Origin of the sequence: Sorangium sp. So ce1153 (genome assembly GCF_051521595.1) — a bacterium.
In the GTDB taxonomy this organism is placed as follows: domain Bacteria; phylum Myxococcota_A; class Polyangia; order Polyangiales; family Polyangiaceae; genus Sorangium.
This window is the reverse complement of the sequence record NZ_CP150361.1, coordinates 10,181,815-10,239,485: the sequence shown is the minus strand read 5'-3', so window position 1 is coordinate 10,239,485 and position 57,671 is coordinate 10,181,815. Positions and strand designations below refer to the sequence as shown.

Below are 57,671 nucleotides of genomic sequence, written 5' to 3'. Positions count from 1 at the left end.
CGCTCGGCGATGGCGCCCGCGAGGGCCCTGAACGAGTGCTCGTCGCGGAAGAAGGATGTGACCGAGATCAGGATGTCCTGGAAGAGGAGCCTGCTCTCCTCGGGGCGCACGCGGAGGTACTCGGCGTAGGCCTCGATCGACTCGCAGCGCGTGGCGATGACCCGCCGCTCGATCCGCCGGCGCACCGTGGACTGCTTGTACTGGGCGAAGTTGACCCGGCTCGCCTTCTCCAGGAAGGAGAGGATGCTCTGGTACGGGTCCTGCTGGCTCAGGCTGAGCTGCCGGAGCGAGGCGTCCGGCTGGTCCTGGCGGCCGGCGAGCTCGTTGAACTTGCTGAGCTGATTGGCCATCTCCTCCAGGCCGAGCTCGAGATCGACGGCGCCCGTCTGCTTCGCGGCGCGCGGCATCCCGTCGTACTTGGCCGACTCGGGGGTCTGGCAGATGGTGACCCCGCCCGCGGCCTTGATGGCGAGGACGCCCTGCGCGCCGTCCGACCCCGTCCCCGAGAGGACCACGCCGATGGCGTTCTCACCGTAGTGCTCGGCGATCGACTTGAAGAACAGGTCGACCGACGGCTTCGGGCCGACCTTGGTCCCGGGCTTCCGCAGGAGGAGGGCGCGGCCGTCGGCGATCACATCCGCGTTGGGCGGGGTCACGTAGACCGTGTTCGCGCAGAGGTCCTCGCCCTCGGTGACCTCTTTGACGCTCAGGGAGGTGGAGTGGCTGATGATCTCGACCAGCCGACTCCGGTGCTGCGGCGCGAGGTGCTGGACGATGACCAGGCTCATCCGATCGGCGCTCTTGAGGCCGCCAATCAGGACCCGGAGCGCCTCGAGACCTCCGGCGGAGGAGCCGATCCCGACGACGTAGGAGGGGCTGACCTGGACGAGGGGCGCGCGCGGCGCAGGCTCGCCCGCGGGACCGAGCGCTCGAGCCTCCAGCTTCGGTGCGACCTGGGCATTCGCCGGCTTCTTCTTCCTGCTGGATGGCCGCCTGGCGCGGCTGCTGTTCTTCGTTCTCATGGACAACAGAGCGCGAGGGCAACGGGGTCGTGAGAATAACGGACGGGCGCGTAGGAGCCATCCGTACCACGCTGCGCGCGCCGGCGCAGGGGCCTCGACGCCGGCGCGCTGCCGGCGATCGCGGCAATCGCGGCGCGCGGCGGCGCTTCCGATGGCGGGGACCGCGCCGCCGGCGCGCTGGGGGCTGCCGCGCAGGGCGGGGATCGGGCAGGATGCAGGGCGCCGCACGCGAACGGACGCGAGAGGCGGTCGAGAGTGTACAAGGTGAGCAAGCGCGAAAAGAACGGCCGCAGCGTGGGCGGGAAAGACGATCACGGCAGGGGCGAGGGCGAGCTCGCGGAGGCGGCGCGCGCGCTCGAGCGGGAGCTCCTCCGCTTCGAGGAGCTCGCCGAGTCGGCGCGGCGGCTCTCGCTGGATACGCGCAAGGGGATCGAGCGCGCGGCGAAGTCGACGACGGAGGCCGCGGAGGCGCAGCAGCGCGTGAGCGTGGCGCTCGGGTCGCTGATCGCGGCGATCGCCGCGGCGCGGGATCGCCACGAGGCGACGGCCACGGCGCTGGCGGCGCGCGGGGAGGAGATCAAGCGGCGGGCCGAGCAGCTCGGGGAGCTGTTCCAGCGCTTCGCGGCGCTCGGTGAGGAGGGGCGGGGCATCAACCAGCTGGTGCAGGAGACCGCGGCGCGCCAGCGCGAGGCGACGAGCCCGGAGCAGATCGGCGAGGTGGTGGCGGCCATGGACGAGGTGGAAGGGCGCATGGCGCGCCTTGCGGACGACGCGCGCGAGCTGGCTCAGGCGGCGACGGCGGCGGGGATCGTCGATCTCGCCGAGCAGGCGGACGGGATGCGGCAGCAGGTGACCGCGATGCGGAACAAGGTGGGGCTCCTGCGGAAAGGGATGATCGCGCGGCTGTCCGGGGGGGCGCCGCCGAACTAGGGGGAGCGCGGGAGGGAGAGCCTGGACTGGACCAAGGAGCCCGGCCCGCGGGGAGGGGGCCCTTCGCGCGGGGCGGGCACGGGCCGAACTCGCGTGGGACGTCCAGTGCCCGACGTGCTGCGCACGTCGGACACTGGACGTAAATTGCGCTCAAACACCGGCCCGCGCCCGCCCCGCGCGAAGGGCCCCCTCCCCGCAGGCCTACGGTGGAGTTGGTTCAGACAGCGAAGGGCCCCCTCCCCGCGGGCCTACGGTGGAGTTTCAGACACCAGCCGCCAACCACGCGAGAAGGAGTCCGTCTACGCGCGCCTGCGGGGACTGCCGCGCTAGGCGGCGGAGGGCTCGCGGCAGAGCGTGAAGTAGTGATCGAGGGGCTTCTCGCCCTTGTACGCGGCGCCGATGGAGACGTCCCTCGAGAGACGACGCATGAAGTCACGCGTTCCGTCGTAAACGACGGATTGGAGACCCTTGCTGTTCGGGACGACAGGAGGCCAGCCGGGAGGCACCGGGCCGTCAGGGACCTGGAAGTAGTCGATCACGACCGCACCACGCTCCTGCCAGGACGGATTGCCCGCCGTCGGAACCGCGACGAAGAACCCCGGGCCAACCCAGGAACGCGTGAGCCCCTCGTTGTAACCAAAGAGACGAGCGCTGCCGTCCTCCGGGAGAGCAAAGCGCTTCTCGAAGAAACGAAACGGCGAGGGAAGAGGAAGGGTGTTCCTCCCCTTGTGATGAACTCCCACCCGGCGCGGGGTGCCGTCCGGGACGAAGAAGTCGAGCGTGAGCGCCGGGGCCTGGCCCGCGGCGGCATAGAGCGCGCGCTGATCCGCGCGGGTCGTCGTCGACAGGGCGCGGAGGCGCTCGTCGTGCGTCAACCCGTCAAGGTGCTCGGCGAGGCGGGCCACCGGGGCGTTCTGGCGAAGAAGTTGAATGAGCTCCGACATGGGCAGGCGAGCATAGCAGCGCGCAGCTATCGCGCATCGCGCAGGTCGCCCCGCACGAAGCAAGGTTGACCGGGCGAGACGCCCTGTCGCCAAGAGGGCTTCAGCGGCAGTGGGCAGGAGAACGCAGCAGGGCGGCGGCAGGCGCGGTCAGCTCCGCGCCATCGAGGCCGGCGACGAACCGGGCGAAGGCCGGCCCGTCACCGGCCGTCAGCGCGAACGCCGCGCAGACGGCAGCGGAATGGACCGAGCGGGCAGCGGGCGAGCGGAGCACGCGAGTCAGACCCGCCAGCGCGTCCGCGTTGCCCGCCGCCGCAGGCGCGGCCGAGGCGACCACGGCGCGGAGATCCGCGCCGAGGACGTCGGCGACGTCGGTCGCGCCGAGCACGCCGGCGAAGAAGGCACGCCACTCGGGGAGGGCAGCAGGGTCGAGCCCGTCGAGGTACGCCGTGAGGTGCCGGATCGCGAGCACGCGGGCGCGCACCGAAGACGACGCCAGCGCGACCTTCCCCCACGCGAGGAGCGCGCGCTCGGGCGGCAACCTGAACTTGGAGAGGAACAGGAGCCGCGCGTCCGAGACGCCGCCCGACGCGAGCCCCGCCTCGAGCGCGGCCCAGTCCTCGGCGAACAGCGCCTCGGGCGACAGGACGGCATCGCAGGCGGCGTAGCTGGCGACGTAATCGAGGCCGTAGCTGTACGGCGCGGCGGTGAGCGCGCCGGTGAGCACGCGCGACCACGCGTCGCGGACCTCGACGTCGAGGCCCGGCGCGCCCGCGGCGTCGCACGCCGCCGCGAGCGCCACGGCCCTGGCCGCCTCGCCGTCGAGGTCGCCCACGAAGGCATCGAGCTGATCGGGGACGAGCCCCTCGGGCAGGCCGTCCTGGAGCGCGGCGAGCTGGTGCGCGCCCGCGAGGTCGAGGAAGCGCGAGACGCCGTCAGGATCGGACGGCACGCGGAGCGGGGCGACGAGCGCCGCGTAGGCCTCGAGGTCGCGCTCGGCGCCGAGGAAGGCCCACTCGGGGTGGCGATCTTGCGGGTCAACGACGAGGAGCTCGGAAGGACGCGCGGGCGCGACCTCGACGCGCTCGCCCGGCGCGAGCGTCTGCACGCGGGCGAGGCCATCCCCGGCGAACCACGCGAGCTCCAGGGGCGCGACGAGCGCGCCCTCGGGGTCGCGCAGCGTCACGAACGCCCCGCCGGAGGGCGCGGCCTCGACCGCGAGCGACGGGAGCTCCCTCGCCGCGACCGCGCGCCGCGCGCGGGCCGTCGCCTCCGGGCCGAGCGCCGGCGCGAAGGCGTCGAGGAACTCGTCCGTGCCGATGCTGCCGAAGCGGTGCGCCTCGAGGACGCCGCGGAGCGCCGACCAGAACGCCTCCTCGCCGGTGAGGCTGCGGATCTGGGTGAGCAGCCAGGCCGCGCGGCCGTAGGGGCCGCTCGTGTACTTGTCGTCCGGCGCGAGCGCCAGATCGCGGACTGCGTCGCCCCCCTGAAGACCGAGCTCGTCGCCGTTCAGCGTCCCCGCGCAGCTCTCGTCCGTGTAGACGCGCACGCCCTCCTGCTCGAGCAGCGTCGCCATGCCCTCCTTGATCCAGAGGTCGTCCCAGGTCTCCACCGTCACGAGGTCGCCGAACCACTGGTGCGCGAGCTCGTGCGTCGTGAGCAGGAGATCGGAGGCGAGCGCAGGCTGCGTGCTCCGCTCCTCGCGCTGGAAGCTGATGCTCGCGTGCTCGACGCCCCCCGCCGAGAAGTCCGGCAGGAGCACGAGCGCGTACTTCTCGAAGGGGTACGGCCCGAGCAGCTCCTCGAAGCGGCCGATCGCGCGCGCGAGCTCGTCGACCATCTCGCCGTGATCGCCTTGCAGCCCGCGGCGACGCCAGATCGCGATCGGGAGGTCGCCCTTCGCCCCGCGCTCGACCTCGAAATCGCCGATCGCGAACGCCATGAGGTACGTCGGCAGCGGGTAGTCGGTCTCGTAACGGACGAGGTGACCCGCGGCGCCGAGGTGCTCGTCGACCACGAGATCGCCGTTCGCGATCATCGCCTCGCCGCCGTCGACGCGCATGGACACAGAGAACAGGGCCCGGTCCGCGGGCGCGTCGTGGCAGGGCATCCACCACGACGCGCCGAGCGGCTCGGACACCGTGTAGACGGCGCGCACGGCGACCGGATCGCCGAGGCGCGCCGGCACCGCGCGGAGCGCTTCGCCGGAGAGCGCCTCGTAGTCGATCTCGATCGCGATCGGCTCGCCGCGCGCCGCCCCGGGCAGGCTCGAGAGGTCGATCGCGAGCGCGCGGCGCGACGGATCGATCGCGTGCGGGAGCGCGCCGCCGCCCTGCTGCCGGACCTCCTTCACCTCGGCGACGGCGCTGTCGAGCACGACGCTCCGCGGGCCGTCCCCCGTGAGCGACAGCGTGATGCCGAGCGTCGCGACGAGGCGGCTGCGCTCCCAGTCGAACTCGCCCCGGAGGTCGTAGCGCTCGACGTCGAACGCGCTGCCCTCGAGCGGCGCCGGGCCTTCTCCCGAGCACGCAGCGACGAGCGATCCAAGCAGCAGGCAGGCCACCCGGAACGCTCCGGGGCGGTGTTTCTGGACGGTGCAGTGCATCGGGTCTCCTCGGCGCTCGGTGGAAGAGGGCTTCACCTCGCGCGGCCGGGTCCCGCGACCTCGGAGCGCCCGAGCACAGGTCGGCGCGGCGGCGCATAACTGACCGCGGGACAGTTACAGAAACCGCGGCCGTGGCCAAGCGGCGGTGAGCGCGCCGGAGGTCGCGGCGAGAGGGCGGTCACGAAAAACGGGAGCGCTCGGTCTCCTGCACCACGGCCGCGAAACGCGCTCCATCGCGGGGGCGTACCCCTGCGCACCATGGGCGCAAATCGCCTTTCATTTGCAAGGGTTGCAGCGACCTGTGCGAGGATGCTCGCCGCCATGGCACATCACACAGAGGGGTGGGTGAGGGGGCGCTCGTTCGCGGCGCCGCTGGCTCTGGGCGCGGCGCTCGCCGTCGCGCTCGTCCCGAAGAGCTCGGCCGCTCAGACGTGGACCGGCGGGCGGACGACGCCGGTGCTCGACGAGATCGTCGCGATCGACCAGACCGGGGAGCCGCGCTGGCCGTACGGCGAGGAGGACGTCGCGGGCGACGGCGAGGCGACCTTCGCGCAGCCGGAGCGGTCGATCGACTTCCGCGCCGCCTACGCGATCGCCGATGCCGGGCGGCTCTGGGCGCGCGGGTACGTGTCGGAGACGACCGCGATCGGCGCCGAGGTCACGCTCTTCGTGTTCATCGACGCCGACAAGAACCGGGGGACCGGCGGCACGGCCCAGGCGCCGGAGATCGACGCGCGCTTCACGGCCGACGAGTCGATGGGCGGCTACGAGGTCGTGCTCGGCGTGAAGGGCGACGGCACGCTCTCGGGGGTCTGGTCTTTCGCGGCCGCGTCGGGGACCTATGAGCCCGTCACCGTCAACGAGATGCAGGTCGCGACCGAGGCCGGGACCGACGTCGACCCGCTGCTGCTCGGCGACGCGAGGCGCGGGTACGCGCAGGGATCGATCGATCTCGCCATCGCGGGCGTCAGCGCGGCGTGCGAGGCGAACCTGTACTTCCGGTCGGTCACCGACGCGGCGGGCGTCGGGCCGGGCGATCTCGACATCGGCATCTCCGCCCCGTGCGTGGCCGGCGACTCGGACGACGATCGCGTGCCCGACGTGATCGTGCCGCCCTCGGGCTGCACCCGCGACGCGGACTGCGCCGGCGCGGGCGTGTGCGTCGAGGGCGACTGCGTGCTGCCCGTGTCGTGCACCGACGACGCCGACTGCGACGCGGACGAGGACTGCTCGCCCGACTACCGGTGCGTCCCCACGCCGTCGGGGACCTGCACGTCGAACGATGAATGCGGCGACCTCGTGTGCCTGGACGGGCAGTGCGGTCCGTGCTCGCTGGGCGGCGTCCAGTGCGGCGCGGACGAGCGCTGCGCGCCGACCGGGCGCTGCGTCGAGGGCGCGGCGTCGAGCGGCGCGGGCGGGCCCGGCGAGCCGGACCTCGAGGCGGGCGACGCTGTCCAGGGCGGCGCCTGCGCCTGCACCTCCGGGCCCGCGCCCTTCGGCGGGGGCGCCCTCTCGCTGCTCGCCGTGGGCGGGCTCGCGCTCGCCTTCCGCCGGCGCCCGCGCCGCGGAGCCGGGGCTGACCGATGAAGAGGAGACCCATGCGCGCACCGATCATCGCCGCCATCGCCTGCACCGTCCTCGCCGCCGCGACGAGCGCGTCGGCGCAGGAGACGGACATCGACATCGAGCGCTTCAAGCCCGCCGTCACGCACGACGCCTTCGTCGTCACCGAGGGCTCCGGCGTCCGCGAGCCCGCGGACCCCTGGGAGATCGGGCTGCTCCTCAACTACGCGCGCAACCCGCTCATCGTCGCGACGGGCGACGGCGACCTGCGGCGCCAGATCGTGAGCGGCCGCCTGGGCGCCGACCTGATGGCCTCGGTCACGATCGCCGAGCCGTTCGCGCTCGGCCTCGACATCCCGTTCTTCCTCGCGCAGTCGGGCGAGGGCTCGCCGTCGTTCGGGGGCCTCGGCGACATCCGGCTCGTGCCGAAGCTGCGCCTGCTCGACGACCGCGACTCCATCGGCCTCGCCCTCGTGGCCGAGCTGCGCGTGCCCACGCACACGGGCGACTTCTCGGGCGGCGCGCGCAACGTCGTGTTCTGGCCGCGCATCGTGCTCGATCACCGCTTCGCGCCCGGGCTGCGCTTCGGCGTCAACGCGGGCGTCGCGATCCGCGAGGAGACGACGTACGCGAACGTCGAGGCGGCGAGCGAGCTGACGTACGCCGCGGCGCTCGGCTACCGCTTCGGCGGCATCGAAGGGAAGGTCGAGATCGGCGCCGAGGCGAACGGCGGCATCGGCCTCGCCGCGGACGACATGGCGGTGGAGGAGACGCCGCTCGAGGCGCTCGGCTACGTGAAGATCAACCCGAGCGAGGAGTGGGAGATCGTCGCGGGCCCGGGCATCGGCGCGCTGGCAGGGTACGGCGTGCCGATCTTCCGCGCGTTCGCGGGCGTGAAGTACACGCCGACCTCGCACGACGGCGACCACGACGGCGTCGACGACGAGCGCGACCAGTGCCCCGACGTCCCCGAGGATCGCGACGGCGACTACGACAGCGACGGCTGCCCCGAGGAGGACGCCGACGACGATCATGACGGCGTGCCGAACTCGGACGACGAGTGCCCGGACGAGAAAGAGACGATCAACGGCGTCAAGGACGACGACGGCTGCCCGGACAAGGGCGATCCGCAGGTCACGTACGAGCAGGGCGAGTTCGTGATGCGGGACACGATCCGCTTCCGTACCGGGTCGGCCGAGCTCGAGCCGGAGTCGTACAAGACGCTCGACCAGGTGGCGCTCGTCATGAAGGCGAACCCTGAGATCGAGCGGGTGAGGGTCGAGGGGCACACCGACGAGACCGGCACGCGCGAGCTGAACCTCGAGCTGAGCCAGCAGCGCGCGGACACGGTCCGGAACTACCTCATCCAGAAGGGCGTCAGCCCCGGCCGGCTCACGGCGGAGGGCTTTGGCCCGGACAGGCCGCTCGCGGAGGGCGACGACGACGCGAGCCGGGCGAAGAACCGACGCGTGGAGTTCGTCATCGACGAGTGAGGCCGCCGCGCTCGCTCCCGGAGCGCGCTCCGCCTCTCTCCCGGATGGTCGCCGGTCCCGTCGGGCCGGCATCGACCGCAATCCAGGACACCGGGTCACCCGACCGCTTCAGCCGATGTCCGCGGGGGCGCTCGCCCGCCTTCCTCGCTCCGTGGAGACCCATGCGCCCGCGATCTCGCCGCTGACCCGTCGCCCTCGCGCGACGGCGCTCTCCCGCGACGAGAGAGCGGCCAAGACGAGGGCGGGCCCGTCTCGCGTCCCCTTTCTGCACGGAGAGTGAGGTACGCCGTCACGGACATCCGGCGCATGGAGCTATAAAATTCCACTCACGGGTTGCGCACAGGTAGTCGGGCTTGCTCCCGGATCGCGATGCACCGAGACGCCGAGCGCGCCAGACGCCATTTCCCCGGCGCTGGCCGTGTGTTGCCGGATCGTGTCTGGCGGCCAGGCCGGCGCTGCGGAGCCCCCGGGCTGCTCAGCCTGCCTGCGCTCCAGATCGAGTCCCGCGTGCAATCCCGGAGCGCGTGTGTATCAGGTGGGGCGTCGAGGTAAGCGCGATGAAGTGTAATGAGGGGCCTTGCTCCTCCGCTGCCCTCCGCGCTACGTATGGACGGACGGGAGAGCTCGGCGATGACAGGAGAGCCGTTTGGGCAGCGTGCGGAGTCAGCAGCGGGTGCTCCCGATCCTTCCGCGGGGTCGAGCGCGGCGGGGGAGTCCGTGGACGAGCTCAAGGCCGAGATCGCACGCCTGCGCGCCCGCGTGGCGGAGCTCGAAGCGGCGCCGAGCCAGGCCGCCTCGCCCGCCGGCCTGGAGCCGGTCGTCGCCGAGAGCGCCGGGCAGCATAGCTATGACTATCTGCTGGCGCTCGTGAGCTATGTGCCGAACATCTTCTTCATCAAGGACCTCGACCACCGCTATGTAGCGATCAGCAAGCTCGGGGCGCAGTATCAGAACAAGAGCCCTGACGAGATCATCGGCCGCAGCGAGAGGGACCTGTTCCCGCACGAGGTCGCCGACAAGATGATCGCGGAAGAGCACCAGGTCCTCTCCACCGGCAAGCCGCTCGAGTACGAGCATGAGCTGACGTACTCGGACGGACAGCGGTACTTCTACTGCGTCAAATTCCCCATCTACAACACGAAGGGCGCGCCGCTCGGCGTCGGCGCCTTCATCCGGGACATCACCGACATGAAGCGCGTCGAGTTCGAGCGCCTCGCGATGAAGGAGCAGGTGATCAGGGCGCAACAGGCGGCGATCCGCGAGCTGTCGACGCCCCTCGTGCCGCTCGCGCCGGGGGTGATGGCGATGCCCCTCGTGGGCACCATCGACAGCGTGCGGGCCCACGAGATCCTGGAGACGCTGCTCGACGGGATCGCCAAGCAGAGCGCCCACACCGCCATCCTCGACATCACCGGCGTCCGCGTCGTCGACACCCAGGTCGCCAATGCGCTCGTCAGCGCCGCCCGAGCGGCGCGGCTGCTCGGCGCTCGCGTGGTGCTCACGGGCATCAGCCCGGCCGTGGCACAGACACTCGTACACCTGGAAGCCAAGCTGGACGGAATCATCACACTGGGTACGCTGGCGAACGGCATCGCCTATGCGCTCCAGGGCGCGACGAGCGCGAGCAAGCCGGCCGCGGGCCGGGGCACACCCAGCGCCGGCGGCGAGCTCGCACCGAAGCCAGGGGCGCCGTCGCTCGCCACATGACGAGCGATCGGCGTCGGGCCGGGTTCTGTCACGGAGTTGTCACATGCATGCGAGCGCCGGCGCCGCGCTGCTGCCGGTCCCGAAAGGGCGCTTCCACGCCTGCTCTCGGGTGGACATTTACCACGTCGCTGTAGCCTGCGAGCGAGCATCGGCGTCGCCGTCGTCTGTCGCCAAGGGGCTCACTCGCCTGCTGGCTGACCGGCGAAATGAACGCCGTCCCGCGTTCTGCGTCGGTCCACGCATCTCCGGGCCAGACCGGCTGAACGCCCCACCGCCTCGGTCGATAGCCGCTCGGCAGAGATAGCGCGCGCCCCGCGTCGCCAAAATCGTGCGATCGCCGCTGGTCGACCTCGAACCGTTCGAGGCGACGCGAGCGCCGCGCCTCGACTCGGTCCCTGAATTCTCGAGCAGCGGCCCGTCAGGCAAAAGACACCCACGGTTGCGTCTGTTAAGCGCATTTCACAAGGGTCCGACGAGCGCCAAGCGCGCTTCCTTGAATGCATGTGTCCATGTGCGCATCGAATCATCTCGAGGTGGCGAAAGCCTCGCTGATGAGACAAGATATTGGTTGAGGCGACGACTGTGGGGGGGGTGACCATCGGGCGGCGCTGAGGCGAGGCGCCCTCCGGGGAGCTGGCCCTGTCACCCGCCGCCTGGATTCGTCGTCCGGGATTCCTGCGCCGATCATCCATCATCCACCTGCTGCCCGATAGCCGAGGCAATCACATGTACGCACACAGTGTGGCCCGCACAGCGGAGCACATCCGGGACTGGCTCGTCCGCCGCCTCGCGGCCGCGAGGGGCGCCGATCCGCGGACCGTGGATGTCCATGAGCGGTTCAGTCGTCATGGCGTCGACTCGCAGGGCGCCGCGGGGCTCGTCGCCGAGCTCTCTCAGATGCTCGGCCGACCGCTGTCGCCCACCTTGATCTGGGAGCACCCGACCCCGGAGGCCCTGGCGCGCCACCTCGCCGGCCCGGCGGCGCCGGAGCGCCCGACGGTGAACGCGGGCCTTCCTTATAATGAGGACGAGCCCATTGCGATCGTCGGCGTGGCCTGCCGCTTCCCCGGAGCCGCGGGCCCGGGCGATTACTGGCGGCTCCTCCGCGGCGGGGTCGACGCGATCCAGGAGGCGCCGCGGTCGCGGTGGGATCCGGATGCGCTGTTCCACCCCGATCCCTCGGCGCCAGGAAAGATGAATACCCGCTGGGGCGGCTTCCTGGACCGGATTGACGAGTTCGAGCCGCAGTTCTTCGGGATCTCGCCGCGGGAGGCGATCCACATGGACCCCCAGCAGCGGCTCATGCTGGAGCTGGCCTGGGAGGCGCTGGAGGACGCGGGGCTCGTCGCCGGGGCGCTCAAGGGCAGCCGGACTGGCGTTTTCTTCGGCGTGGCCTGGACCGATTACGCCACGCTGGTCCACCGCGGCGGGCTCGGGGCCCTGGCCCAGCACACGGTGACGGGGTTCCACCACAGCATCGTGGCCAACCGCGTCTCGTACGTGCTCGGCCTGGAGGGGCCGAGCCTCGCCGTGGACACCGCGTGCTCATCGTCCCTCGTGGCGATGCACCTCGCCTGCGAGAGCCTCCGCCGGGGCGAATCGGCGCTCGCCCTCGCCGGCGGCGTGAACCTGAACATCATCCCGGAGAGCACGGTGGGGGTGTCGAAGTTCGGCGCGCTGTCCACGCAGGGGCGGTGCTTCACGTTCGACGCGCGCGCGAGCGGGTACGTCCGAGGCGAGGGAGGGGGCGTGATCGTCCTCAAGCCGCTCGCGCGCGCCATCGCGGACGGCGACCCCATCTACTGCGTGATCCGCGGCAGCGCGGTCAACAACGATGGGGCGAGCAACGGCCTCACCGCGCCGAGCCCCGCCGCCCAGGAGGCCGTGCTGCGGGCGGCCTACGCGCGGGCCGGCGTGGATCCCGCCGCCGTCGATTACGTCGAGGCGCACGGCACCGGGACCCTGCTCGGCGATCCGATCGAGGCCAGGGCGCTCGGCGCGGTGCTCGGCGCGGCGCGGTCGGCGCGGCCCGTCGGCAAACCGCTGCTCGTCGGATCGGTGAAGACCAACATCGGGCACCTCGAGGCCGCGTCGGGCGTGGCCGGCGTCATCAAGGTGGCGCTCTCCCTGAAGCACCGGGAGCTGCCGCCGAGCCTCCATTTCGAGACGCCCAACCCGTATATCCCCTTCGCCGAGCTGCGCCTCGACGTGCCGCGCGCGCTCGGCCCGTGGCCCGCGCCGGACCGGCCCGGGACGGCGGGGATCAGCGCGTTCGGCTTCGGCGGGACGAACTGCCACGCCGTGCTCGAGGCGCCCTGGGCGCCGCCGGCGGAGCTGCTCCCGCTCTCCGCCGGGAGCCCGGAGGCCCTGCGGTCGCTCGCCCGGGATGTCCTCGCCCAGGTCGTGGCCCAGGTCGTGGACCACGTCGCGGCGCCGGGCGAGCCCGCGCCGCTGTCGGCGCTGTGCCGCGCGGCGGCGGCGCGGGCGGGCGGAGCGCCGCACCGGCTCGCGGCGACGGTCCGCTCCCGCGAGGAGCTCCGGCGGCTGCTCGAGGGGTTCCTCGCGGGCGAGGCGAGGCCCGGGCTCTCGGCGGGCGAGGTGGCCCCGGAGCCGCGCGGGAAGCCCGTCTTCGTGTTCCCCGGCCAGGGCTCGCAGTGGGCCGGCATGGGCCGGGCGCTCCTCCACCGCGAGCCCGTGTTCAGGGCGGTCATGTCGCGGTGCGACGCGCTGATCCAGCAGTACGCGGGTTGGTCGCTGCTCGCGCTCCTCACGGAGCAGCGGGGCGGAGGGCGCATCGACGACATCGACGTGTCCTGCCCGGCCATCGCCTCGGTCGAGATCGCGCTCGCGGCGCTGTGGCGCTCCTGGGGGATCGAGCCCGCCGTCGTGGTGGGGCACAGCATCGGCGAGGCCGCGGCCGCGCACGTCGCCGGCGCGCTGAGCCTGGAGGACGCCCTGCTGGTGAGCTGCACGCAGGGGCGCGTGATCGCGCAGATCCGCGGCCGCGGCGCCATGGGGCTCGTGGCCCTGCCCTGGGAGGACGCCGGCCGCGCGCTGGCCGGTCACGAGGGGCGCCTGTGGCGCGCGGTCCGCGAGAGCCCGAGCTCGACGGTCGTGGCCGGGGACCCGGCGGCGCTGTCCGAGCTGTTCGCCGCGCTGGCGCAGCAGGGCGTCTTCTGCCGCCGGGTCCACGCCGACGTCGCGGCGCACACCCCGCAGGTCGACGCGCTCCGGGAGGAGCTGCTCGAGCGCCTGCGCGGCGTGAGGCCGGGCCCGGCGTCGGTGCCGATCGTCTCCGGCGTGACCGGCTCGCTCGTCGACGGCGAGCGGCTCGACGCCGCGCACTGGACGCGGAACCTGGCGGACGCGGTGATCTTCGGCGACGGGGTGTCGCGGCTCCTGGAGGAGGGGCACACGACGTTCATCGAGGTCAGCCCGACCCCGCTGCTGAAGCGCGCGCTGGAGGCGTGCGCCGAGCACGCCGGCCGGCAGGCGCTCGTCCTCCCCTCGCTCCGCCGCGGCGAGGACGAGCGCGCCGTGCTGCTCGACTCGCTCGGAGCGCTCCACGCCGCCGGGCAGCCGGTGCGCTGGCAGGCGCTGTACCCGGCCGGCGAGGAGCCGCCGCAGCTCGTGGCCCTGTCGGCGCACCGGCCCGAGGCGCTCGCCGCGCTGGTCGCGGCGCACCGGGACCTCCTCCGGGACGAGGCGGCGGGTGCGGCGGGCGCGGCGGAAGCGATCCCGAGCCTCCAGGACATCGCGTACACCGCGGGCGCCCGGCGCGGCCACCACGACTGCCGCCTCGCGCTGGTGGCCCGGTCGCGGGAGGAGCTGCGCGCGCTGCTCGACGCGTCGCTGCAGGGCGAGCCGCACGAGGGCGTCGCCCGCGGCCAGAGGAGCCCGGAGCAGCGGCCGAAGGTCGCCTTCGTCTTCCCGGGACAGGGCTCGCAGTGGGTCGGGATGGGGCGCGCGCTCGCCGCCGCCGAGCCGGTCTTCCGGGGCGTGCTGGAGGCCTGGGACGGGGCGATCCGGAGCGAGCTCGGCTGGTCGCTGCTGGCGGAGCTCGAGGCGGACGAGGGCCGCTCGCGGCTCCACGAGATCGACGTGGTGCAGCCCGCGCTCGTCGCGGTGGAGGTCGCCCTCGCGGCGCTGTGGCGCTCGTGGGGCGTCGAGCCGGACGCCGTGGTGGGCCACAGCATGGGCGAGGTCGCGGCGGCGCACGTCGCGGGCGCGCTGTCCCTGGAGGACGCCGCGCGCGTCATCTGCCGCCGCAGCCGGCTCCTCCGGCGGCTGAGCGCGCAGGGCGCGATGGCGCTCGTCGAGCTGCCGCTCGCGGACGCGACCCGCGCCCTCCGCGGCCACGAGGCCCGCGTCTCGGTGGCGGCGAGCAACAGCCCGCGATCCACGGTGCTGTCGGGCGATCGGTACGCGCTCGCGGACATCGTCGCCCGGCTCGACCGGCGCGGCGTGTTCTGGCGCTGGGTCAAGGTGGACGTGGCCTCGCACAGCCAGCAGGTGGAGCCCCTCCTCGACGAGCTCCGCGGCGCCCTGGGCGAGGTCGCTCCGGCCTCCGCGCAGGTGACGGTGTACTCCACGGTGACGGGCGAGGTCGTCGACGGCGCCGCGCTCACGGCCGCGTACTGGGCCCGGAACCTGCGGGAGCCGGTGCTCTTCTCGCAGGCCGTCGCGCGGCTCGCGGACGAGGAGCACACGCTGTTCCTGGAGATGAGCCCGCACCCGATCCTCGTGCCGGCGATCGAGGAGGGGCTGCGCGGGAGGGCGCACGAGGGCGTGGCGCTCGGGTCTCTGCGCCGGGGGCACGACGAGCGGCGGGCGGTCCTGCTGTCGCTGGCGTCCGTGTACGCGCACGGGCACCCGGTGGACTTCGAGCAGCTGTTCCATCGAGGCGGCCGCGTCGTCCGGCTGCCGAGCTATCCGTGGCAGCGCGAGCGGTACTGGATCGACGAGGCGCCCCGGGCAGCGCCGCCGGCCGCCGGGGCGCGGGTGCGCGACGACGAGGCGGGTCACCCGCTCCTCGGCCGGCGCCTCACCTCGTCGATGCACCCGGGGACCCACTTCTGGGAGCAGGAGCTGGGCACCGAGCGGCTGGCCTACCTGTCGGATCACCGCGTGCAGCAGGACGTGGTGCTGCCAGGCGCCGCCTTCCTGGAGATGGCCCTCTCGGCGGCCGCAGAGCTCCACGGCGGCGCGGCGCTGGAGGTCGAGGGCGTGGCGTTCGAGCGGATGCTCGTCGTGCCGCCGGGCGGCGGGCCGAGGGTCCAGCTCGTCCTCACCGAGGAAGGCACCGATCAGGCGGCCTTCGTCGTGTCGAGCGGCGAGGGCGGGGCCTGGGCGCGCCACGCCGCGGGGAGGCTGCGGCGGCGGCGATCCGGAGAGCGCTCGATCGAGGCGGACCGAGGCGAGCCGCCGCGGGCGATCCAGGCGCGTTGCTCGCGCGAGAGGAGCGGAGACGACCACTACCAGCGCCTCGGCGCCGCGGGGCTCTCGTTCGGCGAGAGCTTCCGGGGCGTGGAGCAGCTCTGGATCGGCCAGGGGGAGGCCCTCGCGCGGGTGCGGCGCCCGGGCGCGCTGGGCGAGCAGGCGCACGCCTACCAGGTGCACCCCGCCGTGCTCGACGCGTGCTTCCAGGCGGTGGCGGGGCTCCTCGACCCCGGTCCGGCGCCGTCCGGCGGCGCCGCGATGGTGCTCGTCGCGCTCGATCGCCTGCGCGTCGTCCGGGCGCCAGGGCAGGCGCTCTGGGCCCACGCGCGGCTGCGCGCCGGAGCGGTCAGCGACGGAGCGGTCAGCGACGCTGATGAGGAGAGCGCCTGGGACCTGCGCGTGCTCGACGACGACGGACAGACCGTGGTCGAGGCCCAGGGGCTGCGCGTCCGGCGGCTGTCGCCGCGCGCGCCCGCGCAGCGCCGCGGTGGCGCGCGGGCGGACGCGTGGCTCTACAGCGTCGCGTGGCGGCGGAAGGAGCCGAGGGCAGAGGAGCGGGAGGCGCGCGCCCTGCCGCCCGGCGCCTGGGTGCTGCTCACCGACCGCGGCGGGACGGGCGAGGCGCTGGCGGCCCTGCTGCGCCAGCGAGGCCACCGGTGCGTGCAGATCGAGGCGGGCGACCGGTACGCGCGCCTCGCGCCGGATCGGTACCGCGCCGACCCCGCGGAGCCCGGCGCGCTGCGCGCGGCGCTCCGCGACGCCTTCGCGGACCAGCCGTCCCCGCGCGGCCTCGTGCACCTGTGGGGCCTCGACGCGGCCGCGGCCGACGACACGACGGCGGAGACGCTGGCCGCGGACCAGGCGCCTTCCGTGCTCGGCGCGCTGCACCTCGCGCAGGCCGCGGTGCGCATGGGGTGGCGCGACGCGCCGAAGCTCTGGCTGGTGACGCGCGGGGCGCAGGCGGTGGGCGAGGCCCCTCGGGCCGTGTCGGTGGCCCAGGCGCCGCTCTGGGGCTTCGGTCGAGCCCTGGCCATGGAGCACCCGGAGCTCGGCTGCGCGCGCGTCGACCTCGACCTCGACGGAGCTGGCGGCGGCGAGCGCTCCGCGGACGACGCGCGCGCGCTGCTGCGAGAGCTCTCGTCGCACGAGGGGGAGGCCGACGTCGCGCTCCGCGCCAGCGGTCGCCACGTGGCGCGCCTGTCGCGCGCCGCGCTGGAGGGGCAGCGCGACGCCCCGCACCTCGACCCGGAGGGCGCCTACCTGATCACCGGGGGCCTCGGGGCCGTCCCGCTCGCCGTGGCCGCCTGGATGGCCGCGCAGGGCGCCCGCCACCTCGTGCTCGTCGGCGAGGACGACACGCCCGCGCCGGCCTGGGCCAGCGCGAAGGAGGCGCTCGAGGGGACGGGCGCAGAGGTGCTGCCGGTGCGCGCCGACGTGTCGCGGCGCGAGGACGTGGCCAGGGTGCTCGCGGAGATCGACCGGCGCGCGCTCCCGCTCCGGGGCGTCGTGCACGCGGCGGAGGCGCCCGGCGAAGGGCCCGTGCTGGCGCTCGACGCGCCGCGGCTGCGCGGGGCGATGGCGCCGTGGGTGCAGGGGGCCTGGAACCTCCATGCGATGACGCTCGATCGAGGGCTGGACGTCTTCGTCCTCCACGCGTCCGGCGCGTCGCTGCTCGGCACGCCGGGCCAGGCGAGCCGCGCGGCGGCGGGCGCGCTCCTCGACGCGCTCGCCCAGCACCGGCGAGCGTGCGGGCTGCCGGCGCTGAGCATCGGCTGGGGCGACCTCTCGGCGCGCGAAGCGGCGAAGAGCGCCGCGGCGCCCGGGCGCCCGGACGAGCGACGGTCGCACCAGGGGATCGGCGCCTTCACGCCCGCGCAGGGCGTGGAGGTGCTGGAGCGAGCGCTCGCCGCGGGCGCGCCCCACGTGGCGGCGCTCGACCTGAACCTGCGCCAGTGGATCGAGTTCTACCCGAGCGCGGCGGGCTCACCGCTCCTGTCGGAGCTCCGGAGCGAGGAGCGCCGGGCCGAGGCCGCGCCCGCGCCGTCGCGCCTCCGCGCGGCGCTGGAGGGCGCGCGTCCGGAGCGCCGCGCGGAGATGGCGGAGCAGCACGTCCGGGAGCAGCTCGGCGAGAGCCTGCGCCAGGACGCGTCGCGCATCCACCGGCTCGCGCCGTTCAAGAGCCTCGGCCTCGACTCCCTGCTCGCCCTCGAGCTCCGGAACCGGCTCGAGTCGAGCACAGGCCTCCAGCTCTCGGCCGCGCTGCTGTTCACCTACAGCGACGTGGCCTCGCTCGGCGACTACATCCTGCGTCAGCTCGGGCTCGCGCCCGATCAGGCGCGGGCGGAGTCGCAGCGCGCTCCGGGGAGCATCCCGCCGCCGCTGTCGTCGAGCATCCGTGAAGAGGTCGCGGCCATGTCGAGCCGGAGGGCCGAGCGGCTGCTGCTCGAGAGCATCGCGGCCATCACGGGAGGGGTCGACCGATGAGCAGCGAGTCCACGCCGGCGATCAAGCAGGCGCTCATCGCCATCAAGAAGCTCCAGGCGAAGCTCGACGCGGAGACGCGGGCGAAGACCGAGCCGATCGCGATCGTCGGGATGGCGTGCCGCTTCCCCGGCGCGGCGAGCCCGGAGGCGTTCTGGGAGCTGCTCGAGCAGGGGCGGGACGCGATCACCGAGGTCCCGGCGTCGCGGTGGCCGCTCGAGCCGCTGGGGGACGGCGCCGGCGCGGCGGAGGAGCGCGCGGCGCGCTGGGGGGCGTTCCTGAAGGACATCGACCTCTTCGACGCGCGCTTCTTCGGGATCACGCCGCGCGAGGCGAAGAGCATGGACCCCCAGCAGCGCCTCCTGCTCGAGGTGACCTGGGAGGCGCTGGAGCGCGCGGGGCAGCCGCCGGAGCGGCTCGTGGGCACGCGGAGCGCCGTGTTCATGGGCGTCGTGGTGACCGACTACGACCGGCTCGGCACGCTGGAGGGCGTCGCGCCGGACATGTACGCGATCACGGGCAACGGGCACTGCTTCCCGCCCGGGCGGCTGTCCTACGTCCTCGGGCTGCAGGGGCCGAGCATGGCCGTGGACACGGCGTGCTCGTCGTCGCTCGTCGCGGTCCACCTCGCCTGCCAGAGCCTGCGCAGCGGCGAGAGCTCGCTCGCGGTGGCGGGCGGGGTGAACCTCATGCTCACGCCGTGGGTGACGCAGGCGCTCGCCGCGTCGCAGGCCCTCTCCGTCGACGGGCGGTGCAAGACGTTCGACGCCCAGGCGAACGGCTTCGTGCGGGGCGAGGGCTGCGGGGTCGTCGTGCTGAAGCGGCTCTCGGACGCCGTCGCCGACGGCGACCCCGTGCTCGCGGTGATCCGCGGCTCGGCCGTGAACCAGGACGGCCGCTCCACGGGGCTGACCGCGCCGAGCGTCCTCGCCCAGAAGGCCCTCCTGCGGCAGGCGCTGGAGAGCGCCGGCATCTCCGCCCCGGACCTCGGGTACGTCGAGGCGCACGGGACCGGGACGCCGCTCGGCGATCCGGTCGAGATGGAGGCGCTGACCGACGTGCTCGGGGCGCCGCGCGAGGACGGCTCCACCTGCGTCCTCGGGGCGGTGAAGACCAACATCGGTCACCTCGAGGCGGCGGCCGGGATCGCGAGCGTCATCAAGGTGGTGCTCGCGCTGCAGCACGAGCAGATCCCGGCCAACCTGCACTTCAAGTCGCTCAACCCACGGATATCGCTCGACAAATCGCCGTTCGTCATCCCGACCGAGCCCGTCCCGTGGCGGCCGGGGGCGCGGCGGCGCCTGGCAGGGGTGAGCTCGTTCGGGATGAGCGGGACCAACGCGCACGCCGTGCTGGAAGAGGCGCCGCGCGCGCCGGCCGACGGGACCGCGAGCGGCGGGGCCGCGAGCGACGGGACCGTGAGCGACGGGGCCGCGGGCGACGAGGCCGCGGGCGACGAGGCCGCGGTCATCGTCCCGCTCTCCGCGCGCAGCCCGGCGGCGCTCCTCGCGCTGGCGCGGTCGTACCGGAGCTTCCTTGCTGACCGCTCCTCGCGCGCGGCGGCATGGTCGCTCCGGGACATCGCCTACACCGCGGCGGTGCGGCGCGGCCACCACGAGCACCGCGCGGCGGTGGTGGCGCGCTCGCGGGAGGAGCTTTGCGAGCGGCTCGACGCCCTCGCGGCCGGCGAGGAGCCCGCGGGGCTCGCCCCGGGCCACCCCAGCGCGGAGCGGCGGCCGAAGGTTGTGTTCGTGTTCCCCGGCCAGGGCTCCCAGTGGCTCGGGATGGGGCGCGATCTGCTCGCGAGCGAAGCGGTGTTCCGCGAGGCGATCGAGGCGTGCGACGCGGCGATCCGGCGCGAGGCCGGGTGGTCGCTGCTCGACGAGCTCCACGCGGACGAGGGCCGCTCGCGGCTCGGGCAGATCGACGTCGTCCAGCCGGCGCTGTTCGCCATGGGCGTCGCGCTCGCGGCGCTGTGGCGGTCGTGGGGCGTGGAGCCCGACGCGGTGGTCGGCCACAGCATGGGCGAGGTGGCGGCCGCGCACGTCGCCGGGGCGCTGAGCCTGGACGACGCGGCGCGGGTCATCTGCCGCCGGAGCCGGCTCCTGCGGCAGGTGAGCGGGCGCGGCGCGATGGCCGTCGTGGAGCTGCCGTTCGACGAGGCCGAGGCGGCGATCGCCCGCCACCGGGACAGCCTGTCGGTCGCGGCGAGCAACAGCCCGAGATCCACGGTGCTCGCAGGGGCGCCGGAGGCGCTGGACGAGGTGCTCGCGGCGCTCACGGAGCAAGGCGTCTTCTGCCGGCGGATCAAGGTGGACGTGGCCTCGCACAGCCCCCAGGTGGATCCGCTCCGCGGGGAGCTCCTCGAGGCGCTCCGCGAGCTCGCGCCGGGGCGGCCCCGCGTCGCGATGCTGTCGACGGTGACCGGCGGCTCGTGCGACGAGGAGGCGCTCGACGCCGGCTACTGGGCGCGGAACCTGAGGGCGCCCGTGCTGTTCTCCCAGGCGGTGGAGCGGCTGCTCGAGGGCGGCCACGCGCTCTTCGTCGAGATGAGCCCGCACCCCGTCCTGCTCCCCGCGGTCGAGGAAGGGCTGCGCCACGGCGGCCACGAGGGGGCGGCGGTGCCGTCGCTGCGCCGGGAGCAGGGGTCGCGGCGCGTGCTGCTGGAGTCGCTCGCGGCGCTCCACGCGCGCGGCTGCCCGGTGGCGTGGGCGCGCCTCTTCCCCGAGCGCGGCCGCTGCGTCCCGCTGCCGACCTACCCGTTCGAGCGCGAGCGGCACTGGATCGACGCCGGCGCGCGGCCCTCGAGCGCGCCCCGGAGGCCGCGGCAGGCGCGCGGCGAGGCGGGGGCTCATCCGCTCCTCGGCGCCTCGTTCTCCGTCGCCACCCAGCCCGGCACGCGATTCTGGGAGCGAGACCTACGCCCTGAGGGGGCGCTTTCCTACCTGGCGGACCACCGGGTCGAGGGCGAGATCGTCCTGCCCGGGACGGCCTACATCGAGATGGCGCTCGCCGCGGCGGCCGAGGTCCACGGCGCGGGGGCCCACGCGATCGAGGAGGTCACGTTCGACCGCATGCTGGCCTTCCCCGAGGCGGGCGCGCGATCGGTCCAGGTCGCGCTCGCCGAGGAGGTCGAGGGCCGCGCCTCGTTCCAGGTCTTCACGCGCGACGACGAGGGCGGCGGGTGGACGCGGCACGCCGCCGGGAGCGTGCGGCCGCAGCCGTCCCACGGCGCCGCGGCCGCGCCGCCGGGCGAGGCGGCGAGCGGCGTCCGCGACCTCCGCGACGTTCAAGCGCGGTGCGCGACGTCCATCTCGGCCGCCGAGCACTACCGGCGGATGAGCGCGATCTCGGTCGACTTCGGCGAGGCGTTCCGCGGCGTGGAGCAGCTGTGGCTCGGCGCGCGCGAGGCGCTCGGCCGGGTGAGCGCGCCTGACGCGGTGGCGGCAGAGGCCGCCGCGCACCGGCTCCACCCCGCCTTCCTGGACGCCTGCTTCCAGGTGCTGGCGCAGCTGTTCCTCTCCGAGGACGCGGCGCGCGCGGGCGACGGCGCGCTCGTCTCGGTGGGGATCGAGCTCGTACGGGTCTTCCGGAGCCCCGCCCGGCACGCGTGGGTGCACGCGCGCCTGCGCCCGCTCGAGGCGGGGGAGCTCGGGCTGCCCGCGGGCGATCTGCAGATCCTCCAGGACGACGGGCTGGTCGTCGCCGAGGTCCGGGGGCTCCGCGTGCAGCGGCTCTCGGCCGGCGCGCTGCTCGGGCGCCATCCGGCGCGACACCCGGCGGAGGACTGGCTGCACGCGCTCGAGTGGCGCCGCGCCGGCGATCTCCCTGAGCCGCCGGTGACCCCTGCCGCTGCGTCCCAGGGCGTCTGGTTGATCTTCATGGACCGCGGCGGGGCGGGCGCGGCGCTGGCGTCGCTGCTGGAGCGGCGAGGGGAGGCGTGCGCCAGGGTCGTCCCGGGCGCGCGGTACCGCCAGATCGAGCCGGCCCTGTTCGAGGTGGACCCGGCGGACCCCGAGGCCTACCGCGCGCTGCTCGACGGCGCGCTCGGCGGCGAGGCGGCGTGCCGCGGGGTGGTGCACCTGTGGAGCCTGGACGCGACCGCGGCGGAGGCGACGACCGCGGCGACGCTGGAGGCGGATCAGCGCCTGGGGAGCCTCAGCGCGCTCCACCTGGCGCAGGCGCTCCTCCAGCGCCGGTGGCGCGACCCGCCGCCGGCGTGGCTCGTCACGCGGGGGGCGCAGCCCGCGGGCGTCCAGGGGTCGCCGCTGTCCGTCGCGCAGGCGCCGCTCTGGGGGCTCGGGCGCACCCTGGCCATGGAGCACCCGGAGCTCGGCTGCGCGCGCGTGGACATCGACCCGGCCTGGACCGGCGAGGAGGCCGCGCGCGCGCTCCTCGGGGCGATCACCTCGGACGACGGGGAGGACCAGGTCGCGCTGCGCGCGGACGGCCGGTACGTGGCGCGCCTGGCGAGGAGCTCCTTCGCGGCGTGCGGCCGCGCGGCGCAGCGCGGCGCCGGCGCGGCGCCCGTGCAGCCGGTCGTGCGCGCCGACGGGACGTACCTGATCGCCGGCGGGCTCGGGGGCCTCGGGCTCGGCCTCGCGGAGTGGCTCGTCGCGCAGGGCGCCCGCCACCTCGCGCTGGTCGGCCGCAGCGGCGCGCCGGAGGCAGCCCGGGCGGCGATCGCCGCCATGCAGGAGAGGGGGGCCCGGGTGCTGGCGCTCCAGGGCGACGTGTCGCGGCCCGACGACGTGGCCCGGGTGCTCGCCGAGATCGACGCGCAGCTGCCCCCGCTCCGCGGGGTCGTGCACGCGGCCATGGTGCTCGAGGACAGCACGGCGCTCTCGCTCGACGCCGAGCGCTTCCGGCGCGTGATGGCGCCCAAGGTGCAGGGCGCGTGGCTCCTGCACGAGGCGACGCGCGCCCGCGCGCTCGACTTCTTCGTGATGTACTCGTCCGCCGCCGCGCTGCTCGGGCCCTCCGGGCAGGGCAGCTACGCCGCGGCGAACGCGTTCCTCGACGCGCTCGCGCACCACCGCCGCGCGCTCGGCCTCCCGGCGCTGGCCATCGACTGGGGGATGTTCTCCGAGGCGGGCGGTGTCGCGCGGCGAGGGCTCGGGGACCGCCTCTCGCACCGCGGCATCGGCGCCATCACGCCGGCGCAGGGGCTCGAGGTGCTGGGGCGGCTGCTCGCGGGCGCGCCGCCGCAGATCGCGGTGCTCAGGCTGGATCTGCGCCAGTGGCTCGAGTTCTATCCGAGCGCGGCGGGCGCTCCCTTCCTGTCGGCGCTGCGGCGCGAGGAGCGGCGCGGCGCGCCCGAGGCGAGCCGCGCGCCGCGCCTGCGCGAGGCGCTGATCGAGGCGGAGCCCGGGGAGCGCTCGCGGCTGCTGGAAGAGCACCTCAAGGAGGAGCTCGGGCGCGTCATCCACCTCCGCGCGTCCATGATCGACGGGGCGGCGACGTTCAGCAGCCTGGGCGTCGACTCGCTCATGGGCCTCGAGCTGCGCAACCGCCTCGAGGCGAGCCTCGGGGTGAGGCTCTCGGTCGCGCTGCTGTTCGCGTACCCCACGGTGGCGTCGCTGGCGCAGCACCTGCTCGACCGGATGGCGCTGCCGGCCCCGTCGGCGCCGCCGCCGCCGTCTGCCGACGAGCGCGCGTCGAGCGACGGCGCTGCGCCCGAAGCGCAGCTCAGCAGGGAGGAGATCTTCGCGCTGCTCGATGAGTCGCTGAACCGAGTGAACGACCGGCGGGATGAGATCCCGGGGAGCGAGACGCCATGAGCACGACCGTCGTGAACGAAGCCGATTACCTGTCCCGCCTGCTCAAGGCGGCGGCTGCCATCAAGGAGCTCGAGGCCAAGCTCCGCGCGCAGGAGCGGCAGCGGACCGAGCCGATCGCGATCATCGGCATGGGGTGCCGCTTCCCCGGCGGCGCGGACGATCCCGCGAGCTACTTCCGCCTGCTCGAGGCGGGCGTCGACGCCGTGTCCGAGGCGCCGCCGGAGCGCTTCGCGCTCGACGCCGCGCTCGTCCCGCCCGGCGACGAGGTCCTGCCCTGGGGGGCCTTCCTGAAGGAGGTCGACCGGTTCGACGCGCAGTTCTTCGGGATCTCGCCGCGCGAGGCGGTGAAGATGGACCCGCAGCAGCGGCTGCTCCTCGAGGTCGCGTGGGAGGCGCTCGAGCACGCCGGCGTCGCCGCCGATCGGCTGGCGGGGTCGCGCACCGGCGTCTTCGTCGGCATCACCACCAACGACTACCAGCTGCTCAGCGCCACCGCGGCGCTGGAGGAGCAGGACGCGTACGCCGCCACGGGCAACGGCCACTGCTTCCCCCCCGGGCGGCTTTCCTATGTCCTCGGGCTGGAGGGGCCGAGCATGGCCGTGGACACGGCGTGCTCGTCGTCGCTCGTCGCGGTCCACCTCGCCTGCCAGAGCCTGCGCAGCGGGGAGAGCTCGCTCGCGCTCGCGGGCGGGGTCAACCTCATCCTCTCGCGGCTCACCACGCGGCTCATCGCCCAGCTCCAGGCGCTCTCGCCCGACGGGCGCTGCAAGACGTTCGACGCGCGGGCGAACGGCTTCGTGCGCGGCGAGGGGTGCGGCATCGTGGTGCTGAAGCGCCTCTCCGACGCGCTGTCGGACGGCGATCGCGTCCTCGCGCTGATCCGCGGCTCGGCCGTGAACCAGGACGGCCGCTCCACCGGGCTCACCGCCCCGAACTTCCTCGCCCAGCAGGCGATGCTCCGGCAGGCGCTGCAGAGCGCCCGCGTCTCGCCCGCGGAGGTCGGGTACGTCGAGACCCACGGGACAGGGACCTCGCTGGGCGATCCGATCGAGGTGGAGGCGCTCGCCGGCGTGCTCGGGCAGCCCCGGGAAGACGGCTCGGTCTGCGCGCTCGGGGCGGTCAAATCGAACATCGGGCACCTGGAGGCGGCCGCGGGGGTCGCCGGGCTGATCAAGGCGGTGCTCGCGCTGGAGCACGGGGTCATCCCCGCCAACCAGCATTACAGGACGCTGAACCCGAGGATCGATCTCACCGGGACCCCGTTCGTCATCCCCTCCGAGAACCTGCCCTGGGCGGCGGGGGGCAAGGCGCGCATCGCCGGCGTGAGCTCGTTCGGGCTGAGCGGCACCAACGCCCACGTCGTGCTGGAGGAGGCGCCCCGTCCCGCCGCGGCCCCCGACGCCGGCGAGCGGCGCGCCGCGGTCGTGGTGCCCCTGTCGGCCCGCACCCCGGGCGCGCTCGCCGCGCTGGCGCAGGCGTACCATCGCCACCTCGCCGAGGCGCCGCGCGACGGCGCCGTGAGCCTGCACGACATCGCCGCCACGGCGGCGGTCCGGCGGAGCCACCACGAGCACCGCGCGGCGGTCGTGGCCCGCTCCACGGAGGAGCTGGCCGACGCGCTCGGCGCGCTCGCCTCCGGTTCGTCGCGCCCCGGGATCGTGAAGGGTCGCGCCAACCCGGCGTCGCGGACCCGGCTCGCGTTCGTGTTCTCGGGGCAGGGCTCGCAGTGGGTGGGCATGGGGCGCGGGCTCCTCGCGGAAGAGCCTGTCTTCCGGGCGGCGCTCGAGGCGTTCGACGCCGCCGTGAAGCAGCACGCGCCGTTCTCGGTCGCGAGCGAGCTCGCCGCCCCGGAGGCGAGCGCTCGCCTCGACGAGACCGAGGTGGTCCAGCCGGCGATCGCCGGCGTCCAGGTGGCGCTCTCGGCGCTGCTGGCCTCCTGGGGCGTCACGCCCGACGCGGTCCTCGGGCACAGCGTCGGAGAGATCGCCGCCGCGCACGTGGCCGGCGTCCTCAGCGTCGAGGAGGCGGCCCGCCTCGCGGTGATCCGCGGGCGCGTCATGCAGCGAGCCACAGGCGGCGGCAAGATGGCCTCCGTGGCGCTGGGCGCCGCGGAGGCGGCCCGCGCGCTCGAGGGGCTCGAGGAGAGGCTCTGCATCGCCGCGATCAACGATCCTGGCTCGGTGGTGCTCTCGGGCGAGGCGCCCGCGCTCGCCGAGATCGTGGAGCGCCTCGGGCGGCAGGGCGTCGCGTGCCGCTTCCTGAACGTCGCCTACGCGTTCCACTCTCACCAGATGACGCCGCTCGCGGGGGAGCTCATCGCGGCGCTCGGGCCGATCGCGCGGCGGCGCGCGGCGCTGCCGATGTACAGCACCGTGACCGGAGCGCGGGTGTCCGGCGCGGAGCTCGACGCGGTGTACTGGGCGCGGAACATGCGCGAGCCGGTGCAGCTCGCCCGCGCCGTCGACGCCGCGATCGGCGAGCAGCACCGCGCCTTCCTGGAGGTGGCCCCGCAGCCGGTGCTCGCCAGCAACCTGGAGCGGTGCATCGCCGCGTCGGCGATCGAGGGCCACGCGATCCCCACGCTCCGCCGGGGGAAGGACGAGCTCCGGTGCCTGATGCAATCGGTGGGCGCGCTGTACGCCTGCGGGGCCGCGGTGGATTTCCGGCGGCTCTATCCGAGAGGGCGCGTCGCCTCGCTGCCGACCTATCCCTGGCAGCGACAGCGGTACTGGCTCAGCCCCTCTCCCGAGGCGCGGTCGCCGCGCCGCGCCGCAGCGCCGGCGCATCCCCATTCCGGCGCGGCGCTCCCTGCCGATGACGTGGCGCCGGGCGACGGGGCGTTGAACGGCGCGGGCGCGGCGGCGGCCGACGCGGCGGCCGTGAACGGCGCCGGCGCGGCGGCGGCGGACGGCGCGAGCTCCGACGGGGCAGCGCCGCAGGGGACGACGGCATGGGTCGAGCGGCTGAGGGAGCTCCCCGTCGAGGCGCGCACGGCGGAGGTCGAGGCCGCCGTGCGGGCCGACGTGGCGGCGGTCCTGCTGCTGCCCGACGCGAGCGCCGTCCCCCCGGACTGCGCGCTGCGCGAGCTCGGGATGGATTCGCTCATGGCGGTGGATCTGCGCCACGAGCTGTCCGCGCGCACCGGCCAGCCGATGCCGTCGACGCTGGCGTACGAGTATCCGACGGTGCAGCTCCTCACGCGGTACCTGCTCGATCACCTGCCGCCGGCGGAGAGCGCGGCCCTGCCGCCGGCGGAGAGCGCGGCCCTGCCGCCGGCGGAGAGCGCGGCCCTGCCGCCTCCCGAGAGCGCGGCGCGGGACTGACAGGCGCACGGGCGCGGTGAGGCCGCGCGGCCGCCCCAGGCGTGGCCTCGGTTGGAGACGTGGACGACGCGCAGAGCAAGGAGGCTTCCATGAAGATCTATGGCATGCAGGAGAGCACGTGTACCCAGAAGGTCCTGACGGTCCTCGCCGAGAAGGAGCACGAGGCGGAGCTCGTGGAGGTCAACGTGCTGATGGGCGAGGACAAGACCCTCCCGGAGCACCTGGCGCGGCATCCTTTCGGGGAGATCCCCGTGCTGGAGGACGACGGGTTTCTCCTCTACGAGTCGAGGGCGATCATCCGCTACCTCGATCAGCGCCTGCCCGGGCGCTCGCTCACGCCGCGCGACCTCCGCGAGTGGGCGCTCATGGAACAGTGGATCAGCTCCGAGCAATCGTATTTCAGCGGCCCTGTCTATGACGTGATCCGGAGCGGGCCGGTCTACAACATCGTCTGGAGCAGCCCCGGGGCGGTGTACTTCCCGCCGCCGCCCGACGAGCCGATGCTGCAGAAGGCCAGGCAGGACGTGGGCAAGGCGTTCGATGTGATGGAGAGGACGCTCTCGGGCCAGCCGTACCTCGCCGGCGCGACGTTCTCGTTGGCGGACGTCACGCACATGCCGTACATCAGTTATCTCATCGCCTCTGGGGGCGGAGACTTCGTGTCGAGCCGCCCCAGCGTGGCGGCCTGGTGGGAGCGCGTCAGCTCGCGCCCGTCGTGGCGCAAGGTCGGTAAGGTGCTGGGACAGGCCTGAGCGCCCCCGCGCTCCTTTGCTTTCTTCGCGTGCTTCAGGGGGACTGGCGTCGACGTCGACGCGCCATGGAAAACCGGAAAGGAGCTCTCACATGCAACATGTCGACACGCTCATTGTGCACGCGCACGCGTTGACCATGCGCGGCGACGGCGTGGGGTACATCGGCGACGGAGCGGTCGCGATCCAGGGCGGGCGCATCGCGGCGGTCGGCGCGACAGCGGAGCTGTCGGCGCGGTTCAGCGCCAGCGAGCGCATCGACGCGACCGGCCACGCCATGCTCCCGGGGTTCATCAACGCGCACCTGCACTCGCCGGTCAACGTGATCCGCGGCGTGGCGCAGGACGTGGACCACTGGCTGGAGAAGGCATACTGGATCTTCTACAAGTACGTCGACGACGCGGACGCGCTGGCCCGCTCGCGCTTCACCCTCCTCGAGGGGATCAAGTCGGGGATAACCACCTTCCTCGACCACGTCGCGCCCTTCCCCGGCTGGCCGCAGGCGTACGCGGCCGCCGGCGTCCGCGGCCGCCTCGCCGCGTCGATCAGCGCGCTCGGCATGGACGCCAAGCTCGACGGGCTCTATCCGCTCGATCCGCAGGCGGGCAGGGACATCGACGAGGCGGTCGCGTTCGCGCGCGAGTGGAACGGCGCGGCGGAGGGGCGCATCTCCGTGCTGCTCGGGCCGGTCGCGCCGGACATCGTGCTCCGGGAGCACCTGCTCGAGATCAAGCGCGCCGCCGATCGCGAGGGCCTCATGATCCACATGCACGTCGCCCAGGGGGACCGGGAGATCGCGCAGATGCTCGCGCGCTACGGCAAGCGGACCCCGGAGTACCTCGACGAGCTCGGCTATCTGGACGAGCAGCTGATGGCCGTCCACCTCACCGAGGCGACCCAGGAGGAGGTGCAGCTCATGGCCCGCCGCGGCGTCCGCATGATGCTCTGCTCCAGCGCCATCGGCCTCATCGACGGCATCGTGCCGCCGGCGCTCGCCTTCAAGGAGGCGGGCGGGATGGTGGCCCTCGGCTCGGACAACAGCGCGTGCTCGATGTTCAACGAGATGCGGCTCACGGCGCTGTTCAACAAGATCGCGCGGCGCGATCCGAAGGTGATGCCGCCCTGGGAGGTGCTGCGCATGGCGACGATCGAGAGCGCGCGGGCGATCGGCCTCGGGGACCAGATCGGGTCGCTCGACGTGGGCAAGCAGGCCGACCTCATCCTCATCGACCTCCGCGAGGCGAGCCTCTCTCCGGTGCTCGACGCCCCCGTGCGGAACATCGTGCCGAACCTGGTTTACAACGCGCGCGGCATCGAGGTGAAGACCGTGATCGTCGCGGGGCGGACGGTGATGCGCGACGGAGAGGTGCTCACGATGGACGAGCGCGCGGTGCTCGAGGAGGCGCAGGCCGCGGCCGACGCCATCGCGCGCCACGTCGCGTCCGACCCGGACCGCGACGCGCTCGCGCTCGTGTCGGCCACGAGGAGCGGCAAGCTGTGACCGGAGGCGGGCGCGACGCCGGGGTGACGACGTCGCGCCGGGGAGACAGGACATGGTGAAGGCGCGTCAAGCCAGCATCGCAGACATCGATGGGATCATGCGGGTCGAGGACGACTGGCCCGAGCACCAGCGCGCGAGCCGGGAGACGATGCTCGTCCGGCTCCAGAAGTTCCCCCAGGGCTTCTGGGTCTTCGAGCAGGAAGGCGAGATCATCGGCACGCTCACGAGCTGCCCGACGAGGTACGAGCGGGGCGGGCGCAAGGGCTGGAAGAGCTGGGACGAGGTCACGAATCACGGCAACCTCCCGGACATCGACATGGCCAGCGCGAACGCCCTCTACCTCGTGTCGGGCACGCTCCGGCGGGAGGCGCGCGGGGCCCAGACGTACGCGCTCCTGATCGAGACGCCGGTCCGGCTGGCGGAGGAGCTCGGCCTCGATTACGTCGTCGCCGGCGCCAAGATCCCCGGCTACGACGCCTATTGCCGGCGGCGCGGCGAGGTGGACGCGCGCGATTACGCGTTCATGCAGCTGAACGGGTGCCTCATCGATCCGTTCCTCGAGATGTACAGGGGGTACGGCTTCACGGTGCCCGACAGGGACCATATCGTCAGCGACTTCTACCCCGACGGCCCGAGCCGCAACTACGGGGCGATCGTCGTGCGGGAGCTGAAGCGCGCGGGAAGCGGCGGCAAGGCGACCGCCGGACGCTGACGCCCTACATCGACAGAAGCCAGGGCCCGGATGGGTAATCATACGCGATGATACGCAATGATACGCGGCGATGCGCGGCGATGCGCGGCGATGCGCGGCGATGCGCGGAGCTGAGAGCTCCGCATCGGCGTCATCCGTGTATCCCGGGGCGCCATGACAGCTCACTCTCCGGGCCGGCCTCCCGCAGGGATGCTACGATACACGATCCCCTCCACCCACAGGAGTCGGTCCACGATGGCAGCCCACGGCACTGTGCCAAGATACGATCTTCTCAGTCCTGAATTCTTTGCCAATCCGCACCCGACATTCCAGCGCATGCGGGCCGAGGATCCCGTCTACTGGGACCCACAGCTCAACGTCTACTGCCTGACCCGCTATGACGACGTGCAGCTCATCACGCGGGACCCGCGCTTCTCCGCGGAGCGCGTCGATTACTACATCAGCGGCGCCCCCCCGGCGCTCCGGGAGAAGCTGAAGCGGTACGACGAGTTCATATCGCACTGGATGGTGCTCGCCGACCCGCCCAGGCACACGCGGCTGCGCAGCCTCGTGGCCAAGGGGTTCACGTCGCAGGTGGTCGAGGGGCTGCGCCCGCTGGTACAGCGCCTCGCGAACGAGATGATCGACGCGGTGCGGGCCGACGGGCGCATGGATATCGTCCGCGATCTCGCCTATCCGCTGCCCGGGCTCGTCATCGGGAAGCTGCTGAGGATCTCGCCGGAGGACAACCGGCAGCTCAAGCAGTGGTCCGACGCCATCTTCACGCTGCTCGGGGCGCCGTCGCCGGACGAGGAGATCATCGACAGGGGCCATCAGGGGGTCCTCGGGTTCGAGGCGTATCTCCGCGATCTGGTCAAGGAGCGGCGAGCGCGCCCCGGCGACGACGTCCTCAGCCGGCTCCTGCTCGCGGAAGAGCAGGGCGGCATGCTCAGCGACGCCGAGCTCGTGTCGACCTGCGCGCTGTTGATCGCGAGCGGCCACGAGACCACGACCCACCTCATCGGCAACGGCGCCCTGGCCCTGATCAAGAACCCTGACCAGCTGCAGAAGCTCCGGGAGAGCCCGGAGGTCATCGACAAGGCGGTGGAGGAGATCCTGCGCTTCGACGGCGTGGCCTACCAATCCACGCGCCGCGCCCGCGAGGACGTCGAGATCCGCGGCGTGCGCATCGAGGCAGGGAAGATCGCGTTCGGCTTTCTCCACGCGGCGAACCGGGACCCGGCCCGCTTTCCGGAGCCGGACCGGCTCGATATCCTGCGCAAGGACAACCGGCACGTCGCGTTCGGCGGCGGCATCCATTTCTGCCTGGGCGCGCAGATGGCGCGCGTCCAGGCCCAGGCCGTGCTCGACACGATCGTCCGGCGGCTGCCGGATCTCGCGGTCGCCGAGCCCCACCTGCAGTGGATCCAGAGCTTCCTCGTCCGCGGCCTCCGCGCGCTGCCAGTGACCTTCTCCGCCTGAGCGCGGCGCCGCCGCGGCCGCGCGCTCCGTCACCCGTCGCCGGCAGCCGCCGCGCGCCCGCTCGTCAGAAGCGGCCCTGGAGCTCCAGCCCGCCGCCGGCGAGCCCTACCGCGGGCGTGACCACGATCCGCGCCGGCTGTTCACGGGGGGGACGCTCGTCGCCGCCGAGCGACGTCACGAACAGCGCGACGCCTGTCGCGAGCCCGATCCCGCCGACGATGAAGCCCACGTTGGAGAGCGCGGCGGCGCCCCGGGCGTCGTCGACCAGCGCCACGCCCTGGTCGTCGCAGAGCGTCCTGGTCCGGCAGTGCTCGTCCTGGGCCCGGTTCCACCGCGAGCTGGCGATGAGCCCGAAGATCGAGCCCGTCACGACGCCGGCGACGCCGACGCCGCCCGCCACGAAGGAGAGGGTGCGCCGGGTGCCCGCGCCGCCGTCCCCGTCGCCCGCGGCCGGCGCGGGCGGCGCGGCGGGCCCCGGCTCGGCCGCCCCGCCAGGCTGCGGCGGGGACGCCGCGGCGGCCGCGACGGGGGCGTCCTCGAGCGGCGGGACGCCCACCGTGACGACCTTGCCGGGGCCGGCGGTCTGCACCTCCACCGAGAACGGCTTCTTGCCAGGCGCGGTCGCCTCGACGCGGTGCTTGCCCGGGTCGACCGGGAGCGCCGCGCCCCACGCGCCCGCGTCGAGGACCGCGCCGTTGCGCCGCACGACGAGCCCGTCGGCCGGCGCGCTCACCGCGATGGAGAGGCGCTCGAGCTTCGGCTCCAGATCGGCCGCGCGGCGCGTCGCCTTCGCCTCGCGATCGGCCTGGCCAGCCCGGCTCGCCATGTCCGCCGCCTCGCGGAACGCGGCCCAGGCGCTCGCGCTCCGGCCGAGCCGCTCGAGGCAGTCCGCGAGGTTCCACTGGGTGCCGTAGCCCGGATCGAGCCGCTGGCTCGCCGCGAACTTGGGGCACGCCTCGGCGAGCTTGCCGTTGGCGACGAGCTCGCGCCCCTCGCGGAAGAGCGCCTCGGCCGCGGCCGCCTGGTCCGCCGACGGCTCCGCGCGGGCCACGCCGGCGGAGAGCGACAGGAGCGCGGCGACACACCACGCCGCGCGGCTATTTCCTCGATGTCTCGTCATCGTCGTTCCTGGGGGGCCTGGAGGGCGGCGGCCTGACGGCGGACGGCCGCGGCGCGGGCGGGCGCGCGACGACCCGCGCCGACGTCAACGCGGCAGGGGGCGCGGCCGGCGCGCCCGCGGAAGGCGAGGGCGGCGCGTCGGGCGTCGCGGTGGCGGGCGCCGGCGCGTCGGCGCGCGGCAGCTCGGCCTCGGCGCGCGGGGCCGGCCTGACGTCGGCGCCCGCGGACGGCGGCGCGGGCTCGGCCTCGGCGCGCGGGGGCGGCGCCGGCTCGGCCGAGGGAGCCGCCGGCGGCGACCCGCCGCGCACCGCGAAGTAGACGCCGACGCCGCCCGCGACCGCGGCGGCCAGCACGCCGCCGGCGAGCAGGGCGACGGGCGGGCGCGACGCCGGCCGGTCGGGGCGGCTCGACAGCCCCACGCTCGTGGCGGGCGCGGTGCCCGACAGCGCGTGCGGCGCGCCGTGCGGCCCGGTCGGCGCGCGCGAGGGGCGCCCGGCGTCGAGCGGCGGCCCCGGCGCGCCGAGCGGCGGCCCCGACCCGCGCCCGAGGCCCGAGCTGGTGTCGAAGGCCGCGCCCTGGCCGCGCGGCGTCCCCGAGGCGGCGTCGAACGACGGCGCGCTCGGCCCGCGCGCCGCGCCGTGGGCGCCGTGGGCGCCGTGCGCGCCGTGCGCGCCGTGCGCGCTGTCGAACGACGCGAACGACGCGCGCGACGACCGCGCGGCGGCGCCGAGCGGCACGAGCATCGCGTCGACGATCGCCTCGCCGTTCGGCAGGAGCGCCCGCAGCGCGGCCGCGAGCTCGGCGGCGCTCGCGGTGCGGCCGGCCGGATCGATGACCAGCGCCCGGTGCACCACGTGGGCGACCTCCGGCGGCACCCACGGCGCGACCTCCTGGATCCAGCGCACGGGCGTCGTGCAGATGGCCAGGACGAGCTCTCCGAGGCCGGTGAGGTGCTGGTTGGGCCGCTGCCCCGAGAGCGCGTGGTACAGGCTGATCCCGAGCGACCAGATGTCCGAGCGCGCGTCGACGCCGCCGCTGCCGCGCGCCTGCTCGGGCGACATGTAGAGCGGCGAGCCGAGCAGCGCGCCGCTCTTGGTCATCCCGCCGTTGCCGAGGCTGTTGTCGGCCACCTTGGCGACGCCGAAGTCGAGCAGCTTGATCACGCGCTGGCCGCCCTGCTTCCGGGCGAGGAAGAGGTTCGCCGGCTTGATGTCGCGGTGGACGATGCCGGCCTCGTGCGCGCGCTCGAGCCCGAGGCACGCCTGCAGGCCGACGCGGAGCGCGAGATCGACGGGCAGCGGGCCGAGCCGCTCGATGAGGGCCTGCACGTCCTCGCCCTCGAGGAACTCCATCGCGATGTACGGCGCGCCGGTCTCGCGGTCGCGCCCGGTGTCGAACACCTGCGCGATGTGCTCCGACTCGACCGCGCCGACCGCGCGCGCCTCGCGCTGGAAGCGGCGGACGAGGTCGTCGTCCGCGGCCTGGCCGAGGATGACCTTCACCGCGACGCGGCGGCCGGTGCCCGTGTGCCGCGCCTCGTAGACGGCGCCCATGCCGCCCTGGCCGAGCAGCCGGTGGATCGCGTAGCGGTCGTCGAGGGTCCGGCCGATCATGGCGTCAGGTCCGGACCGCAGGCTAGAGCACCTCCGTCCCGGCGTCACCCCTCGCCGCACACGCCGCACCAGGGCAGCCTCACCAGCGTGTGGTACGACGTCTCGAGCGTCGAGAGGTCCTGGAGCAGCACCCGGCCGCCGAGCCTCGACGGCGTGTACTCCGAGAGCACCTTGAGGGCCTCCATCGCCGCGAGGTGGCCGAGCATCTGCGCCATCGCGCCCGCGTGCGGCGGCGGCTCCGCCGGCGAGCGCGCCGCGAGCGGCGGGTTGAGCGCGTCGGCCGCGGCGCAGACCCGGCACGCCGTCTTCCCCGGGAACACGAGCGGGCCGAGGACGGCCGCCGTCCCCTCGAGGTGCGCGAAGAGCGAGGCGACCCGCGCGCGATGGCCGAACCGCGCGACGCGCGAGAGGAGCTCTGCGTCGTCGCCGCGCGCCGCCGCGACGACGAGGTGAGGGCGCCCCTCCGGCGAGAGCAGGTCCCCCGCCTCGAGCGCGGCGGCGTGGCTCTCGTCCACCCGGCACCGCGGCGCGCGCTCGCGGATCAGCGCCGCCACGGCGCCCCGGCGGGGCGCGCCGAGCGCCGCCTCGCCGCGCTCCCGGAGCACGGCGACGTCGCGCGGGCCGACCTCGCCGTCGTCGATCAGGCGGAGCGCGGGGATCCCCGCCTCGGCGAGCGCGAGGGCCGCCGCGGCGCCCCAGGGCTCGAGGCCCACGACGAGCACGCGCGCGCTCGCCAGCCGCTGCGCCGCCTGCTGCGGCGCCGCCGACCACCTGCGGAGGAACTCGAGCTGCCCGCGCAGGCGCTCGCGATCCGCGGGCTCCGCCGCGCCGGGCGCCGGCTCGATCAGCCCGCGCGCCTCGAGCAGGTCGAGGAGCGCGGTCACGCTCTGCCGCGAGTAGTCGGCGAGCGCCTCGACGATCGCCTCCCGGTCGCGCGACCCGTCGAGCAGCGGCGCCATCCGCTCGAGGAACGCGCCCACGTCCGCGCCGGTGAGCTGGAAGGTGCCGAGATCGGACCGGAGGATGACCCCCGCGTCCGTGGGCGTGATGCTGGCCGAGCGGCTGAGTCGAATGCTGGGCATGGTGAACTCCGATGCTCCCTGTTCAGCCGCGCTGGGGCCCGTTCTGGCCCCCTGCCGGCGCGGGTTGACCGACGCAGACGACGTACATGGCGTCCTCCTCGGCCGGGAGCGCCAGGAAGGCCTTGAGCTCGTCGTCGTAGAAGCCGCCGATCGCCACCGGGCCGAGGCCCATGGCGGTCGCGACGAGGTAGAGGTTCTGGCCGAGGTGCCCTGCGTCGAGCCACAGGAAGCGATAGCCGCGCTGGCCGTACTTCCACATGGTGCGGAACGGGACCGCCGTGATGATGACGACGACGTTGGTGTTCAGGACCATGTCCTGCGCCAGGGTCAGATCCGCGAGCGCGGCGTGCGCGAGGCCTCCCCGGCGGAGCTCGAGATCGTGCGCGCGCGCGTCGTAGTGATAGAGGCCGTCCGGCAGGTCCTCCACGGCCTGCGTCGCCACATAGATCTCGAGCGGGTACCGGCCGCCGGCCGAGGGGGTCGGGCGATCGCAGGTCCACTCTGCGTCGATCTTGCGCGCGCCCCGGACGCCGTAGCTCGCGTGGAGGAGCCGCCCGAGCGTCTCCAGGGGCATCGCCCCGAGGGCGAAATCGCGGATCGACCGGCGCCGCTCCAGCACCTCGCCGAGCGGGGCGTCGATCGCGAAATCGCGTCCTGGCAGCGGCGTGCGCTCCGACCCTGCGTAGGTGCGGAACTGGAGCGGCTGGGTGTCCGCGTCGAACGCCGGCTCCAGCGGCCGCGATCTCACGTGAGCGGACTGGAGGTGATAGAGCCGCGCGATGTCCGCCTCATTGCTCCTTGCCATGGTGTCCTCTCTCAGGCCATCGGATGGGGGTCAGGGTTGATCCCGTGGGGCGCCAGCGCGTGGAGGCGCGGGTTGCCGAGCCGCGCGACCGCGTGGCCGAAATGGATCTGCTGGAAGTCGGGCCCGATGGCCCGGACGACGCGGAAGGGGGTCGCCGCGAGATCGGGGGACGTCACGTCGACGATCGCGAGGCGGAGCCCCGCGGCGCTCACGCGGCGCGTGAGCGCGGAGAGCGTGATCTCCTCGGGCTCCTCGAGCTGCGAGGCGGTCACCGTGCCGCCCTCTCCGAGGAACGCGAAGGCGCCGGCGCGGCTCGGGGGGACGTAGTAGACCGCGTGATCCTCGAGCGAGCGCACGTCCTCCGGGCGCTCGGGGATGTCGAGCGCCTCGCCGGTCATGAGGCGGAAGACGTACGTCCCGATCTGGCCCTGCTCCAGGATGGCTTTCCTGATGGCGATGCGAGGGCTCAGGTGGGCGGCGAGCGACACCACGGCGCCGGGCCAGCGCTTGCCGTCGCCGTAACCCACGCACATGACGGCGGGGATGGCGACGCCGGCGTCGAGGAGATACAGCTCGATCCGGGCGCCGCGCCCCTCGAGCTGCCGGGCGATCTCGCGCACCTCGGGATCGACCGAATCGTCGGGCAGGATACGCCGACCGGGCCGGCGGGCCAGCCAGGAGATCGTGAAGGCGTCGCGCTCGATGAGCTCGAGCGCAGCCCCGAGCGACGCGCCGGCGATCGTCGCGCCGGCGGCGAGGCCGTTCGAGGTCACCTGGCAGAAATAAGCCTCTTTGGGCGCGCAGTAGTTGTAATAGGTCGGGAGCGCCGGGACGTAGACGGGCGCGCGGGTGTCCGTCCAGTGCCCGAGGGCCCACTCGATCGGCGTGCTCGGGTCGAGCCGCGGGTACGGGAACCCGGGGCGGGCGTACTGCGCCTCGTCGTACAGGCAGAGGCGCTCCGGAGCGATGAAGTCGCCCTTCATGTCGGCGACCGAGGAGCGGAGGAGCTCCTCTTTCCGGAAGAGCCCGGAGGAGTAGCGCTCGACCGCCTCGCCCACCGCCCTGATGAGCGCCTCGACGGCCGTGATGCCCTTGCCGGTGCCGAGCTGGGGCTCGTCGCACCGGTGAGCGTCTCCTGTGCCCTCGGTATACTTGCTGAGCAGCGCGGTGGCGGTGCGCGGCGCCTCGGGGGCGAACGCCGGGCTCGTCGCGTCGAGCTGGAGGTGCTGGACGATGCCCGCGCGCGCGTCGACGATGCCGGCCAGGAGCCGGCGGAGCTCGGCGGGATCGCCCGCGTCGCGCAGGCGCGCGGGCCGGCACGCCGGCGCCGTCCCGCGGCGCAGGGCCTCGGCGGCGCCGCCGCAGACGGGGCACCAGGGCATCGGCAGGACGGCGTGGGAAGAGACCTCCGCGTTGACGAGGTTCTGCACCAGGAACCGCCCCGCGAGGCGCGACGCGCGCCGGCGCACGAGCAGCTCGACGGCCGCGAGGGCGACGGCGTGGCCCAGGAACGCCGGCACCGGCGCGAGGTAGGTGCGCGCGCGGCGCCCCGGGCGCTCGGCGAGGAGCGCCGCCTGGAGGGCGTGGTCGGCCTCGGCGCGCCGGCTGGTCGCGAGGCTCCGGAGCCGGTAGCAGTTCCAGCACGCGGTCTCGCCAGGCACGACGGCCGGGCCGATCACCGCGTCGAGCCCGTCGAGGTGGGCGCTCAGGGAGAGGATGGAGTGCGCGTGGGCGAGGCGGGCGACGCCCTGGAGGACGAGGAGATCGTCGCCCGGCACGCAGGCGAGGATCAGGTCCCAGCCCGTGTCCTCCTCGGCGAGGGGGCGATCCGCGGCGGCGCGCAGCGTCCCCGACGTGACCGCGCATCCGGGCGCGATCCGCGAGAGCGTGGCGGAGAGGGCGTCGGCGCGCGCCTCGCCGAGATCCGCCCCGGAGAAGGCGCCCAGATCGTCCGCCGTCACCTGCCGGTCGTCGACCGCGCGCAGCGCGCCGACGCCCGCCGACGCGAGCTGCGCGGCCGCGACGGCCCCCCACGGCTCGAGCCCGACCACGAGGACGCGCGACCGTGCGAGCGCCTCGCGCGTCTCCTCCGGTTCCGGCCGGGGCGGCGCGGTGCTGTCGAGCGGTGAAGCGGCGGCCGATGAGCTGGGCAGTTGCGTGGACACGCGAGCTCTCCAGGAAGGATGAGCGCGGCGAGGCCTCGACCTGCGCCGCGCTACCCTTCGACAAAGAGTTTTGGACCTGTTGAAAAGCGATAGGGTGACAAGCGAAGGCGGGGGATAGAACGTCGATCGGTCGGCGAGGCGGCCCGGGGGGGCGTTCGACCGCTTTCGGAGATATGCAGTGTTTCTCGCGCGCTCGCCCTGGGCTCGCGCCGTCCGCGACGCTCGTCGGAACGTGCCTAACCGCAGCGGCAACGGCAACGGCAACGGCAACGGCAGCTACAGCTACAGCTGCAACTACAGCTGCAGCTACAGCTGCAACTACAGCTGCAACTACAGCTACAGCTACAGCTACAGCTACAGCTACAGCTGCAACTACAGCTACAGCTACAGCTACAACTACAGCTGCAGCTACAGTTGAAGTTGACCGGAGTCGTTGTTGCCATCGCCTCCAATCTCGCATCCAGCTCATTGACGGCGTTGCGGATCTCCGTCACCGCCACATCCAGATCCTTTGGCTTATCATTCGCGTTGCTCGAATCACTCATGGCAGAGCCTCCCACAAGTAGATGGGGCACGCAAAGAGTGTTCGTCAATCGATGCTCCCTGGATGACGGGCGGAATGCGCCGATGCGATCTCCGCGGTCCGCTCCCTCTTCGAGCTGGCGCGTCGCTTTCACCTTCTTCACGGTCCTCGTCCGACTCCACCGCTGCCCGTCCTCGGGTAGTGGTCTCATTTGCCCAGAGAGAGTTCACATGAAGGCGGGAAGGCGGGAAGATCATTGAGCTTTTCTTCCCGCCCTCCCGCCTTCATGTTCAAATCCGACCACCACCCGTCCTCGCTCCTTGCCATGGTGTCCTCGCTCAGGCCATCGGGTGAGGATCGGGGTTGATACCGTGGGCGGCCATCGAGCGGAGGCGAGGATTGCCGAGCCGCGCGAGCTCGTGGCCGAAATGGATCTGCTGGAAGTCGGGCCCGAGGGCCCGGGCGACGCGGAACGGGGTCGCGGCGAGATCGGGAGAGGTCACGTCGACGATCGCGACGCGCATCCCCGCCGCCTGGACGCGCCGGGCGAGCTCGGACAGCGAGACCTCGCTCGGCTCCTCGAGCTCGGCGGCGGTCACGGTGCCCCCCTGGCGGAGGAAGGCGAAGGCCGCGGCGCGGCTCGGCGGAAGGTAATAGACCGCGTGATCCTCGATCGTGCGCACGTCCTCCGGCCGCTCGGGGACGGCGACGGCCTCGCCCGTCATGAGGCGGAAGACGAAATTGCCAATCTGGCCCTGCTCCAGGATGGCCTTCTTGATCGCGGTGAGCGGGCTCAGGTGGGCCGAGATCGAGACCACCGCGCCGGGCCAGCGCTTGCCGTCGCCGTAGCCCACGCACATCACCACGGGGACCGCGATGCCCGCCTCGAGCAGGTACAGCTCGATCCGGGCCCCGCGCTCCTCGAGCTGCCGCGCGACCTCGTGCACCTCCGGGTCGATCGCGTCGTCGGGCAAGATCCGCCGCCCCGGCCGGCGAGCGAGCCACGAGATCATGAAGGCGTCGCGCTCGATGAGCTCGAGCGCGGCCCCCATCGACGCGCCCTCGAGCGTCGGGCCGGCGGCGAGCCCGTTCGACGTCACCTGGCAGAAGGATGCGCCGGGCTCGGCGCAGTTGCCATAGTAGGTAGGGAGCGCCGGCACGTGCACGGGCGCGTGGGTGTCCAGCCACCGCCCGAGGACCCACGCGATGGGCGTGGTCGGATCGAGCCGCGCGAAGGGGAACCCGGGCCGGGCATACTGCGCCTCGTCGTAGAGGCAGAGCCGCTCCGGGGCGATGAAGTCGCCCTTCATCTCGGCGACCGGGGCGCAAAGCAGCGCCCGCGCGTCGAAGATCCCGGCGGAGTAGCGCTCGACCGCCTCGCCGGTCGCCCGGATCAGGGCCTCGACGGCCGTGACGCCCTTTCCGGTGCCGACCTCCGGCTCCCCGCAGCAGTGTGCGGGCGCCGAGCCGTCGATCGTGTTGCTGAGGAGCGCGGTGGCGATGATCGGCGTCTCGGGGGCGAGCGCCGGGCTCACCGCGGCCAGCCCGAGGTGCCGCACGATGCCCGCCCGCGCGTCGACGATGCCGGCGAGCATCCGCCGGAGCTCCGCCGGGTCGCGCGCGTCGCGGAGGCGCGCGCTCGATCGCGGGCGCGCGCGACCCGCCCGGTCGGCGCCGGCGGCGCCGCCGCACACCGCGCACCACGGCATCCGCAGGGCGGCGTGGAACGACGCCTCCAGGTCGATCAGGCTCTGGACCACGAAGCGGCCAGCGAGCCGCGACGCGGCGCCGTTCACGAGCAGATCGATGGCCGCGAGCGCGACGGCGTGGCCCAGTAACCCTGGCACCGGCGCGAGGTAGGTGCGCGCGCGGCGCCCCGGGCGCTCGGCCAGGAGCGAGCTCTGGAGCGCGCAATCCGCTTCGGGCTGATCGCTTGTCGCGAGCCGCCGGAGACGGCAGCAGTTCCAGCACGCTGTCTTGCCCGGCACGACACCCGGGCCGATCATCGCGTCGAGCCCGTCGAGGTGCGCGCTGAGCGAGAGGACCGAGCTCGCGTGAGCGAAGCGGGCGACGCTCTGGAGGACGAGGAGATCATCGCCCGGGACGCACGTGAGGACCAGGTCCCAGGCGGTGTCGTCCTGGACGAGCGGTCGACCCGCGGCCGCGAGCAGCGCGCCGCGCGTCACCGCGCAGCCGGGCGCGATCCGCGACAGCGCGAGGCAGAGCGAGCGCGCGCGATCCTTCCCCAGATCCGCCTCGGCGAATGGGCCGAGATCGTCCGCCGTGACCTCCCTGTCGTCGAGGACGTGGAGCGCGCCGACGCCCGCGGAAGCGAGCTCGATCGCCGCGACGGCGCCCCACGGCTCGAGCCCGACCACGAGGACGCGCGCGCGCGCGAGCCTCTCGTGCGCCGCCGCCGGCGCGGGCGGAGCGGTCTCGTCGAGCGACGACGCCGCGGTCGATGAGCTGGGCAGTCGAATGGCCACGCGAGATCTCCAGGAAAGGGCAGCGCGGCGGCGTCTCGACCTGCGCCGCGCTGCACCTTCGGTAAAGAGGTCCAATCCTGGCGCTCGAGGAGCCGCGCCCCGACAAGCCGGGGAGAGACGACCCTCGCGTGCGGCCGGGGCGCGAGCTCGCCTGATCGAGGCGAGCCAGGGAAGACGGGAGATGCCTTTCTCGATCTCTCGCGCTCCTCGTCTCCCCCATCGCTTTCCTCCAGCGCTCTACCGCTCGGCCTCACCGCATCATGGCTGGCTTCAGCGGCACCTGCCGCCGCATCTCCCCCCGCACCTGCCGCCGCATCTCCCCCCGCACCTGCCGCCGCACCTGCCACCGCAGCCGCCGCCGCAGCCACCGCCGCAGCCGCAGCCACCGCCGCAGCCGCAGCCACCGCCGCAGCCACCGCCGCAGCCGCAGCCGCCGCCGCAACCGCAGCTGTAGCTGGCCGGACGCGCTGATTCCATTGCCTCCAGCCTGCTCGACAACTCGTCGATGGCGTTGCGGATCTCTTTCACCGCGACATCCAGATCCTTCGGCGCCCCACTCCCGTTGTTCGAATCACTCATCGCACATCCTCCCACGAGTAGGTGAGGCGCGCAAAGGGTCTTCGTCAATCCGAAGGACCCATTGCGCGATGACGGACGTCGCGTTGATTCCCTGTCATCCGGGGCGACCGGCGCCGCGGGCAGCGCGGGATATCCCGCCGAAGTACGGGCGATGCGCGATCTCGCGTCCATCCCGCGAATGGCGCCTCTCTCTCCTGCCCTCGATCGTCGCCGGGGCGTCGCGGACGAAGCGCGTCGATCGCGTCGCTCCGCCGAACCCAGCAATCCTGGATAACGCGGCACGCTGCGTGCGCGCATCCATCGCGCCGTGAACGCGACCTCGTCGAATTGCTTTTCATCGCGCTCTCCGGTACCGGGCCCGCGCTCGCTCGTGAGCGCTCAGCGCCCTTGGCAAAGGAGTGTCATGCATCGTACTTCGCTCGGACTGGCTTGCGCTGGTCTATCTTCGTGTGCCCTTGTCGCTTCAACATGGCTTGTCGGCTGCGGCGCCCCGGAGCGCTCTCCGTCGCTCGAACCCATCGAGGTGGGGTGCGCGGGCTGCACCGTGCTGGTGGGAGGTACGGTGTTCGACGGCTCGCGCGCGGGCAGGGCGACGGTGGTGATCGACGGCGACAAGGTGCGACAGGTCGTCTTCAACGAGCACGAGCACGACGTCGAGGTCGCGGGCGGCGAGGTCGTGGACGTCTCGGGGAAGACGGTGCTCCCCGGGCTCATCGACCTCCACGTGCACTCGCTGAGCGTCGCCGGGCCCTACGACTATTATGACGGCGAGCTCCACCTCGAGGACCACACGAAGGCAATGCTCCGGGCGGGCGTCACCTCGTACCTGGATCTCGGCTCATCCCAGCGCGTCATCTTCGAGCAGCGAGCGCGCGCCCGCGCCGGCGAGATCCTCGCGCCGCAGGTCTTCGCGGCCGGGCCGCTGCTCACCCCGACCGGGGGGCACCCCTGCCTCCAGGGCTCCCCGCCCGGCGATTTCTGCGTCTTCATCGACTCGCCCGCCGACGTGGGCGACGCGTTCGCGGCGCTCCTCCCCCTCGAGCCCGACGTCATCAAGATCGTCATCGACTCGGACGGAGCCCGGCCGCGCCCGCAGATCTCGGACGCGTCGATCGCGGCCATCGAGGAGGCCGCCAGCGCCGCGGGCTTCCGCGTCATCGCTCACGTGGCGGAGGCCGCCGACGTCGAGGCTGCGCTCGACGCCGGCGTGACGCGCTTCGCGCACATCCCGGATCAGGACCTCATCTCGCCCGAGCTCGCGCGCCGGATGGCCGCCGCGGGGGCCGTCGTGGTGCCGACGCTCTCCGTGATGGATGGCCTGTACCGCGTCGCCCACGGCGCGCTCGACGAGCTCGACGACCCCGCCCTCCGCGACGACGTGCCGGCCGGCGTGATCGCCGCCCTGCGCGACCCGTCGCTGCTCGCGGAGACCACGACAGCCCGGTACCGGGAGCTCGTGAAGGGGTGGCGCGGCCACGCGATCGCGAACCTCCACACCGTGGTTCAGGCCGGGGTCACCGTCGCCGCCGGCACCGACGCCGGCAACCCAGGCGTCTTCCACGGGCTCGCCATGCGCCGCGAGGTAGCGCTCCTCGTCGAGGCCGGGATGCCGCCGATCGACGCGCTCGCCGCCGCGACGCGCGCGGCCGCGGACGTGCTCGGGCGGCCCGACCTCGGGCGCATCGAGGAGGGGGTGCTCGCGGACGTGCTCGTGGTCGACGGCGACGCGCTCGCCGACGTCCGCGCGCTCGAGCGGGTCTCGCGCGTCTACAAATCGGGCGTCCTCCTCGATCGCGGCGCGCTCGCGCTGCCCCGCGGCGCGAGCCTCGCAAGGCAGCCGCGGACCGGCGCCGGTCCCGGCGAGACGTGCCTCGCCGCGTCGGAGTGCGGCGACGCGCTGTCGTGCAGCCAGGATCAGCGCTGCGCCGCGATCTGCGATCGCCCCTCGGCCTGCGCGCCGGGGAGCGCGTGCCTCTTCGACGGCGGCTCGCCCACCGGGGGCTCCTGCGCGGAGGGCGACGGCTGCGATCTCTTCGCGCAGGCCTGCGAGAACGGCGCCGCGTGCGTGTTCCTGGGCAACGGGGCGACCTCGTGCTGGTACGCGGGCGCGGGCTCGGGCGGGCAGCCGTGTGACGCCTTGTTCGCCTGCGCGCCCGGCAGCGTGTGCGACCCGGAGACGAGCACGTGCAAGGACCTCTGCGATCCGCGTGGTGAGCGCGCCGGTGAGCGCGCCGGTGAGCGCGCCGGTGCGTGCCCGGGCGGCAGGAAGTGCGTCGACCGCTCGGCGTTCGCGGGTCTCCCCGTGGGCGTGTGCGAGTAGGTCGAGCCGAGCGAGGCCAGGGGCCCCTCGCCGCGCGCCGCGCTCACCGCGACGGCGCGCGGCGCGCGGCCCGCTGCGCGCCGCGGTCACCTCGACGCGAGCAGCCAGGCGATCACGCTCCCCACCGCGAAGAACAGGAGGCCCGCGCCGGCGAGCACCGCGCGCGACGTCCGCCGCTCGAGGAAGCTGGCGGCGGCCCGCAGGCTGGACGGGGCGGCGATGCTGAGGCGGTTGTCGGGCCCGCTCATCTTCTGGAGGGCGGCGTCGAGCGCCAGGACGACGGCGCGCGCGTGGGGGAAGCGGTCGTCCGGATCCTTGGCGAGCAGGCGCGTCACGACCGCCTCGAGCGCGGGCGGGACGACGATGCCGGGCGAGCGCTCGGCGATGGGCGGCGGCACGGCCGACCGGTGCTGCGCGAAGAGCGCCGAGGGCTCGACCGCGGTGAACGGGTGCTTGCCCGCGAGCATCTCGTAGAGGATGACGCCGAGCGCGTAGAGGTCGGCGCGCCGGTCGACCGAGCGCATGCCGAGCGCGGCCTCGGGCGCCATGTACGCCACCGTGCCGAGCAGCACCCCGGCGTTCGTCAGCGAGCGGCGCGCGCCGTCTTCGCTGGGGATGGAGCTCGGGATGGAGAACTGCTCTACCGGGACCTTGGCGAGGCCGAAATCGATGAGCTGGACGCGTTCGTCCGGGCCGTCGAGGACCATGATGTTGAGCGGCTTCACGTCCCTGTGCACGATCCCGAAGTCGTGCGCCGCGTTCAGGGCGGTCGCGATCTGGCGCGCGATGTTCGTCGCGCGCACCGGCGGGATGGGGCCCTGGTCGATGAGCTTGCGCAGCGTGATGCCGCGGATGAACTCCATCACCATGAACCACGCGCCGTCGTCGAGCTGGTTGATCTCGTAGACCGCCGCGACGTTGGGGTGGAAGATGTGGCGGCCGGCGAGCGCCTCGCGCTCGAAGCGCTCGATGAGCTCCGGCAGCTCCTCGGCGTCGGGGTGGAGCACCTTGACGGCCACGTCTTCGCCGGTCGCGAGCTTCTTGGCCCGGAAGACGGCGGCGATGCCGCCCATCGCCACGAGCTCCTCGATGCGGTACCGGTGCACGAGCGTGCGGCCGACGAGCGCCATCGCCCGCTCTCGCGCCGCGGAGCTCGCCTGGCCTCCCGCGATGAACATGGGCCCGCTCATGCGGCCTGGCCTCCAGGGAGCGACGCGCGAGCGCGCGCGCCGCAGCGGCGCAGAGCGCGCAGGTCCGCGCCGTGACGCGCTTCGCGGCGGAACGGTGATTCCACCCTGGCTGACATCGTGCGCTCAGACACCCGGCGCCCGAGGGTAGCGCCCCTCTGCGTCCAGCGCCATCTCCGCGGTCGGCCCTGGAGGTCGATGGCGGTCGCAGCTGCGAGCGAGCGCGCGCGGCGCGACCTGCCGACGCCGACAACAGCGGACAGGCGATCACGTCACCCGGAGGTCCCTCCTGCGCTGCCCTGTCCTGCCCGCGCGGGCGCCGACATGGCCTGTGCTCACGTCAGCGCGGAGGAGAGGTGTCGCCGGCGAGATGCAGAGTCGCCCCCGAGGTGCGGAGTCGCGCCCGCGCCCCGGACCCGCGGAGGCGCCGGACGGGCGAGCCCGTCGCCGGGCGGAGCGCGACCACCTCTCGGCATATATCGCGACGTCGCCGCGATCCGGTGTCGGCGGACGCGTCGCCGCGACGCGCGACGCGCAGCCAACCGAGCCGATCTGTCGCGAACACCCCACATCCGCGCCTGTCGTGCGCGGACCGGTGCGCGGCTGGTGCTCGGACGAAACGCGGCGTGAGCGACATGCCAAGTTCGCAGATGCGTTTTCTCGACGGGCTCGTGTACCCTGTATGGGTGGAGGTTTCCATGCAGAGCACAATGCGTCGCACCGTTCTCCTCGCGCTCTTCTCTGGACTTGCCGTGGCAGCTTGCTCCTCTCCCGATGCGGGGAGCCTCTTCGCTGCCGGCGGGGCCGGGCCGGGGAGCACGGCGTCGTCAGGTGGAGGGGATGGCGGCGCGCCGGGCGAGGGCGGCGGGCCGGGCAATGGCGGCGCGCCGGGCGAGGGCGGCGCAGGGGGCGCCGGGGGCGACGAGGGACCTGTCATCGTGGATCCGCCGGTCTGCGGCGACACCTACGTCGATTGCGACGGCAATGAAGAGAACGGCTGCGAGGTCAACGTGATGGGCGACGCCCTCCACTGCGGGACCTGTCCCGTCCCGTGCCGGGGCAGCTGCCAGGAGGGCACCTGCGTCCAGACCAGGACGCACGCCATGGGGCAGCGTGATCCGCTGTACATCGCCGTTGCCGGCGGCGACCTCTTCTGGACCAACGGGGAGGAAGGGTCCGTCATGCAGTGGTCGCACGAGACCGAAGAGACGACCGTCATCGCCTCGGATCAGGTCGAGCCGGCGGGCATCAAGGCCGACGCGACCCACGTCTTCTGGGTGACCCAGGGCGAGCGCGAGCCGTCGTACACCGGCGCGGTGGTGCGGGCGCGGCGCGGGAGCGACGAGGCGCCGGTCGTCGTCGCCGCGGCGCAGACCGCGCCCTTCGGCCTCGCGCTCGACGACGAGTTCGTCTACTGGACGAACCGCGAGGGCGGCGGCGGCGTGGTCCGCGCGCGGAAGGACTCGAACGGCAACGGCCCGTTCACCACGATCTGGGGCGGGGCGGGCTCGCCGCACGCCGTCATCGTCGACGCGACCCATGTTTACTGGACCGTCCTCCCGCTCGACGACAGCGACGGCCGCGTCATGGCCGCGCGCAAGGACTCCATGGGCGAGGGGCCGTTCACCACGATCGCGACAGCGCAGGGCGAGGTGCGCGAGATCGCGCTCGACGGGACGTACGTGTACTGGACGACCAGCAGGACGGGCACCGTGATGCGCGCGCCCAAGGTCGGCGGACAGGGAGAGGTCACGGCGCTCGTGACCGGCGCGCCGAACCCGCGGGGGATCGTCGCCGATCGGACCGGCGTTTACTGGACCGACCCCGAGTCGGTGAACATCATGAAGATCTGGCCGAACGGCATCCAGGGGACGTTCGTCGCGAGGGAGGCGTCGCCCTATGGCATCGCCCTCGACGCCGAGCGCGTCTACTGGACCAACGGGCTCGGCTCGAACGGCACCATCGAGAGCGCCCCGAAATAGGCGCGGCCGCCCAATGCGGTCCCCGGCCGGGGCGTGCTACAAGCTCGCCCCGTGCTGCTCGAGACGTTTCCCGTGGGTCCGCTGGGGTGCAACTGCTCGATCCTCGTCGACCCGGCCAGCCAGGGCGCGGTGGTCATCGATCCCGGGGGCGACTTCGACGTGATCCGCGCGCGCCTCGAGCGGGCCGGGGCGAAGGTCGCGGCCATCGTGCACACGCACACCCATATCGATCACGTCGGCGCCACGGCGCCCCTCCAGCGCTGGTCGGGCGCCGCCGCGCGCATTCACGAGGCCGACCGCTTCCTGTATGACATGCTCCCGGTCCAGGCGGCGCTCCTCGGCGTCGCGCTGCCCGAGCGGTGCGAGATCGACGGCGACCTGAACGACGGCGTCGTCGTGAAGGCGGGCGGGCTCGATCTGCACGTGCTCCACACGCCGGGCCACACGCCCGGCAGCGTGTCGTTCCTTGTCGAGGCCACGACCGGCGCGGTGGCGTTCACGGGGGACACCCTGTTCCGGCGCAGCATCGGCAGGACCGACCTGTGGGGGGGCGACTCGCAGGCGATCTTCTCATCGATCCGGGGCAAGCTGCTCACGCTCGATCCGTCGACCCGGGTCGTGACCGGACACGGCCCTTCCACGACGATCGGTGAGGAGCGCGATCGAAACCCGTATCTGAGGGCGTGACGCGCCGCCGCGCTCGCGCGGTGAGCCGACGGCGGAGCGAGCTCGGCCGGCGCGATGGCGGGCGCTCGGGTGCAGCCCCGCGCGAGCGGACGCAAGCAGACGCAATCACAGCGCGCCCGCGCGCGGCCGGATGTTCGGGATGAACATGAAACGGATAAGCGGATGAAGCTGGGTGCGGCCAGACGAACCAGACGAACCAGACGAACCAGACGAACCAGACGAAACACACGAAACACACGAAACGTACGAAGCGGATGAGCCGGAGGAACCGGATCAAACGACCCGCGCACCGGCGCGGCTCTCCCGCGAGAAAGTGCTTGCATCCCGCCAGGATTCTTCCGAAAAATGCCACACGACGAGACCCGCGCCGGCGTCCCTGAGCCGGTCGAACGCTGTCCGTCGCGGAAGTCGAGCACGATGAGCACCGAAAGCGCGCCCGCCACGAAGGTCGATCTGGAGATCCTCCCCACGCAGAACCCTCTCGGCGACGCGGAGCGCGCGCAGCGCATGCAGAACCCTGGCTTCGGGCGCCTGTTCACGGAGCACATGGTCGTGATCCCGTACGCCGCCGACAGGGGCGGCTGGCTCCGCGGGCAGCTCAAGCCGTACGCGCCGATCACGCTGGATCCGGCGGCGATGGTGCTGCACTACGGTCAGGCGATCTTCGAGGGGTTCAAGGCCTACCGCCAGCCGGACGGGCGCATCAAGACGTTCCGGCCGGAGGCGAACGCGCACCGCTTCAACAGCTCTGCCCGGCGGCTGGCGATGCCGGAGATGCCGGTCGAGCTGTTCGTCGGCTCCATCGACGCCCTGATCCGCCAGGATCGCGCGTGGGTGCCCGCGCCGGTGGGCGAGAGCCTGTATGTCCGACCGCTGATGTTCGCGACCGAGGCGGCGCTCGGGGTGAGGTCCTCGCGCGAGTACGATTTCGTGGTGATCGCGTCCCCCGCAGGCGCGTATTTCCCGCAGGGCGTGAAGCCGGTGACGGTCTGGATCTCGGAGGATTTCGTCAGGGCGGCGCCGGGCGGCACGGGCGCCGCCAAGTTCGCCGGCAACTACGCGGCGAGCCTGCTCGCGCAGATGAACGCGGCGGCGGAGGGCTGCGCGCAGGTGGTCTGGCTCGACGCGGTCCACCGCAGGTATGTCGAGGAGATGGGGGGAATGAACATCTTCTTCGTCTACGAGGAGGGCGGGCGCCCCGTGCTCGTGACGCCCGAGCTGACAGGCACGCTTCTCCCCGGCATCACCCGCGACAGCATCATGCAGCTCGCCCGCGACTTCGGCTATGGCGCGGAGGAGCGCAAGGTCACCTTCGAGGAGTGGGGCGCGGCGGTGCGCGACGGCCGCATGACCGAGGCGTTCGCGTGCGGCACGGCCGCGGTGATCACGCCCATCGGCGCGGTGAAGTCCCGGGAGGGGACGTTCGCCATCCACGACAACGAGACAGGGCCCGTGGCGGCGCGCTTCCGCGAGGCGCTGCTCAACATCCAGCACGGCCTCGCCCCCGACCGGCACGGCTGGATGCACGACGTGATCTGACGACCTGATGACCTGATCGCGCGGCGGCCCCGCGCGCCGCTGTGTCTCCGGCGCGGCGCCGCGCCTACTCCGCGGTCGGCGATCGCCTGGACTTCGCCGTCATGCCGTATTCGTGCAGGCGGTACTGGATGGTGCGTATGCTGATGTCGAGGAGCTCGGCCGCGCGCGTCGTCGAGCCGTTCGTCGCCTCGAGCGTCGACAGGATGGCATAGCGCTCGATCTCCGCCATCGTGGCGCCCGGGATGCGCAGGGCTCCCTTGACCACCGGCGCCGCGTCGATGGGGAGGTGCTCCGCGTCGATGCGCGCGTCGTCGCAGAGCACGACGGCCCGCTCGATCGCGTTCTCGAGCTCGCGCACGTTCCCCGGCCACCGGTGCGCGACGAGCTTCGCCCGCGCCTCGTCGGTGAACCCCTCGATCTTGCGGTGGTTCTCCGCCGCGAACCGGCGCAGGAAGTGATTCGCGAGGAGCAGCACGTCGGTGTCGCGGACGCGCAGCGGCGGCATGTCGATGTGGACGACGTTGAGCCGGTAGTAGAGGTCCTCCCGGAAGCGGCCCTCCTGCACCGCCGCCGCAAGATCGCGGTTCGTGGCCGCGATGAGCCGCACGTCGACCGACACGGTGTCGTTCCCGCCGACCCGCTCGAACATCCGCTCCTGGAGCACGCGCAGCAGCTTCACCTGCGTCGACGGCGCGATCTCGCCCACCTCGTCGAGGAAGAGCGTCCCGCCGTTCGCCTGCTCGAACCGCCCGATACGCCGCTTGTCGGCGCCGGTGAACGCGCCGCGCTCGTGGCCGAACAGCTCGCTCTCCAGGAGCGACTCCGCGAGCGCCGCGCAGTGCAGCGTCACGAACGGCGCCCTGGCGCGCGGGCCCTTCGCGTGGATGGCGCGCGCGAGCTCTCCCTTGCCCGTGCCGCTCTCGCCGGTGATGAGCACCGTCGCCCGCGCGCCCGCCACCTGCCTCGCCGTGCGATAGACCTTCTGCATCGCCGGGCTCGCCCCGATGAGCCCCTCCACGCCCTCGCCCTCGCGCTCGCGCAGCTGCCGGCGGAGGTTCTCCGCCTCGACCCGGAGCGCGCTCCGCTCCAGCGCGCGCTCGATCGACAGGAGGAGCGCGTCGAAGTCGACCGGCTTGGTCAGGTAGTCCTCGGCCCCCGCGCGCATCGCCTGCACCGCCGAGCTCACATCGCCGAACGCGGTGACGACGAGCACCGGCAGCGCCGGATCCTGCTCGCGGAGCTTCCCGAGCAGCGCCACCCCATCCATCTTCGGCATCTTCAGGTCGGTGACGACGACGTCCGGCGGCCGCTCCGCCGCGACCTCGAGCGCCTCGACGCCGTCGCCCGCCGCGTCGACGGCGTAGCCCTCCTGGCGCAAGAGCTTCTCCAGCCCCGAGCGCGCGCTCGCCTCGTCGTCCACGACGAGCACCCTCGAGCCCTGTCTCTTCTCGGCGTTCATGGCTTCCCTTCCGAAGACCGCGCAGCCGTCGGAGGATACCCGAAGGGACGAGGGGACGTCAGCGGCTCTCGGCGGCGCTGACGTTCCCCTGGATGCCGGCGCCGAGGTCGGCCAGCTCCTCGGCGAGCAAGATCGTGAGATCGTCGGCGGTGACGATGCCCGTCACCTTGCCGTCGTAGCGGACGATGGGCAGCCGCCGGACGCCGCGCTCGCGCATCAGGCGGAGCGCCGTCTCGATGCTGTCGGTCTGCTGCAGGGTCGTCGGATCGTACGTCACGATCTCGGACACCAGCGTCTTCTCGGCCTCGCGCGCGTCGGCCATCACCCGCATCACGAGATCGCGATCGGTGAGGATGCCAACGGCGCGCGCGCCCTGCGTGACGACGACGCACCCCACGCGGAAGTCGCGCATCCTGCGCGCGACGGCGGTGGCGGACTCGGTGAGCTCGGCGCTCACGGCGCCATGTTCAAAGCGGCTGAGGGACATGCCGAGGGCCATTGCACGACGTGCGCCAGGCTGGCTGTGCCCGGCGCCCGCCGCCGCGCCTCTCTGTGGCGGCCGCGCGGAGGGGCCGCGCGGAGGGGCCGCGCGGCGCGTCGGCCGGGGCGGCGGAGCTCGCGCGTCGCAGCGGTTGCGCGGCGGCGCAAGCCGTTCGCCGGGCCGGACGCGCTCGGCCGCTCAGGCCGGGGCGGGGGCCGGGGAGGTCGGCCGGGCGCGCGCGGCGCCGGAGGACACCGCTTCCACGCTGGAGCGGAGCTCGGCGCTCAGCGCGGGGTAGTCCACCGGCTTGGTGTGCACCACCGCCTCGGGCGCGAACCCTCGCCCGAGCCGCGCCACGAGCTCTGGATAGCCGGTGACCACGAACAGCGGGAGATCGGGCCTGAGCGATCGCGCGAAGCGCGCGACGGCGATGCCGTCGGCGTGGGGCATCCGGAAGTCCGTCACCAGGATGTCGGGGACCGGCGCCCGGGCGAGCCGCGCGATCGCGAGGGCGCCGTCGGTGGCCAGCTCCACCCGGAAGCCGTCGTCCTCGAGCAGGTGCGCGAGCAGGCGGGCGGTGCGGATGTCGTCGTCCACGAGGAGGATCAGGGGTTGTTCGATGCTGCGCGGTTCCACGCCGCGAGGACTATCAAGTTGCGCGCCACGCGCGCCTCGACGACGGACGCGAAGGCGGCGCGCGCCGCGGCCCCGCGGCGGCTCAGCCGGAGAGGCGGATCGGGAGCGTCACGCGGAACAGCGTCTTTCCCGGCCGGCTCTGGAAATCGATGGTCCCCTCGTGATCGGTGACGATCCGGTGCGCGATCGCCAGCCCGAGCCCGGTGCCGTTCGGCTTGGTCGAGAAGAACGGATCGAAGATCGGCGCCTCCGGGCTCGCGACGCCGGGGCCGTCGTCCTCCACCTCGAGGACGGCGTGGCGCGGCTGTCGCCGCGCGCGGAGGGTGACCGTGCCGCCGCCGGCCGGCCCCACCGCCTCGAGCGCGTTGCGGAGGAGGTTCAGCAGCACCTGCTCGATCCGGGCGGGATCGAGGTCGAGCACGAGATCGGTCGACGGCAGATCGACCCTCACCTCGGCCTGCGCGCCGGCGCCTTCCGACGACAGCGCGACGCGCGCCGCCCGCTCGCAGAGCGCGAGCACGGACGTCGGCTGCACGAGCAGCGGGCTCGGCCGCGCGAAGTCGAGGAACTCGCTCACCAGCCCCGACAGGCGGCGGATCTCGTCGCGCACGACCCGGATCGCCTCCACGGTGTCCGGGTCCTTCATGCCGGCGCGCGCGAGCCCCCGCTCGAGGAAGGTCACGTGGAGCTGCGCGCCGTTGAGCGGATTGCGGATCTCGTGCGCGAGGCCGGCCGCGAGCGTCCCCACCGCGGCGAGCTTCTCGCTCTGGCGCACGCGCGCGGCGAGCGCGTTCTCGTCCGTCGTGTCCTGCCCGATCGCGAACAGGACCACCTCGTCGTCCGCCGCGGAAGGCGCATAGGCCAGCTGCCACCGCACGTCGCGGATCTTCCCGGCGCGCGTGCGGAGGCTGCTCTCCAGCAGCTCGGCGCCCGCCCGCCGGCCCGCGGCGATCTCCTTCACGAGCGCGCCGTGGTCCGCGCGGAGCTCCTCCGGCAGGAGCGTCTCGACGAACGGCGTCCCGAGGATGTCCTCGCGCCCGAGCCCCGTGATCCGCTCGGCCTCGCGGTTCCAGAGCCGCACGACGGCCCGCGCGTCGAGCCCCACGACGAGGACGCGGGCGAGCTCGACGGCGCTCTTGTACCGGTGCTCCGTGCGCGCGAGGGTGCGGCCGACCTCCTCCCGGTCCAGGCGCTCGGCGTGCCGCGCGCGCGCGAGGAAGTCGTCGCGGTAGGTCTCCAGCATGATGGCGAGCTCGAGATCGAGCACCTTGATCACCGCGGCGCGGACCGGGGCCACCTGCTCGCCGAGGGCGCTCGCGGCGATCTCGTCGAACGCGAGCCGGATGAGCGTCATCGCCGTGAACATGTACCGCTGCGGCAGCCCGACCCGGACGTGGATCCGCCCGATCTTCGCGGTCTCCTCGAAGTACGCGCCGTCGTACGGCCCGGTGCAGATGCGCGTCATCCAGCGCACGAGCGATCGCTTGAGCCGCTCCACCTGCTCCTCGCCGGTGAAGACCTCGTGGGCGCCCTCGTGCTCGCGGATGCGGTCGTAGAACTCGTCCGCGATGCGGGGGAAATGGGGCTCCGCGTGCGCGCGGAACGAGGCGAGCCGGCCCGCGTCTTCCTCGCTGAAGCGGACGTACCGCTTGATCTCGTCGAAGAGCGTCTCTCGCGAGGGCACGGCGCCGGAGGCTATCACGCGCTGCCTTCCACGCCGGCCACGCCGGCGGACCACGACCTCGCGCGCTCCAGGATCGCCCCGAGCGCCGCGTCGTCCTCGCCCCCGCGCGCGACGAGCTCCGGCGAGGGCGGCGCCTCGTAATCGAGCCCGGCGCCGGGGAGCGCGTCGATCTCGCCGGCGCCCGCCGACCGGTAGAGCCCCTTCGGGTCGCGCTCCTGGCAGACCCGCGGAGGGACATCCATGTACACCTCGAGGAGCCGCGGCGCGAGCGCGCGGGCGCGCTCCCTGTAGGCGCGGCGGTGCGCGGTCGCCGCCACGATCACGACGAGCCCCTGGCGCGCGATCAGCGCGGACAGGCGCCCGAGCGTCTCGTAGAAATCATCGCGGCCGCGCCGGTCGTAGCCGGGCCGCGGCACGAGCGCGCCGCGGACCTCGTCGCCGTCGAGCAGGCAGCTCGCCCGGCCCTCGCCGAGCATCGCGCGGTGTACCCGCGCGGCCAGGGTCGACTTGCCCGACGAGGGCAGCCCCGTGATCCACACGACGCCGCCGCTCACGCGAACACCCGCTCCGCGTCGTCCGGATCGAAGCGCGGCGCGTCGAGGGCGCGCTCCACGAAGGTGAGCAGGGCGTCCCGCGCGCGCCCCGGGACCGCGGGGTACCAGGCTGGGTTGGCGAGCACGAGCGCGCGCCACGCGAGGAACGGCGCCGCCACGTCGAGCGCGCCCGCGCCGCCGCTCCCGTCGAGGTAGGCCTGCCAGAACCGCCGCCACAGCGCGCGGAGGCCGCCCTGCCACGCGCCGGGCGCGTCCAGCGCGAAGAAGACGTAGTTGATGGCGAGGCACGTCACGTCATCGGCCGGATCGCCCTGGGACCCGCGGCTCGTGTCGAGCAGGGTGAGCCGCGACGCCTCGTCGAACACGATGTTGAAGGGGTGGAAGTCGCCGTGCGTGCGCGCGAGCCGCTGGTCCCGGCCGCGCAGCTTCCACCGCCACGCGACGCAGCGCCGCTCGATGGCCTGGAGCCGCTCGGGCGGCGCGCCGGGCACGCTGTCCGGATAGCCGTCGATGATGCCGAAGATGCCCTCTCCGTGGCCCACGAGATCGCGCACCGCGCGGCGGTAGCTGCCCGGCTGGGCGCCGGGCGCCGCGTGGAGCGCGACGAGGTACCTGGCGAGCGCCTCGCAGCGCGCCAGATCTTCCGGCGCCGCGCGGCGCTCCCGCGCGATCCGGCGCAGATCGTCGGCGTAGACCTGCCCCTCCGCGTACGTGGTGAGCAGGTAGAACTCGCCCGCGTCCCGCAGCGACACGAAGCGGTCATCGCGGGTCAGGGAGCCGACGTCCACGACCTCCACGTGCGATGGAATCGATCCGAAGGTGTCGAAGGCGAGCAGCATCTCCGCCGCGCGATCCGACCGCCTGTCGTGTCCGAACTCGTTGGCCGTCGACGTGTGCAGGACCAGCCGCTGCGTCGAGCCGTCGGGCCGAGCCACCGTGATCCGGCGGGGGGCGCCGTAACCGGCGGCCTTCTCGGTCAGGTCGTGGCTGGCGCCGCCGTCCGGCCCCATGGCGGCGACCTCCACGACCCGCGCGTCCGGCAGGACCGCCTCGATCAGCTGGCGGACTGGGCGTGAGGGATCGGCGTCAGACAGGACCGTCTGGGCGGCGCTCATGGTCTCCTCGTGGGGGCTGTGGGGACGTGCTGCCGGCGTGGCGACGTGGCGACGTGGCGACGTGACCGGCAAGAAGCAGGCCGCGTGCCTGACGAGCCTGCTCATGCCGCACCGCGGGCTGTGGCTGGAGCCGCGGTGTCAGCGGGGTCGGCGGCGAGCGACGAACGCGCGGGGCGCCGGCCGGGCCGGTCGCCCTCGCAGGATCTGCGCCCCGGCGCGAGACGTGCGCGGCGCCTCGCCACGCCGCGCGTGGCGGGCTCAGCGATCCGGGATGTCGGGGGGGATGTGCCCGATCTGGTAGGGCCGCATCATCTCGTTGTCCTCGTGCTCGAGGATGTGACAGTGCCACACGAACCGCCCAGGCGTCTCGAACCGCATCTTGATGCGCGTGATCTCGCCAGGCGGCGCGATCACGGTGTCCTTGCGGCCTTCCTCGCCTGGCTCCGGCGGGCGCGGATCGCCGTCGAACAGCTGGCGTTCGACGATCTCGAACTGGACCTCGTGGAGGTGGATCGGGTGCGAGTCCATGGTGAAGTTGTGGATCTCCCAGATCTCGGTCGACCCGACGGCCGGGTTCTCCGTGATGGGATCGTCCCAGTGCAGCGGCAAGCGCGTGTCGGAGCCCGGAGGCTGGAACGTACCCAGCAGGACCGCGAGCGGGCCGGCCTCGGGGGCGATCGCGGAGAACTCCTCGTTCAGGGACACGCGCCGCACCGCGCCCGCGGCGCCGAGCGGCTCGATCCACGGCAGCCTGAGCCGGTGCGGGGGCGTGGTCGTGTCCCTGCTCGTCGCCGGCACGACGCGGAACTGCATCACCTGTCCTGTCGTCGCCGGGTCGGCCGGGGGCTGCGGGCCGCTCGTGAAGGGCCCGTCCGGACCGAGGTTGAGGAGGACGATCTCGCAGCCGGCGCGGACATCGCTGAAATCCACGATCACGTCCGCGCGCTCGGCCGGAGCGAGCACGAGGCTGCGGCGCCGCACGGGGGCGGGGAGGAACCCTCCGTCCGAGCCTATCTGCCAGAACGGGAGGCCGTTATCCATCTGGAGGATCAGGAACCGCGAATTGCTCCCGTTCAGGAGGCGGAAGCGGTACCGTCGCTGCTCGACCTCGAGGTAGGGCCACGCCTGGCCGTTGACGACCATGACGTCGCCGAAGAACTCCGGGACCCAGATCGGCGGGAAGGGGCCGCACGGGACGTACAGGTCCGCGAGCTCGGGAGGGAGCCCGCGCGTATCGGGGTAAAAGAGCGACCCGTCGTCGTTGAAGGAGCGATCCTGGATCACGATCGGGATCTCGTACGTCCCGGATCCATGGCAGTCGCCCCGTGTCGGCGATGAGCCGGGGAGCACGCCGGGCGGGAGATCGTCCGGGCCGCCGCGGAGCAGGTAGAAGCCGGCCGTCCCCGCGTAGACGTTGAGGCGAGTGACGCCGAGCGCGTGATCGTGATACCAGAGCGTCGTTGCCCGCTGGTCGTTCGGATACTGGAACACGGCCGCCCCTCGCTCCCACAGGTCTCCGAGCGGCGACGTGCGCTTGTAGTGATCGTAGAAGGTGCCGGTCTCCGCGTACCCCTCGGGGATGTTCGTCGCCGCGGGGAGGTACCAGGCTTCCGGATAGCCGTCGCTCTCCTGCTCCACCCTGGCCATGCCGTGGAGGTGCGTGACGATCGGCACCGGCCCCCGGTACGCCTCCGGCGGGCATTCGCCCGGACATTCGCCGACGAACGTGGGCCGCATATCGCGGAACTCCAACCCGCCGGGCGGGTTGGCCCAGTGGAGGGTCTGGTCGACCGGGAGCAGGTGGGGGAGGAAGTGGCCTGTCGCGGGGTCCTTGAGGTCGTTGATCCACTTCACGCGCACCGGCCTTCGCCACCTCGCCTCGATCGTGAACGCCGGGTAGCTGAACGTCTCCGGGCGGCCGAACGCCCCGTATCCCCACACCGTGGTC

At 73.5% G+C, this 57,671-nt stretch carries 33 protein-coding genes (2 of these 33 only partly in view); 16 read left to right on the top strand and 17 right to left on the bottom strand.

Annotation, left to right across the window (positions count from 1 at the left end):
- Positions 1–1,022 carry the 5' end (the start) of a chemotaxis protein CheB gene (locus tag WME85_RS36930; RefSeq protein WP_437827775.1) on the bottom strand. It extends 3,085 nt beyond the left edge of the window, so only the first 1,022 of its 4,107 coding nucleotides appear in the window; it begins with the start codon at positions 1,020–1,022; its stop codon lies off the left edge, out of view.
- 264 nt (positions 1,023–1,286) lie between these two features.
- On the opposite strand from WME85_RS36930, the gene WME85_RS36925 reads away from it, so the two are divergent.
- Positions 1,287–1,952, top strand: coding sequence for a hypothetical protein (locus WME85_RS36925; RefSeq protein ID WP_437827774.1), 666 nt, complete (start codon positions 1,287–1,289; stop codon positions 1,950–1,952).
- Between the two features lie 326 nt (positions 1,953–2,278).
- Here the strand turns inward: WME85_RS36925 and WME85_RS36920 are convergent, their stop codons facing one another.
- Positions 2,279–2,896, bottom strand: a complete 618-nt coding sequence (locus WME85_RS36920; protein ID WP_437827773.1) for a hypothetical protein — start codon at positions 2,894–2,896, stop codon at positions 2,279–2,281.
- A 100-nt stretch (positions 2,897–2,996) separates the two neighbouring features.
- The gene (locus tag WME85_RS36915; RefSeq protein ID WP_437827772.1) at positions 2,997–5,498 is read right to left on the bottom strand and encodes a M1 family metallopeptidase; all 2,502 of its coding nucleotides are present in this window, start codon (positions 5,496–5,498) and stop codon (positions 2,997–2,999) included.
- Positions 5,499–5,819: 321 nt separating this feature from the next.
- On the opposite strand from WME85_RS36915, the gene WME85_RS36910 reads away from it, so the two are divergent.
- The 10 genes from WME85_RS36910 (at position 5,820) to WME85_RS36865 (ending at position 31,707) form a co-directional block, all read left to right on the top strand.
- Positions 5,820–7,085 (top strand): MYXO-CTERM sorting domain-containing protein, encoded by a 1,266-nt coding sequence (locus WME85_RS36910; protein WP_437827771.1) that lies wholly within the window; start codon positions 5,820–5,822, stop codon positions 7,083–7,085.
- Between the two features lie 11 nt (positions 7,086–7,096).
- Positions 7,097–8,554: an OmpA family protein gene (locus WME85_RS36905; protein WP_437827770.1), complete on the top strand. Its 1,458-nt coding sequence runs from the start codon at positions 7,097–7,099 to the stop codon at positions 8,552–8,554.
- A 717-nt stretch (positions 8,555–9,271) separates the two neighbouring features.
- Positions 9,272–10,261: a PAS domain-containing protein gene (locus tag WME85_RS36900; RefSeq protein ID WP_437827769.1), complete on the top strand. Its 990-nt coding sequence runs from the start codon at positions 9,272–9,274 to the stop codon at positions 10,259–10,261.
- 726 nt (positions 10,262–10,987) lie between these two features.
- Positions 10,988–18,184: an acyltransferase domain-containing protein gene (locus tag WME85_RS36895; RefSeq protein ID WP_437827768.1), complete on the top strand. Its 7,197-nt coding sequence runs from the start codon at positions 10,988–10,990 to the stop codon at positions 18,182–18,184.
- The gene (locus tag WME85_RS36890) at positions 18,181–23,961 is read left to right on the top strand and encodes an SDR family NAD(P)-dependent oxidoreductase (protein ID WP_437827767.1); all 5,781 of its coding nucleotides are present in this window, start codon (positions 18,181–18,183) and stop codon (positions 23,959–23,961) included. Before WME85_RS36895 ends, WME85_RS36890 begins: the two co-directional genes overlap by 4 nt.
- Positions 23,958–27,284: a type I polyketide synthase gene (locus WME85_RS36885; protein ID WP_437827766.1), complete on the top strand. Its 3,327-nt coding sequence runs from the start codon at positions 23,958–23,960 to the stop codon at positions 27,282–27,284. The genes WME85_RS36890 and WME85_RS36885 overlap by 4 nt, the downstream gene beginning before the upstream one ends.
- 89 nt (positions 27,285–27,373) lie before the next feature.
- On the top strand, positions 27,374–28,036 hold the full coding sequence (locus WME85_RS36880; protein ID WP_437827765.1) for a glutathione S-transferase family protein: 663 nt from the start codon (positions 27,374–27,376) through the stop codon (positions 28,034–28,036).
- 91 nt (positions 28,037–28,127) lie between these two features.
- On the top strand, positions 28,128–29,534 hold the full coding sequence (locus tag WME85_RS36875) for an amidohydrolase family protein (RefSeq protein ID WP_437827764.1): 1,407 nt from the start codon (positions 28,128–28,130) through the stop codon (positions 29,532–29,534).
- Positions 29,535–29,586: 52 nt separating this feature from the next.
- Positions 29,587–30,246, top strand: a complete 660-nt coding sequence (locus WME85_RS36870) for a hypothetical protein (RefSeq protein ID WP_437827763.1) — start codon at positions 29,587–29,589, stop codon at positions 30,244–30,246.
- A gap of 315 nt (positions 30,247–30,561) precedes the next feature.
- A complete protein-coding gene (locus tag WME85_RS36865; RefSeq protein WP_437827762.1) occupies positions 30,562–31,707 on the top strand; it encodes a cytochrome P450 in 1,146 nt (381 codons plus the stop codon).
- 64 nt (positions 31,708–31,771) lie between these two features.
- Here WME85_RS36865 and WME85_RS36860 read toward each other — a convergent pair whose 3' ends face one another.
- Genes WME85_RS36860 through WME85_RS36840 form a run of 5 tightly spaced genes read right to left on the bottom strand, consistent with a single transcriptional unit; the run spans position 31,772 to position 38,491 of the window.
- The gene (locus tag WME85_RS36860) at positions 31,772–32,827 is read right to left on the bottom strand and encodes a hypothetical protein (RefSeq protein ID WP_437827761.1); all 1,056 of its coding nucleotides are present in this window, start codon (positions 32,825–32,827) and stop codon (positions 31,772–31,774) included.
- Positions 32,805–34,439: a serine/threonine-protein kinase gene (locus WME85_RS36855; protein ID WP_437827760.1), complete on the bottom strand. Its 1,635-nt coding sequence runs from the start codon at positions 34,437–34,439 to the stop codon at positions 32,805–32,807. Before WME85_RS36855 ends, WME85_RS36860 begins: the two co-directional genes overlap by 23 nt.
- A gap of 44 nt (positions 34,440–34,483) precedes the next feature.
- Positions 34,484–35,521: a TOMM precursor leader peptide-binding protein gene (locus WME85_RS36850; RefSeq protein WP_437827759.1), complete on the bottom strand. Its 1,038-nt coding sequence runs from the start codon at positions 35,519–35,521 to the stop codon at positions 34,484–34,486.
- Between the two features lie 22 nt (positions 35,522–35,543).
- The gene (locus WME85_RS36845) at positions 35,544–36,326 is read right to left on the bottom strand and encodes a SagB/ThcOx family dehydrogenase (RefSeq protein ID WP_437827758.1); all 783 of its coding nucleotides are present in this window, start codon (positions 36,324–36,326) and stop codon (positions 35,544–35,546) included.
- Positions 36,327–36,337: 11 nt separating this feature from the next.
- Positions 36,338–38,491, bottom strand: a complete 2,154-nt coding sequence (locus WME85_RS36840) for a TOMM precursor leader peptide-binding protein (protein ID WP_437827757.1) — start codon at positions 38,489–38,491, stop codon at positions 36,338–36,340.
- Between the two features lie 232 nt (positions 38,492–38,723).
- Here WME85_RS36840 and WME85_RS36835 point away from each other — a divergent pair, with 232 nt between their 5' ends.
- Positions 38,724–38,909, top strand: coding sequence for a hypothetical protein (locus tag WME85_RS36835; protein WP_437827756.1), 186 nt, complete (start codon positions 38,724–38,726; stop codon positions 38,907–38,909).
- Positions 38,910–39,352: 443 nt separating this feature from the next.
- On the opposite strand, the gene WME85_RS36830 is transcribed toward WME85_RS36835, so the two are convergent.
- Positions 39,353–41,500 (bottom strand): TOMM precursor leader peptide-binding protein, encoded by a 2,148-nt coding sequence (locus tag WME85_RS36830; protein WP_437827755.1) that lies wholly within the window; start codon positions 41,498–41,500, stop codon positions 39,353–39,355.
- Positions 41,501–42,482: 982 nt separating this feature from the next.
- Here WME85_RS36830 and WME85_RS36825 point away from each other — a divergent pair.
- Positions 42,483–44,399: an amidohydrolase family protein gene (locus WME85_RS36825; RefSeq protein WP_437827754.1), complete on the top strand. Its 1,917-nt coding sequence runs from the start codon at positions 42,483–42,485 to the stop codon at positions 44,397–44,399.
- Between the two features lie 86 nt (positions 44,400–44,485).
- Here WME85_RS36825 and WME85_RS36820 read toward each other — a convergent pair whose 3' ends face one another.
- Positions 44,486–45,577 (bottom strand): serine/threonine-protein kinase, encoded by a 1,092-nt coding sequence (locus WME85_RS36820; protein ID WP_437827753.1) that lies wholly within the window; start codon positions 45,575–45,577, stop codon positions 44,486–44,488.
- Between the two features lie 719 nt (positions 45,578–46,296).
- Here WME85_RS36820 and WME85_RS36815 point away from each other — a divergent pair.
- From WME85_RS36815 to WME85_RS36805, 3 genes are all read left to right on the top strand, one after another.
- Entirely contained in the window at positions 46,297–47,568 is a 1,272-nt protein-coding gene (locus tag WME85_RS36815; protein WP_437827752.1) for a hypothetical protein, read from the top strand.
- Positions 47,569–47,619: 51 nt separating this feature from the next.
- Positions 47,620–48,255 carry an MBL fold metallo-hydrolase gene (locus WME85_RS36810; protein WP_437827751.1) on the top strand — a complete coding sequence of 212 codons (636 nt, stop codon included), beginning with the start codon at positions 47,620–47,622 and terminating at the stop codon, positions 48,253–48,255.
- A 417-nt stretch (positions 48,256–48,672) separates the two neighbouring features.
- Positions 48,673–49,794, top strand: a complete 1,122-nt coding sequence (locus WME85_RS36805; protein ID WP_437827750.1) for a branched-chain amino acid aminotransferase — start codon at positions 48,673–48,675, stop codon at positions 49,792–49,794.
- Positions 49,795–49,858: 64 nt separating this feature from the next.
- Here WME85_RS36805 and WME85_RS36800 read toward each other — a convergent pair whose 3' ends face one another.
- The 7 genes from WME85_RS36800 to WME85_RS36770 all read right to left on the bottom strand — a co-directional run.
- Entirely contained in the window at positions 49,859–51,253 is a 1,395-nt protein-coding gene (locus WME85_RS36800) for a sigma-54-dependent transcriptional regulator (protein WP_437827749.1), read from the bottom strand.
- Between the two features lie 58 nt (positions 51,254–51,311).
- On the bottom strand, positions 51,312–51,710 hold the full coding sequence (locus tag WME85_RS36795) for a CBS domain-containing protein (RefSeq protein WP_437827748.1): 399 nt from the start codon (positions 51,708–51,710) through the stop codon (positions 51,312–51,314).
- 222 nt (positions 51,711–51,932) lie between these two features.
- The gene (locus WME85_RS36790) at positions 51,933–52,370 is read right to left on the bottom strand and encodes a response regulator (RefSeq protein ID WP_437827747.1); all 438 of its coding nucleotides are present in this window, start codon (positions 52,368–52,370) and stop codon (positions 51,933–51,935) included.
- A gap of 82 nt (positions 52,371–52,452) precedes the next feature.
- On the bottom strand, positions 52,453–54,054 hold the full coding sequence (locus tag WME85_RS36785; RefSeq protein WP_437827746.1) for a protoglobin domain-containing protein: 1,602 nt from the start codon (positions 54,052–54,054) through the stop codon (positions 52,453–52,455).
- Between the two features lie 14 nt (positions 54,055–54,068).
- On the bottom strand, positions 54,069–54,608 hold the full coding sequence (locus tag WME85_RS36780) for an adenylyl-sulfate kinase (protein WP_437827745.1): 540 nt from the start codon (positions 54,606–54,608) through the stop codon (positions 54,069–54,071).
- Positions 54,605–55,723 (bottom strand): aminoglycoside phosphotransferase family protein, encoded by a 1,119-nt coding sequence (locus tag WME85_RS36775; RefSeq protein WP_437827744.1) that lies wholly within the window; start codon positions 55,721–55,723, stop codon positions 54,605–54,607. Before WME85_RS36775 ends, WME85_RS36780 begins: the two co-directional genes overlap by 4 nt.
- A 258-nt stretch (positions 55,724–55,981) precedes the next feature.
- Positions 55,982–57,671, bottom strand: the 3' portion of a protein-coding gene (locus WME85_RS36770; protein WP_437842440.1) for a multicopper oxidase family protein. Its footprint extends 296 nt past the window's final position; only the last 1,690 of its 1,986 coding nucleotides appear in the window; its start codon lies beyond the right edge, outside the window; the stop codon is at positions 55,982–55,984.

Bases quoted from the DNA above. Each gene is read 5' to 3' on its own strand.
- WME85_RS36885 (WP_437827766.1), top strand. From the start codon at position 23,958: ATGAGCACGACCGTCGTGAACGAAGCCGATTACCTGTCCCGCCTGCTC.
- WME85_RS36815 (WP_437827752.1), top strand. From the start codon at position 46,297: ATGCGTCGCACCGTTCTCCTCGCGCTCTTCTCTGGACTTGCCGTGGCA.
- WME85_RS36865 (WP_437827762.1), top strand. From the start codon at position 30,562: ATGCGGGCCGAGGATCCCGTCTACTGGGACCCACAGCTCAACGTCTAC.
- WME85_RS36890 (WP_437827767.1), top strand. From the start codon at position 18,181: ATGAGCAGCGAGTCCACGCCGGCGATCAAGCAGGCGCTCATCGCCATC.
- WME85_RS36855 (WP_437827760.1), bottom strand. From the start codon at position 34,439: ATGATCGGCCGGACCCTCGACGACCGCTACGCGATCCACCGGCTGCTC.
- WME85_RS36850 (WP_437827759.1), bottom strand. From the start codon at position 35,521: ATGCCCAGCATTCGACTCAGCCGCTCGGCCAGCATCACGCCCACGGAC.
- WME85_RS36895 (WP_437827768.1), top strand. From the start codon at position 10,988: ATGTACGCACACAGTGTGGCCCGCACAGCGGAGCACATCCGGGACTGG.
- WME85_RS36875 (WP_437827764.1), top strand. From the start codon at position 28,128: ATGCAACATGTCGACACGCTCATTGTGCACGCGCACGCGTTGACCATG.
- WME85_RS36820 (WP_437827753.1), bottom strand. From the start codon at position 45,577: ATGTTCATCGCGGGAGGCCAGGCGAGCTCCGCGGCGCGAGAGCGGGCG.
- WME85_RS36800 (WP_437827749.1), bottom strand. From the start codon at position 51,253: ATGAACGCCGAGAAGAGACAGGGCTCGAGGGTGCTCGTCGTGGACGAC.
- WME85_RS36880 (WP_437827765.1), top strand. From the start codon at position 27,374: ATGAAGATCTATGGCATGCAGGAGAGCACGTGTACCCAGAAGGTCCTG.
- WME85_RS36915 (WP_437827772.1), bottom strand. From the start codon at position 5,498: ATGCACTGCACCGTCCAGAAACACCGCCCCGGAGCGTTCCGGGTGGCC.
- WME85_RS36910 (WP_437827771.1), top strand. From the start codon at position 5,820: ATGGCACATCACACAGAGGGGTGGGTGAGGGGGCGCTCGTTCGCGGCG.
- WME85_RS36805 (WP_437827750.1), top strand. From the start codon at position 48,673: ATGAGCACCGAAAGCGCGCCCGCCACGAAGGTCGATCTGGAGATCCTC.
- WME85_RS36845 (WP_437827758.1), bottom strand. From the start codon at position 36,326: ATGGCAAGGAGCAATGAGGCGGACATCGCGCGGCTCTATCACCTCCAG.
- WME85_RS36905 (WP_437827770.1), top strand. From the start codon at position 7,097: ATGCGCGCACCGATCATCGCCGCCATCGCCTGCACCGTCCTCGCCGCC.
- WME85_RS36825 (WP_437827754.1), top strand. From the start codon at position 42,483: ATGCATCGTACTTCGCTCGGACTGGCTTGCGCTGGTCTATCTTCGTGT.
- WME85_RS36920 (WP_437827773.1), bottom strand. From the start codon at position 2,896: ATGTCGGAGCTCATTCAACTTCTTCGCCAGAACGCCCCGGTGGCCCGC.
- WME85_RS36870 (WP_437827763.1), top strand. From the start codon at position 29,587: ATGGTGAAGGCGCGTCAAGCCAGCATCGCAGACATCGATGGGATCATG.
- WME85_RS36775 (WP_437827744.1), bottom strand. From the start codon at position 55,723: ATGAGCGCCGCCCAGACGGTCCTGTCTGACGCCGATCCCTCACGCCCA.
- WME85_RS36860 (WP_437827761.1), bottom strand. From the start codon at position 32,827: ATGACGAGACATCGAGGAAATAGCCGCGCGGCGTGGTGTGTCGCCGCG.